Raw genomic sequence first — 56952 nt, forward strand, 5'->3', positions numbered from 1 at the left:
CAAACCACACCTTTTCTTTCCCCTAATTCCTCATTTTTACCTTGTTAAAGCGGTGTGGTGGCCCCATAACCCCCACCACCACGGCTTTTCTCGTGCGCTCAGAGGGCGCCGGGAATCAACGCTTTCCGCTTCGCCGGGTAGTCGGCGAACTTCTCCCGGTACCACCGATGGGTAGCGAAGGCGCGCGGCACCAGGTTCCCGGCGGTGATCAAAAAGATCACGACACCGGCCAGCGACCAGGTGAGCAGCGCGAACCCGGCCCAGGCGATCAGTTCGCCGAGATAGGCCGGGCTGCTGACGAAGCGGAAGCCCGCGCCGTGCGGGATGCGGTACTCGGCGGCACCGGGGTTGTTCTTGTCGCGCAGGTTGCGCACGATCGCCTCCGACCGCACCAGCAGGCCGAATCCGCACAGGTACACGACCACGCCGATCAGGAAGCGCGGATCGGTGAGCCATGCGGCGCTGTACTGGTTCATGAAGTCGTTGCTGAAGAACGCACCGTTGAGGTAGCCGTGCAGGGCCGTCACGAACACGCCCGCCGCGACCACTGAGACGTTGAAACTGCTCTTCTTGCCCGGCACCTGCCGGATGGAGAGCGGGAAGAACCAGCCGCGATTGCTGTAGTGCAGTAGCCAGATGGCGGCCAATATCAGCGGCACCGGTTCGAAGCGATCGGGGCCGCTGAGATAGAACACCGCGAACACGACGGTCGCGGGCAGCTCCATCAGCCACCAGCCCAGCTTGGGGTTGAGATTGAAGCCGACTTTGTTCGACGCGAAGCGGCCGTAGGGGCTCTGGGCGAACAGTCCGCCGACGATCACGAACGCGGCGAAGGCGAAGGCGATGGTCAGCACTGTGTCGTAGGTGGTGTTCCCGGTGTACCAGTCCATCGAGATCCTCTTGTCCAACAGGCGTGGGCACGATCGCCGACGCAAAACTAGAACACGTTCTATCATGGATCGCGCAGGGGGAGCGTGAGTATGGAGGACCTACATGCCGTTGGACCGGACCGACGAAGACCTGCTGGCGGCGGTGCGGGCGTCACCGCGTGCCGTGGCGGCGCACGACAAGACCGCCTGGGTCGGCCTATTCGCCGAGCAGGCCGCCGTGCACGACCCATACGGCTCGCGCGAGCACATCGGCCGCGACGCGATCGGGCGCTTCTACAACGTCTTCATCGCGCCGAATTCCATCGCCTTCCGTGTCGACCGTGATCTCGTCGCCGGGTACACAGTGGTGCGTGACCTGCACATCGAGACCACGATGTCGACCGGCGCCACCGTCACCGTGCCGATGCATCTGCGCTACGACCTGGTCGGCACCGATGGCGGCTGGCGAATCGCCCGGCTCGCCGCGCACTGGGAGCTGGGGGTGATGATCGCGCGACTGCTGCGCACGGGGCCGTCCGGACTGCTCGCGGGCGCGAAGCTCGGACCGCAGCTCGTCGCCGAGCTCGGTGTGGGCGGTGCGATGGGCATGATGCGGGCGCTGCGCGGGGTGGGTGGCTCCGGCAAGCGCATCGTCGGCAGGCTGTTCGCCGCGGCCGCATCCGGCGATTCGGGTGGCGTGCGGGTACTGCTCGATGAGCGGACGGTGGTCGAGCTGCCCGCCGGGAACCCGATCTCGGTGGCGGATTTCGCCGATCGTGCGCGAGGCATGGAGTGGGACAAGATGATCGCCGCCGGCCGCACGGTCAGCGTGAGCGTGCGGGTCGGTGCGGCACCGGGCGTGGCGTTCGTCGACTTCGCGCCCGGCTCGGCGCGTATCGCCAGGGTGACAGTTTTTCTCGACGGGAATCCGTCGGGCAGCTAGCGACGCGGCCGGCTCTGCCCTGATGGTTGTCCTCAGCTAGGCCTTCACCGCGCCGACGCCGGAGCAACCGGCTCCGGCGCGGCGTCACCGGCGGTAGGTTGGTGGCGTCGACGGCGAGGAGGTCTTCATGCACGTGCGCGGGGTGGTTCTGCCCGGTGACGAGGAGCGCGACCTGTGGGTCGTCGACGGCCATGTGACCTTCGAGCCGGTCGCGGACGCGGACATGCTGTGCCGGACCGGCTGGATCGTGCCCGGCCTGGTCGACGCCCACTGTCACGTCGGCATTCGCTACGGCGGCGGCGAAGAGACCCACGAGGGCGCGATCGAGCAGGCCGAGACCGAACGCGACGTGGGCGCGCTGCTCCTGCGCGACGCGGGCTCGCCGATCGACACCCGTTTCATCGACGAGCACGCCGAGCTGCCGCGGATCATCCGCGCGGGCCGCCACATCGCCCGCCCCAAGCGCTACATCCGCGAACTCGGCATCGAACTCGACGACGAACGGGACCTGCCCGAGATCGTCGCCGAGCAGGCCCGCTTCGGCGACGGCTGGGTGAAGATCGTCGGCGACTGGATCGACCGGTCGGTCGGCGACCTGCGGCCGCTGTGGAGTGACGACATCCTGAAGCAGGCCATCGACGCGGCCCACGCCAACGGGGCCCGGGTCACCGCGCACGTGTTCGGTGAGGACGCGCTGCCTGGTCTGATCAACGCGGGCATCGACTGCCTCGAACACGGCACCGGCATCACCGACGACACCATCGAGCTGATGGTGGCCAACGGCACCGCCCTTGTCCCCACCCTGATCAACATCGACACCTTCCCCGGCATCGCCGACAGCGCCACGAAGTTCCCGGTCTACGCCGCCCACATGCGCGACCTGCACCGGCGCGTCCGCGACACCGTCGGCAAAGCCCACGAGGCAGGCGTCCCGATCTACGCCGGCACCGACGCGGGCGGCTCCATCCGCCACGGCCGCATCGCCGACGAGATCACCGCCCTGTCCGGCGCCGGCCTGTCACCCCACGAGGCCCTCGGCGCCGCCTCCTGGAACGCCCGCACCTGGCTCGGCCGCCCGAGCATCGAAGAAGGCGCCCCGGCCGACTTCGTCGTCTACGCCGAGGACCCCCGCGCCGACCCGGACACCCTCACCGACCCGCAGTGGGTCGTCCTGCGCGGCCTCGTTGTCAAAACCCCGAACCCCGTCACCGGCCACCGCTGAGCCCCGTCTCCGTCCCGCCGTTCGGGTGCGAAGTACGCGTGCGCACTTCGCGCGTAACGCTCACCAGTTTCGCGCGTAACCCTCGCCCGGCTTATATACAGTGGAGTCGAGCGGTCGGCTGGTGACTACCACGCAGTTCGTTGCCCGCCGCGTACTCTGGTCGACCGCACGAGTTCGGATCGAGCGAGCGCCAAGCGAACGGGAGATCGGACGGAATGACCATGAGCGCCGAGGTTTCGATGATCCACCCGTTGGGCCCGAAGACTGTGGAAGACTGGCTCGCCGAAGAGCAGCCGGTCGATGGATCTCGACTCGAACTCATCTGGGGGTACCTGCACATGACGCCGCCGCCGGGTGGTCCGCATCAGTACGCCGCAGGTGAGTTGTTCGTGGTTCTACGGGCCGCTGTTCGTGCTGCTGATCGCTCAGATCTCACGGCGCTTCCCGCTGTCGGCGTCCGGATCAGTACTCCCTTTCGGATTGGCATCATCCCAGACGTCGCTGTGGTCAGTGTTCCGCCCGACCGCGTCAACTTCGCTGCGGATGACCTGGTGTTGGCTGTGGAAGTTTGGTCACCCGGCAACAGCCGTGAGGAACGAGACACAAAAATCGCGGCCTATGCCTCGGCGCGGGTTCCGTATCTGTGGATCGTCGAGCTCCCCGCTGGCAAGCCCGCACGGTTCTGGGGCTACACGCTGGGCGAGTCCGGCTACCGCCAGGAAGTGTTCGCCACCGATGGCGAGACGGTGAAGGCGCCTGGCCCGGTGCCGGTGGTGGTCGACACCTCGCAGTTGCGGTGAGGTAGCACGCGACTGGCGGAGGCGATTTCCGGCCGCGGCGGGTCGTCTGGCAGAATGAACCCTCGTCCTTCCTGGACAGTGTCAGCCCGTCTCCGGTTCCGTACCGCGCGGCGGTCACGCACGCATGCGCGAAACCGGACCCGCAGACCATGCGGGTCGCCGAATCGCGTGGTGACCAAACTACTGAAAGAAGACTGACCAGCATGGCTGTCAAGATCAAGCTCACTCGTCTCGGCAAGATCCGCAACCCGCAGTACCGCGTCGTCGTCGCCGACGCCCGCACCCGTCGTGACGGCCGGGCCATCGAGTCCATCGGCCTGTACCACCCGAAGGAAGAGCCTTCGCTGATCCAGATCGACGCCGAGCGCGTCGCGTACTGGCTGTCGGTCGGCGCGCAGCCCACCGAGTCGGTGCAGCGTCTGCTGGAGATCACCGGCGACTGGCAGAAGTTCAAGGGCCTGCCGGGCGCCGAGGGCACCCTGAAGGTGAAGGCCCCGAAGACCTCCAAGCTGGACCTGTTCAACGCCGCGCTGGCCGCCGCCGACAACGAGCCCGTTGCCGAGGCCGTCACCCCGAAGAAGAAGGCCGCCAAGAAGGACGAGGCTGCCGCTGAGGAAGCCGCCACCGAGGCTGCCGAGTAATGACTGCTGTTGTTGCCGATGCCGTCGAACATCTGGTTCGCGGCATCGTCGCCAACCCAGACGACGTCCGTGTCGAGCTGCTCACCGGACGTCGTGGACGCACCGTCGAGGTACACGTCCATCCTGAAGACCTGGGCAAGGTGATCGGGCGTGGTGGTCGTACCGCGACCGCGCTGCGCACCCTGGTCGCCGGCATCGGCGGCCGTGGGATCCGGGTCGACGTGGTCGATACCGACGCCTAGATGGAACTCGTCGTAGGTCGGGTCGCCAAGTCGCACGGCGTGCGCGGCGAACTCGTCGTCGATGTGCGCACCGACGAGCCGGACGTCCGGTTCGCGCCGGGTGCCACCTTGCGCGGCAGGATGCCGAAGTCCTCGGCGACCCGTGACTACACCGTGAAGTCGGCCCGAGAGCACTCGGGCCGGCTTCTGGTGTTCGTCGACGGGATCGACGACCGCACCGCCGCCGACGCCCTGCGTGGCACGTTGTTCGTCGTCGACAGCGATTCGCTGCCGCCCTCGGAGGACGACGACGCCTTCTACGACCACGAGCTCGAAGGCCTGCGGGTCGAGTTCGCCGACGGCGCGCTCGTCGGCACGGTCACCGAAGTGCTGCATTCGGCCGCGGGCGAGCTGCTATCGGTGCGCGCCGCCGACGATGGGCGCGAAATTCTCATTCCCTTTGTCACCGCCATCGTGCCGACGGTTTCGCTCGCCGATGGACTGGTGGTCATCACCCCGCCCGAGGGCCTGCTCGATCCGGAGTAATTCGTGCAACTCGACGTCGTCACGATCTTCCCGGAGTACCTCGAGCCGCTGCGTACCGCGCTGCTCGGCAAGGCCGTCGACAAGGGCCTGATCTCGATCGGCGTGCACGATCTGCGCAACTGGACGCACGACGTGCACAAATCGGTCGACGACTCGCCCTACGGCGGCGGTCCCGGCATGGTCATGAAGCCCACCGTCTGGGGCGACGCCCTGGACGAGGTGTGCCCGGACGACGCACTGCTCGTCGTCCCCACGCCGGCCGGTGTGCCGTTCACCCAAGCCACCGCGCAGCGCTGGGCCACCGAGCAGCACCTCGTGTTCGCCTGCGGGCGCTACGAGGGCATCGATCAGCGCGTCTTCGACGATGCCGCCCGCCGTGTCCGCGTCGAAGAGGTGAGCATCGGCGACTACGTCCTCATCGGTGGCGAGGCCGCGGTGCTCGTGATGACCGAGGCCGTGGTGCGTCTGATCCCCGGCGTGCTCGGCAATCAGCAGTCCCACCAGGAGGATTCGTTCTCCGACGGACTCCTCGAAGGTCCCAGCTACACCCGGCCGGTGTCGTGGCGTGGCCTCGACGTGCCCCCCATCCTGCTGTCGGGCGACCATGCCAAGGTCGCCGCGTGGCGCCACGAACAGTCACTGGAACGCACGGCGCGACGCCGTCCCGACCTGCTGCCCTGACCTATCCCGCGATCACGCGGGTGGTGATACAGAACGGGTGCCCGGCGGGGTCGAGCAATACCCGCCAGCGCGGATCCGGTTGTACCGGTGCGGGTTTGGCGCCGATCGCGAGGGCGTGCTGTTCGCACAGGTCCAGGTCGGCGTCGGCGGCCAGGTCGAGGTGCACCGCGGCGGTGCCGGGCCACTGCGGCGGAAAGTAGTCCTCGACGCGTTGCGCGGCGACCGTCAGTCCCGACGGGATGCGGATCCCGACACTGTGCGCGTCGTTCCACAGGACACGGCCACCGAGCAGCCCGAGGTAGAAGCGGGCGAGGGACTCGGGGTCGTCACAGTCCAGTGAGAGGCCGGCCAGTTGAAAAGGCTCCGTCATCGAAGCGACGCTACCGGGCCGAACCAGCACCGAGATTGTTTTGCGCTAAAGACATTTGGGTATCCATCCACGTCATTCTTTGTGCGATCGTCCATACTGAGGGTTGCTGGTTCCATCCGGAACGGGTTCGGGACCGGTGTCCGTCGGCGCGGTCGGGTCGGACACGACGAGGCCGAACGGGCTGTGCGCCGATGTTCCCAGTACAGACCCTGCGGCCCTGGGTGATCGGGCGCTGCCCGAGTGCGCGCTCGGTGACTTTCGTCGTGCGGGTCTCGCGCCCACGGGTGAGACCTTGCCGGTCCGCGCGGCCGGTCCGGGGGCATTGCATCAGATCCGGCGGGCGAATGACGGTGATATATCCCACATGTGGCGCCGGGGTTGACGGAGTCGTGAGTCAGGGCAGCAAGCCGTGCCGACGTGCCCGCGCCACCGCCTCGTGCCTGGTGCCGGCATCCAGCTTGCTCATCGCCTGCCGCAGGTAACTCTTGACGGTCTCGGCGCCGAGCGAGAGCCGAAGCGCCGCTTCCTGATTCGTGCAGCCGAGGGCGATCTGGGCGAGCACGTCGAGCTCCCGCCGTGACAGCCGCGGCGCATCGCCGACGGTCTCGCCGGTCAACACTCCGGTCAGTCGTTCGCACACCCCGGAAAGCCGGTCGCGCAGCGCGAGATCGCCCGTGGTGGTCGCGATGGCGCGAAGCTCGGCGTGGATCTCGCGCAATTCCTCGGTCGCCGCGGGCGTGGTCGTCGTCGGCGGCGTCGCGAACTCGAGCAGCCGGACCCGCCGGTCCACCTCGTCGCGGACGGCGATCTCCGCGGCCAGTCGCTTGCCCGCCTGCAGGATCACCTCGGCGGTGCGGTCACCGAGGGGCCCCGTGCCACGAGTAGCGGCGTAGAGCACGGCGCGGGGTCGGTCGGCGACCAGCACCGGCACGGCCAGCACCGACCGCAACCCTTCGCCGACAACCGCGGCGTCGTAGTGGTGGGTGATCGCGGACGAGCCCCGATAGTCGGCCACCGACGCCGGTCTGCGGTACTCCATGGCCTGCCCGCCGAGCCCGGAGGTGCGCAGCACCGACAGCCCACGCAGACCCGTGGTGAGGGTGCCGACGAACTCGGTGAGCAGCAGGGTGTCCTCGTCCACCGCGCCGCCGAACACCACCGGGACACTCGCCCGGCCCGCCACCCAGCGGATCTCGGCGCGCAGCGCGTCACCGTCGCGCGGGCGCAACAGGGAAGTCATGGATCACCCCTTTTCGGGGGTAGTAGGGAACGTGAGCTATGCCACATTCTAGGACAGACCCGGTGGCCGATACCCGGGTGATGAGGAGAAGCTGCGATGACTACCGATCTGGACGTGCGGGTACGCGACCTGCTCGACCACTACGACCGACCCGAGGCCTGCGCGGCCGATCTGCTCTGCGATCGGCACCCGGCCGGGCAGATCGCGTTCACGGTGATCGAGTCCGACCTGCGCGCCTACGAGCTGACCTACGGTGAGCTGCGGGAGCGTTCGGCCCGGTTCGCCGCCGCGCTGGCCGAACTCGGCGTCGAACCCGGCGACCGGGTGGCGACGCTGATGGCGAAGTCGGTCGAGCTCGTGGTGGCGCTGCTGGGTATCTGGCGCCGCGGCGCGGTGCACGTGCCGTTGTTCACCGCCTTCGCGCCACCGGCCGTCGAGTTCCGGCTGACGGCGAGCCACGCGAAAGTCGTTGTCGCCGATGCCGACCAGGCACCGAAACTCGCGGCGGCCGACTGCCGGACGATCATTGCCGGTGACACCGACCTTCCCGGCGCGCTGCGCTTCGGCGATCTGCTCGACGGGCACCGGTCCGACGACCCGCGTGCGCGGGCGGTGCCGGTCGGTGGCGACGGCCTGCTGGTCCAGCTGTTCACCAGCGGTACCACCGGCACTCCCAAGGGCGTGCCGATCCCGGTGCGCGCGCTGGCGTCGTTGCACGCCTACCAGGAGTTCGCCCTGGACGTGCGCCCCGAGGACGTCTACTGGAACGCGGCCGATCCGGGCTGGGCGTACGGCCTCTATTACGCGATCCTCGCGCCGCTGGCCACCGGCGTGCGCAGCCTGCTGCTGCACGCGGGGTTCTCGGCGCCACTCACCTGGGACGTGCTGCGGCGCTTCGGCGTCACCAACTTCGCCGCCGCGCCGACCGTCTATCGGGCGTTGCGCGCCGACAGCACGCCTGTCCCGGAGGGATTCGCGCTACGCCGGGCGTCGTCGGCGGGCGAGCCGTTGACCCCGGACGTGGTGGCCTGGTCGCAGCGCACACTCGGGGTACCGGTGCGTGACCACTACGGCCAGACCGAGCACGGCATGGTGATCTGCCACGCGTGGCATCCCGCCCTCGATGTGGTCGCCCCGCTCGGTTCGATGGGCAGGCAGCTGCCGGGGTGGTCCTGCGCGGTCCTCGCCGACGACGTCGACACCGAGGCCGCGCCCGGTGAGATCGGTCGGGTCGCCATCGACACCCACCACAGCCCGCTGCTCTGGTTCCTCGGCTACCTCGACGATCCGGAGCGCACCGCGAGCCGATTCACCGCCGACGGACGCTGGTATCTGACCGGCGACGTCGGCTCGCGCGACGCCGACGGCTGTTTCCGCTTCAGTTCCCGCGACGACGACGTGATCATCATGGCGGGCTACCGGATCGGCCCGTTCGAGGTGGAGAGTGTGCTGGTCCTGCACGAGCAGGTCGCCGAGGCCGCCGTGGTCGGGATGCCCGACGAACTGCGCGGCGAGGTGCTGGAGGCCTTCGTGGTGCCACGTACCGGCATCGAGGGCGGCGCCGAGCTGGCCGCCGAACTACAGCAGCTGGTCAAGGACAAGTTCGCCGCCCACGCCTATCCGCGAAAGATCCACTTCGTGGACGGTCTGCCCAAGACGCCGAGCGGCAAAGTGCAGCGGTTCCTGCTGCGCGGCAAGGAGATCCGGTGATGTCAGAGCTCAGCTACAGCTGCGGCCCCGCCGACGTCGCACTACTCGGTGACACGATCGGCGCGAATCTGGACCGCGCCGTAGCGGCCCATCCGACGCGGGACGCCCTCATCGACTGCCCGACGGGACGTCGCTGGACCTACCGCGAGGTGGGTGCCGCCGTGGACGCCGTCGCGACCGGTCTCGCCGCACACGGCGTCGAACCCGGTGACCGGGTCGGCATCTGGGCACCCAACTGCGCGGAATGGTTCCTCGTGCAGTACGCCACCGCGAAGATCGGCGCCGTCCTGGTCAATATCAACCCCGCCTACCGCACCAGCGAACTCGAATACGTCCTCGTCCAGGCGGGGGTGCGCACGCTGATCGCCGCTGCGGAGTTCAAGAGCTCGGACTACGTCGCGATGATCGAGCAGGTCCGGCCGCGCTGTCCCGCCCTGGAACAGGTGCTGATCCTCGGCACCGAGCAGTGGCGGCAGGTGGCCGAGACCGTGCCGGACGACGAACGCCTCGGCGCGATCGCCGAGACGCTGTCGGCCGACGATCCGATCAACATCCAATACACCTCGGGAACAACGGGTTTCCCGAAGGGCGCGACGCTGAGTCACCACAACATCCTCAACAACGGGTTCTTCGTCGGCGAGCTGTGCGGATACACCGAGGCCGACCGGGTCTGCATCCCGGTTCCGTACTACCACTGCTTCGGCATGGTGATGGGCAATCTCGCGGTCACCTCCCACGGTGCGGCCGCGGTGATTCCGGCGCCGTCGTTCGATCCGGCCGCGGCGCTGGCCGCTGTCGCCGCCGAACGCTGCACTTCGCTCTACGGTGTCCCGACGATGTTCATCGCGATGCTGGCCGAACTCGACTCCGGCCCCGACTACGATCTGTCGAGCCTGCGCACCGGCATCATGGCGGGCTCGCCGTGCCCGGTCGAGGTGATGAAGCGGGTGATCGATCGGCTGGGGATGAGCGAGGTCTCCATCTGCTACGGCATGACCGAGACCTCGCCGGTATCCACGCAGACCCGACGCGACGACAGCATCGACCGCCGCACCGCCACCGTCGGCCGGGTCGGCCCGCACCTCGAGGTGAAGGTGGTCGACCCGGAGACGGGGCGCACCGTGGCGCGCGGCGAACCGGGTGAACTGTGCACCCGCGGCTACTCGGTGATGCTCGGTTACTGGGAACAGCCCGACAAGACCACCGAGGCGATCGATGCCGCCCGCTGGATGCACACCGGCGACATCGGTGTCATGGACGCCGACGGCTACCTCGCGGTCACCGGCCGGATCAAGGACATGGTCATCCGCGGCGGCGAGAACATCTACCCCCGCGAGATCGAGGAGTTCCTCTACACCCACCCCGACATCGTCGACGCTCAGGTCATCGGCGTGCCCGACGACATGTACGGCGAGGAACTCATGGTCTGGCTCCGTCTGCGCGAGGGCGCGACACCCCTCGACGCCGATGCCGTCCGCACCTTCTGTACCGGCCGCCTCGCCCACTACAAGATCCCGCGCTATGTGCACGTGGTCGACGAGTTCCCGATGACGGTCACCGGCAAGGTCCGCAAGGCCGAGATGCGCGAACTCGCCAGGGAGATCCTCGGCTGATCTCGGGCGCCGCTCCTTCTTGCTAGCGTGTTCGCGACGGGTGGGCGTTCGCAGACCGGCCGCGAATGGTGATGGGGGAGATGGTGTTCCGTAGGGCAGCAGTTGTGTCGATGTCGGTCTGCGCGTTGGTCGCGACAAGTGTGGGTGGCGCCGACGCGGGGCCGGGTGGTGTCGGCGTTCTCCCGAGCCCCGGTGGCGCCGTGCCGGTCGGCTCTACGACGCTGCATCTGGTCGACGCCGGCCGTCAGGACCCGTTTCAGCCGGACCGTTCCAGGGAACTGATGGTGTCGGTGTTCTATCCGGCGACCGAGGTTCACCGGTACCCGCGAGCGCATTACGCGTCGACGGAGCTGATCCCGGGATTGGAGAAGGAGCTCGGGGTCGAGCTCCCCGGCGCGCTGACCCACGCCTACCGGGGGGCACCGGCGCAGGCCGCGAGCACCTATCCGGTCGTGCTGTACACGCCCGGCGCGGGTGTCTCGCGTGTCCTCGGCACCGGCCTCGCCGAGGATCTGGCCTCGCGCGGATACGTGGTGGTGACTGTCGATCACACCTACGAAACCGGCCCTGTGGTCGAGTTCCCCGGCGGTCGGCTCGTGCGACCGGCCCTGGCGCCCAACGGCTTCGACACCGCGATCCGCGAGAAGTACATCGCGGCACGGCTGCTCGATCTCCGGTTCGTCCTCGACTCCCTCGCCGGACTGGCCGCGGGGACCAATCCCGACGCCGAATCCGACCCCCTGCCCGCCGATCTGGGCCGGGTGCTCGACCTGGACCGGATCGGCGCCGTCGGGCATTCGTCGGGCGGGCACGCCGCCGTCGAGGCCATGCACGAGGACCGTCGGATCGACGCGGCCGTCGACATGGACGGACAGATCGGTGTGGACGAGGCATTCGGCCGCGCGGTGACCGAGGGCGTCGACCGGCCCACCCTGGTCCTGACCAGCGCTCAGATCGAGGAAGTCGGTGATGCAAATCCGTCCCTCGACGCGTTCTGGCAGCGAGCCACCGGCTGGAAACGTCATCTGGCCATAGCGGATTCGGCGCACTACGACTTCACCGACATGGCGTCGCTGGTACCCGCACTCGCCCGGCCCGCCGCGTCGACCTACATCGGCGCCATCGAGCCGGATCGCATGGCGTCCCTCGTGGGGGACTACGTCGCGGCGATGTTCGACAAGTTCCTGCGCGAGCGCACCGACACCGTGCTGGATCGTCCGATCACCGAACCCGAGGTGCGGACAATCCGCTGACCTGGGTGCCAGCGAGGTGTCGGTCATGAGCTGTAGTCTCTGCGGCTGTGACGACAGCGCCCGAGATCGCCGACAGCACGACCACCATCGCCAGCGTAGGCAGGCGGATCGCCGATGAACTGGGGGTGCGCGAGACCCAGGTCCGCGCCGCCGTCGAACTGCTCGACGGTGGTTCGACGGTTCCGTTCATCGCGCGCTACCGCAAGGAGGTCACCGACGGCCTCGACGATGCCCAGTTGCGCCAGCTCGAGGAACGGCTCGGGTATCTGCGTGAGCTCGACGAGCGCCGCGGCGCGATCATCGAATCCATCCGCGGCCAGGGCAAACTCGATCCCGCCCTGCACTCGCAGCTCATGCTCGCCGAGACCAAGGCCCGCCTGGAAGACATCTACCTGCCGTACAAGCCCAAGCGCCGCACCAAGGCGCAGATCGCGCGCGAAGCCGGACACGAGCCGGTGGCCGACGCGCTGATCGGCGACCCGAGCACCGATCCGGCCGCCTACACCGCCGAACAGCTCGACGGTGCCCGCTCGATCCTGGTCGAACGCTTCGCCGAAGACGCCGACCTGGTCGGTGAGCTGCGTGAGCTGATGTGGAAGCGCGGTCAGCTCACCTCGACGGTGCGTGCGGGCAAGGAGGAGGCGGGGGCCAAGTTCTCCGACTACTTCGAGTTCAGCGAGCCCTTCCACAAACTGCCCTCGCACCGGATCCTGGCGTTGCTGCGCGGGGAGAAGGAGGAGATGCTCACGCTGCATCTCGAAGCCGACACCGAAGAACCGGCACCCGGCGAGCGCACCCTCTACGAGGGCCGCATCGCGGTTGCCTTCGGCATCGCCGACAAGGGCCGTCCGGCCGATTCCTGGCTGCTCGACACCGTTCGCTGGGCCTGGCGCACCAAGCTCGCCGTGAGCCTGGGTATCGATACCAGGATGCGATTGCGCCAGGCGGCGGAGAAGGACGCGGTCGACGTGTTCGCGGCGAACCTGCGCGACCTGCTGCTCGCCGCGCCCGCGGGCACCCGCACCACCATGGGCCTTGACCCCGGTTACCGCACCGGCGTCAAGGTCGCCGTTGTCGACGCCACCGGTAAAGCTGTCGCGACCGAGGTCATCTACCCGCACAAGCCGCAGGGACAGACCGAGAAGTCGCTCGCGGTGCTGGCCGCGCTCGTCGCCCGCTTCGACGTGGAGCTCATCGCCATCGGCAACGGCACCGCCTCGCGCGAGACCGATGCCCTTGCGGTGGAACTGATCTCGCGGATCCCGGAGAACAAGCCGACCAAGATCGTGGTGTCGGAGGCGGGCGCCTCGGTGTATTCCGCGTCGGCCTACGCCTCGGCCGAATTGCCCGACATGGACGTGTCGCTGCGCGGCGCGGTCTCCATTGCCCGGCGTCTGCAGGACCCGCTCGCCGAACTGGTGAAGATCGATCCCAAGTCGATCGGCGTCGGCCAGTACCAGCACGACGTGTCCGAGACGCTGCTCGCGCGCTCGCTGGGCGCGGTCGTCGAAGACGCGGTGAACGCCGTCGGTGTCGACGTGAACACGGCCTCGGTGCCGCTGCTCTCGCGCGTGTCGGGTGTTTCCTCGTCGGTGGCGGAAAGCATTGTGGCCCACCGTGATCAGAACGGGCCGTTCAACAGCCGCAAGGCCCTGCTCGAGGTGCCGCGCCTGGGGCCGAAGGCTTTCGAACAGTGCGCGGGCTTCCTGCGCATCCGCGGCGGCGCCGACCCACTCGACACCTCCGCCGTGCACCCCGAGGCCTACCCGGTGGTGCGCCGCATTCTCGAACACACCGGCCGGGAGATGGCCGAGGTCATCGGCAACACCAGCACTCTGCGCGCGTTGAAGCCTGTGGACTTCACCGACGAGAAGTTCGGTGTGCCCACCGTGAGCGACATCATCGCCGAGTTGGAGAAGCCGGGTCTCGACCCGCGTCCGGAATTCAAGACCGCCGAGTTCGCCGCGGGCATCGAGAAGGTCGCCGACCTGAAGCCCGGGATGGTGCTCGAAGGCGTCGTGACGAATGTGGCCGCGTTCGGCGCGTTCGTCGATGTCGGCGTCCACCAGGACGGACTCGTGCACGTGTCGGCGCTGTCGCACACCTTCGTCAAGGATCCGCGCGAAGTGGTGAAGTCCGGCGACGTGGTGAAGGTGAAGGTGCTCGAGGTCGATGTCGCCCGTCAGCGGATCGGACTCACCCTGCGGCTCGATGACGAGCCGGGCAAGCCCGCGCAGGGGGACAATCGTGGGGGTGGCGCGCCGCGCGGTCAAGGTCGTGGACAGCAAGGCGGCCGTGGTCCGGCACCCGCCCGCAACCAGGGCCAGGGGCGCCAGGGCAACGGCGGCGGAAACCAGCGCAAGCAGGCGGCCGCACCGAGCGGATCGATGGCAGACGCCCTGCGCGCGGCTGGTTTCGGCAACAAGTAAGTAGCGACTCGACGACAGGGCGGGCGGCATGCGACGGTGGCTCGAGGAAGAGGTGATCGCGCACGGCCGCCTGCCCCTGCTCTGTTTCCTGCTGGGGTTCATCCTCGGCTTCGTGGTGATCCGGGTGAGCGTGCGGATGATCCGGGCCAATGTGCGCTGGTGGCCCGGCAACGTGAAAGCCGGCGACACCCATATCCACCACATGGTGTTCGGCGTGATCACCGTGCTGCTGTCGGGCATCGGGCTGATCGCCACCGCCGAGGACTCCACCCAGGTCACCTCGAGCGTGCTGGCCGCGATCTTCGGGATCGGCGCCGCGCTGGTGCTCGACGAATTCGCGCTGATCTTCTATCTCCGTGACGTCTACTGGTCCGAACAGGGCCGCACGTCGGTGGACGCCGTCTTCGTCGCCTTCGCGGTGACCGGTCTGCTGCTGCTCGGCGTACAACCGGCCACGTTTCTGGACTACGACGACTTCCGGGCATCGCGCGGCGTCGGGGTGCGGGTCGGGGTGGCGATCACGATCACGGTGAATCTGGTGCTCGCCGCGATCGTGATCGCCAAGGGCAAGATCTGGACCGGGCTGTTCGGCATGTTCTTCACACCACTGCTGCTGGTCGGCGCGGTGCGATTGAGCAGACCGGGCGCCCCGTGGGCGCGCTGGCGCTACGGTCACCGGCCCAAGACCATGAACCGCGCGGTCGCGCGGGAGCGGCGCTACCGTCGCCCGGTCATCCGCGCGAAGATCTTCATCCAGGACCTGATCGCGGGCAAGCCCGATGTCGAGCACGCGCGCACGGCCGCCGAGGCGGAGCTGGCGCGTACCGTTGTCCCAGCGCCCTCCGCGCCGCCGCCGCATCCACACCTGCTGCCGCGCCGCCGAGCCGACCAGACCGACGACGACCAGTGAGGCCCGATTTCGATCAGGGCTACCCGGTCTGGCACAATGAACCGGTTGCCTCGGCCGAGTCATGTCCGAGAGCACTCCTGTTCTGAGCACGAACCGGTCGAGCGCGCGAGTGCCGCCAGGTTCCTCTGTTCACGCAAAGAATCCGAAAAGGTGGAAAATGAACACCCTTGATTTCGTCGACGAGAAGTCGCTGCGTAGCGATGTCCCCGACTTCCGTCCGGGCGACACCCTGAACGTGCACGTGAAGGTCATCGAAGGCTCGAAGGAGCGCATCCAGGTCTTCAAGGGCGTCGTGATCCGGCGCCACGGCGGCGGCATCGGCGAGACCTTCACGGTCCGCAAGGTGTCCTTCGGTGTCGGTGTCGAGCGCACCTTCCCCGTGCACAGCCCCAACATCGACCACATCGATGTCGTGACCCGCGGTGACGTGCGTCGCGCCAAGCTGTACTACCTGCGCGACCTGCGCGGCAAGGCTGCCAAGATCAAGGAAAAGCGCTGATCTCGCAGTAGCACTTGGCAGTACCAGAATTCTTCAGGTAGCCCGGTACCCGACTCACGTCAGGGTGCCGGGCTACTCTGTTCGGCGTGGCAGACGAAAGTGAGTCGGTGTCGGTGTCCGATTCGGGTGACGAAGGTGGGCGGCGCAGAAAGACGCGCGGCGACAAGAAGCAGCGCCCGTTCTGGCAGGAGCTGCCGATACTCGTCGTGATCGCGGCTGTGATCGCCGCGTTGATGGTGACCTTCGTCGGTCGGCCGTATGTGATCCCCTCGCAGTCGATGGAGAACACGCTGCTGATCGGTGATCGCATCTACGTCCAGAAGATCAGTTATTACGGCTCCGAACCCGGACCGGGCGACGTGGTGGTCTTCGTCGGACCGCCGTCGTGGAACGGGCACTACAAGTCGGTGCGTTCGGACAACACCGTCGTGCGCGGTCTGCAGAACTTCCTGTCCTACTTCGGGCTGGTCCCGCCGGACGAGAACGATCTGGTCAAGCGCGTCATCGCGGTCGGCGGGCAGACCGTGCAGTGTTGCGATCCGCAGGGCCGCGTCATGGTCGACGGCAAACCGCTCGACGAGCCGTACATCAAGAAGGACTACCCCTGGTTCACCGATCGCCCCAACGCCGTGTACCCGGCGGGGCGGGTGTTCGGTCCGGTGAAGGTGCCGGAGGGCAATCTGTGGGTGATGGGCGACAACCGCAACGAGTCGGCTGATTCGCGTGCCCACGTCAGCGACGATCTGCAGGGCACCGTGCCGGTGGACAACGTCCGTGGCAAGACGGTGTTCAAGATCTGGCCGCCGAGCCGGATGGGCCCAGTGAAGACCGAAAACGCCCAAGAGAACTAACGCGATGAGGACGAGTGTTCTGGGCCCAGTGAAGACCGAGAACGCCCAAGAGAACTGACACGTTGAGGAGGGGTGTTCCGGGGCGAATGCGCACCCGGAACACCCGGGCGAACTGACGCGACGGGACAATCGAACTGTGGGGCAGGATCGGACCAGCTGGCCGCCGCGGATGGTGATGCGCCGGGCGGCGGGACTACGCACGCTCGAGGCCGCGCTCGTGCGCGGTGGCCTCGCGCCGGTGGCCGGGGTCGACGAGGCGGGGCGCGGGCCCTGCGCGGGCCCGCTGGTGGTCGCCGCGTGCCTGCTGGCGCCCAAGGCCTACGACAAGCTCGCCGGGCTCGACGACTCCAAGAAACTCACGGAGGCGGCTCGTGAGGAGCTGTTCCCGGTGGTTCAGCGATTGTCGCTGGCCTGGAGCGTCGTGGTGGTGCCGGCGTGGGAGATCGACTCGATCGGGATCCACGTCGCCAATATCGAGGGCATGCGCCGAGCCGTCGCCGGCCTCGAACGCACCCCCGGCTACATCCTGACCGACGGATTCAAGGTTCCCGGCCTGCCCGCACCGTCACTGCCGGTGATCGGCGGCGACGGCACCGCGGCCTGTATCGCCGCCGCGAGCATCCTGGCGAAGGTGACCAGGGACCGGATGATGGTCGAGCTCGACGCCCAGCTACCCGGCTACGGTTTCGCCGCGCACAAGGGCTACAACACGCCCGAGCACACCGCCGCCCTGCGGCAGCTCGGACCGAGCACAGAACACCGCCGTTCCTGGCGGAATGTGCGCGAGCTCGAGGTGCCCGGAGGTAGCCGAGTGGCTACGCGCGCGGCACATGCGCGATGATGTCACCAATGAACGCGGCGCTGCTAGCAGGAGGACGTCCCACCCGATGAGTGCTGAGGACCTCGAGAAGTACGAAACCGAGATGGAACTGTCCTTGTACCGCGAGTACAAGGACATCGTCGGCCAGTTCTCGTACGTGGTGGAGACCGAACGGCGCTTCTACCTGGCCAATTCGGTCGAACTGCGTCCGCAGAACGCCGACGGCGAGGTGTATTTCGAAGTGCGGATGAGCGATGCGTGGGTATGGGATATGTACCGCCCGGCACGGTTCGTCAAGCACGTTCGGGTGATCACGTTCAAGGACGTGAACATCGAGGAGCTGGAGAAGCCGGACCTGCGCCTGCCGGAGTAGTTGTCCACAGGGGCGCGGTTATCCACAGGATTTCTGTTTGCCCAGGTCGCGGGTGACAGCGACGCGAGCGTCGGTGGCCATGCTTTCGCTCATGGCACACAAACAGGCGCTCGGCGCGTATGGGGAGAAGCTGGCCGCGCAGTATCTGTGCGAGTCGGGGATGGAGATCGTCGCCCGCAATTGGCGGTGTCGATACGGTGAGCTGGACCTGATCGTTCAGGACCCGTCGATCACCGCGTTCGTCGAGGTCAAGACACGGTCGGGGCTGGGGTTCGGAACCCCGGCCGAGTCGGTCACCTTCAGCAAGCAGCAGCGAATCCGCCGGCTGGCGCTGCTGTGGCTGGCCGAACAGGACGGGCCGTGGCGGCGGATCCGCTTCGACGTCGTGTCGGTGCTGGTCCCGCGGGGCCGCGGCCCGGTCATCGATCATCTGACCGGCGCGTTCTGATGGCGCTCGGGCGGGCGCTGTCGGTGGCGGTGACCGGGGTCGACGGGCTGCTGGTGGAGATCGAGGCCGATATCGGCCAGGGTCTGCCCTCGGTGAATCTGGTCGGCCTGCCCGATACCGCCCTGCAGGAATCGCGTAATCGAGTGCGTTCGGCGGTGGCCAATACGGGGGAGAAGTGGCCGGACGGCCGGGTGATCCTGGCACTCTCGCCTGCGACGTTGCCGAAAGTGGGCAGTGTCTACGACCTCGCGCTGGCCGTTGCGGTGCTCGACGCCTCCGGCGCGGTGCCCGGCGAGCGGCTGGTGAAAACGGTGCTGCTGGGGGAGCTGGCGCTGGACGGCCGGGTTCGGCGGGTGCGTGGAGTGCTGCCCGCGGTGATCGCCGCCCGTCGGGCCGGGCTGCCCACGGTGGTCGTGCCTGCCGAGGCGGTGGCCGAAGCGGGGCTGGTCGAGGGGATCGAGGTGCTCGGGGCGACGAGCCTGCGGGCCGTGGTGGCATGGCTGCGCGGGGAGGGCGAGCTGCTCGAACCCGACGGCGTCGTGCCGGGGACGCAGACCCCCTGCGGTGACCTCAGCGATGTCGTCGGGCAGGACGAGGCGCGCTGGGCGCTGGAGGTCGCTGCGGCAGGCGGACACCATCTGCTGCTCACCGGGCCGCCCGGGATCGGCAAAACGATGTTGGCACAACGTCTTCCGGGCCTCTTACCGCCGCTGTCGGAAGCGGAATCGCTGGAGGTGACCGCGATCCATTCGATGGCGGGATCGCTGACGGCCGAGCACCCGTTGCTCACGCTGGCTCCTTTTGTCGCGCCGCATCATTCGACGTCGGTGACCGCCATGATCGGCGGCGGTTCCGGCATGGCCCGTCCCGGCGCGGTGAGCCGGGCCCATCGCGGGGTCCTGTTCCTCGACGAATGCGCCGAGATCGGCACCAAAGTCCTGGAGGCACTGCGAACTCCGCTCGAAGAGGGGGAAGTGCGCATCGCCCGGCGCGACGGCGTCGCTCGGTATCCGGCCCGCTTCCAGCTCGTCTTGGCGGCGAATCCCTGTCCGTGCGCTCCGGCACGCGATGTGGACTGCATCTGCGCGCCACTGGCACGACGCCGCTACCTGGGCAAACTGTCGGGGCCTTTGCTCGACCGCATCGATATCTGGGTCCAGATGCACGGGCAGGCCGGTGCGACGTTCGGTGACGAACAGGCCGAGAACAGCAGCACGGTGGCCGAACGCGTGGCCAGGGCACGAGCCCGCGCGGCGCAGCGGTGGAGCGAGGACGGGTGGACGACCAATGCCGAAGTGCCGGGCCATATTCTGCGGAAGCGATTCACGTTGCCACGGGAATCGATCGCACCGATAGAGACGGCCTTACGGCTGGGGCGCATGTCGGCCCGTGGTGCCGATCGGGCCGTCCGCGTTGCCTGGACGGTCTGCGATCTGCGCGAAGGGGAGCTGCCCACCGTGCAGGATGTGATGTCGTCGTTGAACTTCCGGCAGCGGGGCGCGCAATGAGCGAGTCGCGTGCGGTCGGCGAGGTGGTGGATCTCGACGGTGATCCGGACGAACGAAGACTCGCCTGGGTGTACCTGTCGCGGGTGGTGCAGGGTCCGTGCGCGCCACTGTCGGCCTTGATCGCCTCGGTCGGGGTGTGCGAGGCCGCGCGCGCTGTCCGTGAGCACGAATTGCCCGCGGCACTGCGTGGACCCACCGCCACGCGGCGGGAGATCGACTCGGCGGCAGCGGATCTGGAAACGATTGCTCGTCTGGGCGGGCGGGTGATCACTCCCGACGACGAGGAATGGCCGGGCTGGCGAATGCTCGGACTCGATCAACTCGACAGCGAGCGTGATCGCGAGGCGGCGGTCCCGCTGGTGCTGTGGGCGCGGGGACCTCTCTCGCTTCGCACCGCGTCCGAACGTGCTGTCGCAGTGGTCGGTTCGCGCTGTAGCAGCGGATACGGGTTGCAGGTGGCGAGCGAGATCGCGTGCGACCTGGCGGGCCGGGGCTGGACCATCGTCTCCGGAGCGGCCTTCGGCATCGACGCGGCCGCGCACCGGGCGGCCCTCGCCGTCGGCGGAACCACCGTCGCGGTCCTCGCCTGCGGCGTCGATCGCCCCTATCCGGCGCAGCACGACCGCCTGCTCGCCGCCATCGCCGAAAGCGGTCTGGTCGTCAGCGAATACCCGCCAGGCGTCTCGGCGCAGAAACACCAGTTCCTGGCGAGGAATCGGTTGATCGCGACACTCGGGGACGGCGTTCTGGTGGTCGAGGCCGGCCTTCGCAGCGGCGCTCGCAACACCGTGAAATGGGCCCGCAGGCTGGGCCGACCCGCCATGGCCGTGCCGGGGCCGGTCGGGTCGGCCTCCTCGGCAGGCTGTCATCGCATGATCAGAGAGGGCGAGGCACTTCTGGTAACCCGAGCCGAAGACATCATCGACGAAGCGGGTCCCCTCCGCCTCCCTGTCGGCGGCAGTGGCTCGGCCGACCCCGCCGGCCACCTCCGCGGCGCCGAAGCCGAAATCTACGCGGCTCTGCCCATCATCGGTTCCCGTCTGCCCCGCGAACTGTCCCAGCAATCCGGCGTGGACCTGGCCACGGTTCGCGCGGTCCTGCCGAGCCTGGAACTCGCCGAACTGGTCGGCTGCGATTCCGATGGATGGTTTCGGACATCCGGTCGACGGGCGAGCTGACGGCGGTGCGCGACCAGCCGGTGATGCGGACATCGACGGTCGGGCGAGCGCGGGTCTGTCCCGGCTGTGCGGGATGTTTCGCGCGGAATCGCGACTGAGCGCTTCACCCGGCAGGGCGACTATGGGTGCGGAAACGAACAGTCCGGCAGAGTGGCCGTTCGGTCGGCTCATCGTCGGCGGCGGCGTGGTGGGTTGCGTGGGGGACGGGGAAGGGTGACGGTGGGGTCATGGATGTGTTGCCCGATGACCTGACCGCGTTGCTCACCGAGTTCGGGCGGCATCTGCGGTTGGGCCGGAATCGGTCGGCGCATACGGTGCGGGCGTATCTGGGGGATGTGCGGTCGTTGCTCGAGCATCTGTACGCACGGTCGCCGGATTCGGCGGTGCGGGAGCTGGATCTGCCGTTGCTGCGGTCGTGGTTGGCCGAGCTGGCGGCGGCAGGGGTGGCGCGGACGACCCTGGCTCGGCGGGCCTCGGCGGCAAGGACTTTCACCGCGTGGTTGACCGAGACCGGCCGGCTCGGTGTCGACCCGGGACTACGTCTGCAGGCCCCGAAAGCCCATCGCGTGCTGCCCGCGGTTCTCGGCCGCAATCAGGCCGAACAGGCCATGGGCGCGGCGGAATCCGGGGCGGCGCAGCAGGATCCGATGGCGTTGCGCGATCGGCTGGTGGTGGAGTTGTTGTACGCCACCGCGATTCGCGTCAGCGAGCTGTGCGGTCTCGATCTCGACGACATCGACCGGGAGCGTCGGCTGGTGCGGGTGCTCGGCAAGGGCAACAAGGAGCGCTCGGTACCGTTCGGTGGTCCGGCCGATACCGCGCTCGACGCCTGGCTGCGGGCAGGCAGACCCTCGCTGGTCAACAGCAACTCGGGCCGCGCCTTGCTCCTCGGCCAACGCGGCCGCCGCCTCGACCAGCGCCAAGCGCGCGCCGTCGTCCACGACGTCATCGCCGCGATCCCCGGCGCTCCCGGTATGGGCCCGCACGGTCTACGCCACACCGCCGCCACCCACCTCCTCGAAGGCGGCGCCGACCTCCGCGTCGTCCAGGAACTCCTCGGCCACGCCAGCATGGCAACCACCCAGCTCTACACCCACGTGTCCGTAGAACGCCTCAAACGAGTCCACGATCAGGCCCACCCTCGCGCCTGATCGTGTCGAGCGGATTTTCGGCCAGTCCCGTCCGCGGCCGACTGGCTGGAGCGGTCCGGGCCGCCTCCTGCGACTGGTCGCCTTGAAACAGTTCACGCCTTCCCTGCCGTCGGCAGGTGACCTCGGCCTGGCCCGCAACGTGCCGATTCTCATGTCCGGTCTGGGGAGTCAGCTCCCGGAACAGTGCCCGGAGCGGGAGTTTCTTGCAGGGCGGGGAACCCTCGCGCGCACGTCATGGAGTGCGCACGATCGGCGCCGCGTTGTCTCCACACAGATCAGCGGCGACAACATGATCGACGCCGCGCTCGTGCGGATCGTCGGTGGGTGGGCCGGGGTAGCGCATGATGGGGACAGGAGGTGGTGGTCGTGACGTTGCCCGAGGTCGGGGCCGAATCCGACGACGGCGAGGAGGAAGTCGACTATCGGTTCACCCTCGCCAACGAACGGACGTTCCTGGCGTGGATCAGGACCGCGATCGGTCTGCTCGCCGGCGGCGTCGCGGTGCACACCCTCGTTCAGCCGACTCGGCTGGCCGGATTCGCCGGTGCCATCTCGATGATCTGCCTGCTCATGGCGCTGGCCGTCGCGCTCGCCGCCTTCCGGCACTGGCGCCGGGTCGATCTCGCCATGCGGGCCGGGCGACCGTTGCCAGGAACTGTCCTGGTTCCCGTGTTGTCGGCCGGTGTGGCGATCGTGGCCATGATCGCCTGTGTGGCGGTCGTGCTCTCGTGACCGCACCGACGCTGGCGATGGAGCGCACGGCCCTGGCCTGGCGACGCACCTCGCTCGGCGCGGCTGCCTGCGCCCTGCTCTTCGTGCACGAGGCGTCTGCCGACGGTGGGCCGACCTGGCCGATCCCGCTCGCCGCCGCCACGGTCGCGCTGCTCCTGGCCGGAGTCGGCTGGTCGCGCGGCCGCGCACTCAGTCGCGGACACTGTGGCACCGCGCACCGATTCGTCGCGACCACCACCCTCGCCGTGGCGACCGTCTCCCTCATCGCGGCAGTCACCGTATTGCTCAACGGGTAGCTCGCGCCCACCCTGCGACGGACTCGGCACCGAGGTCGAGATCGAAGCGATCGTCCGTCGGGAGATCGACGAAAGACGTTCCGCGGCAGCTGAATACGACCGACTCGGTGCGATCGACCGCCGCGATCGGGTGAGCGCAGAAGCCGACGCGCTGGCGGCGCTGCTCTGACTCCCGTACCCGTGCGGGCTGGGACGTCAGTTGGTGGGCAAGGTGTTCAGGTAGCGGTGGGTGAACCAGCGCTGGATCAGCCGGGCGACGGGTCCGCCGAGGCGGACATACCAGGCGCCCGGTTTGGAGAAGGCGGTGATCAGGCCGTAGACGGTGTCGTCGGTCGGGTCGTATTCGACGGCGAACAATTCTTCGCCGACCTCGGGGTGTCCCGGCAGCGTCCCGTAGGCGAAACCCCGGCGGTCGGGTTCGTCGAGGACGTAGACGACGCGGCAGGGCGCGCTGATGTTCAGCGGCCCGATGCGGAGTACGACCGTCAATTCGGTTCCGGGCTGCGCGGTTTCGGTGTCGGCGCCGCGAAAGGTGCCGACGTCCTTCTGTATTCCGAAGCCGAGAATGTGGGTGGCCGCGCGCTCGAACAGCTCGCGGCCGTGGCCGATCGGCCGCCGATTCCGGAACCGGTGGTATCCGCCGGGCATCGTGGCGCGGGTGGCGCCCACGTCGGGGTAGGTGAAAGGCGCTGATTTCTCGGACACGCCTCGATTCTCGTCCACGACCGGATGTCTCGGGGCGGGGTGACCGAGCGTTTCGTCACATCGGCTCCAGCGGTTTCAGCCGGACCGGCACCTCGTGCAGGAGCCCGAGCGGGTCGACGTATTCGCGCCGGTTGTGGGCACCGGACTCGCGGCGGGCTCCCCAGTGCAGGCACGCGGCGACCGGGCACCCCTCGTGTCCGGTCACCAGCGTGCCGATCGCCGTACCCCTGACCACCCGGCTTCCCACCGCGACCTTCGCCGTCACCGGTTCATAGGTGGTGCGCAAGCCGCCCGGATGATCGATGGACACCACCGGTTTGCCCGCCACTTCCCCCGCGAACACCACGACGCCGTCGCCCGCCGCCAGCACCGTCTGCCCGGCGAACCCCGCCAGATCCACTCCCCGATGCCCCGGCAGCCAGTTCCGCTCCGGCTTGTCGAACCGGCGCTCCACCGTCGGCCGCGGCCGCAACGGCCAACCGAACGAGCCCGATTCAGCCGCATCGGCAGGCACCGCCCCACTGAGCACGATCGCCACCGAACAGAGGACCCCCAGAACTCGTCCGAGAACCGACCGCGACCGAGCCGGCGTCCGTCGCAACGTCTCGCGCAGGCAAGCACACGTGCCCCGGTCGGGCACCCCCGGCCGCGCCCTGTGGTGGAGCCGGGACCGATCGACCCGAAACAAGTGGGTCGTCACCTTCGGCCCACCATTGCGACGCTCGACCATCGCGGGCTCAGCGGTGTGGTCGTGGTGCCGGCACACGCTGCTGCGCCGCCAGCGATCGCAGCAACTCCCGCACAACCGCGGGCAGCTCCGCCGCCGACCCGCTCCCGCCGCGGGCTCGGACCATGACCTCGATCTCCGGCCGAGCCCCCGCACCCCGATCGGCCCCCTGCGGCCGCCCCGGTGCGGAACCGAGGTCATGAATCGTCACCTGCACCGGAACAGGGGCGGGAACAAGCTCCCCCCGGGGCACGGTCACCGGAATCGCGGTCGATTCCCGGCCGCAGGAGACGGTGCCGGACGGAGGTTCCCACGGCTGGACAGACAAACCGTTCTTCCGCACACCTTCCGGCGCCGGTCTCGGCGGGAGCACCACAGCTACCGCCGCTCCGAGGATGATGGAGACAGGTCCGCCTGCCGCCGCCGGTTGGCCTGTCGAGGTCGGCGCCTTCTGTGGGTCGGGCGCGGGCGGCGGTGTCGGGACCGCGCCGGGCACGGCCGCACGCTGCGATGGGCGATCCGCCTGGCCGACCCGCTCGGGTGGGCGGGCCGGGACAACAGCCCCGCGCGCCCCGCCGCCGGCGCAGATCGGCGATGGTGGGATCGTCGGTGCGACTTCCGCGGTGGAAGGTCGAGCCGCGGGCGCAGCGCCGCTCTCGGGGTGTGCCGCGGCCGGTGCGGCAGCGACCCCCGCCGCGCAGAGCAACGGAAACGTGGTGATCAGGGTGCGTGTCAAGGTGTTCATGCCCCAACTCTGGGCGGCGGACAACCGCATCGGGACGCCGATTTCGGGAATGTGGACAACTTCCCCGGATGTGGATATCGCGTCCTTCATTCGCGAAATGGGCGGTCGTTGCGCAGGGGCGATTTCGGACCTGGCCCTGCTCCGCGTAGACTGAACAAGCGGTTTGTGCTCAGCAGCCATTGCGTGTGCACAGCACGGACCGACTTCGCGCGCCACCCGTGCTCGTCCATCCGGTCGTCGCTCGCAACGCAGACGGTCCGCAAGGGCAGGTCAGCGCGAGTTCTTCAGCGGATGAACAGGGAAATCGTCGGCTGGTCCCGGATTCTTCGAATCGGGTCCGGCGGTTTCGGTGGCGCCAGGGCAGTCGATCGCCGATCGACTGCGACAACCGGCAACGAAAGAGAGATACGAAGGCTATGCCTGTCGTAACTATGAAGCAGCTGCTCGACAGCGGCGCGCACTTCGGCCACCAGACTCGTCGGTGGAACCCGAAGATGAAGCGGTTCATCTTCACCGACCGCAACGGCATCTACATCATCGACCTGCAGCAGACGCTGACCTTCATCGACAAGGCCTACGAGTTCGTCAAGGAGACTGTCGCCCACGGTGGCACCGTCCTCTTCGTCGGTACCAAGAAGCAGGCCCAGGAGTCGATCGCTTCCGAGGCGCTGCGCGTCGGAATGCCCTACGTCAACCAGCGCTGGCTGGGTGGCATGCTCACCAACTTCTCCACCGTGCACAAGCGCCTGCAGCGCCTCAAAGAACTCGAGGCGATGGAGCAGACCGGTGGCTTCGAGGGTCGCACCAAGAAGGAAATCCTCATGCTCACGCGTGAGATGACCAAGCTGGACCGCACCCTCGGCGGTATCCGTGACATGGCCAAGGTTCCCTCGGCCATCTGGATCGTCGATACCAACAAGGAGCACATCGCCGTCGGCGAGGCGCGCAAGCTGAACATCCCGGTCATCGCGATCCTGGATACCAACTGCGACCCCGACCTGGTCGACTACCCGATCCCGGGTAACGACGACGCGATCCGTTCCGCCGCACTGCTCACCAAGGTCGTCGCTTCCGCGGTGGCCGAGGGCGTGCAGGCCCGTGCGGGCCAGGCTTCCGGCGACGCGAAGCCCGAAGCCGGCGCAGGCGAGCCGCTGGCCGAGTGGGAGCAGGAGCTCCTGTCCTCGGCGACCCCGGCCGCTGAGGCCACCGAAGCCGTCGAGACCCCGGCTGAGGCCGAGGCCGAGGTCAAGGCCGACCCGGCACAGCACACCCCGGCCGACTTCTGAGCTGACCGGTAGCACTACGTTCACCTTGCCGGCCCTTCTGAATTCAGAAGCGGTCGGCAAGGTGGTGTTAACACCCAAGCACCCCACACACGAGGAGGCTCGCCCCCGATGGCGAACTACACCGCTGCTGATGTGAAGCGGCTCCGGGAGCTCACCGGCTCCGGCATGATGGACTGCAAGAACGCGCTGGCCGACTCCGACGGCGATTTCGACAAGGCCGTCGAGGTGCTGCGCATCAAGGGCGCCAAGGACGTCGGCAAGCGCGCCGAGCGCGCGACCGCCGAGGGCCTGGTCATCGCCAAGGACGGCGTCATGGTCGAGATCAACTGCGAGACCGACTTCGTCGCCAAGAACGCCGAGTTCCAGCAGCTGGCCGACGCCATCGTGACCGCGGCCGCCGCGGCCAAGCCGGCCGACCTGGACGCCCTCAAGGCGCTCAAGCTGACCGACGGCACCGTTGACGACGCCGTGCAGGCGCTGTCGGCCAAGATCGGCGAGAAGCTGGAACTGCGTCGCGTCGTGTCCTTCGACGGCTCTGTCGCGACCTACCTGCACAAGCGTGCTTCGGATCTGCCGCCCGCCGTCGGCGTGCTGGTGGAGTACGAAGGCACCGGCGACGCCGCTGCCGACGCCGCGCGTGCCGCAGGCATGCAGGTCGCCGCGCTCAAGGCCAAGTACCTGACCCGCGAGGAGGTGCCCGCCGATGTCGTCGACGCCGAGCGTCGCATCGCCGAGGAGACCGCGCGCGAAGAGGGCAAGCCCGAAGCCGCGCTGGCCAAGATCACCGAAGGCCGCGTCAACGGCTTCTTCAAGGATGTCGTGCTGCTCGAGCAGTCCGCCGTCACCGACTCCAAGAAGACCGTCAAGGCGCTTCTGGAAGAGGCGGGCGTGAACGTGAAGCGTTTCGCTCGTTTCGAGGTCGGCCAGGCCTGATCCGCCTGAACTTCACGAACAGCCTCTTCGGCGCGGTGTGATGCCGCGCCGGAGGGGCTTTCCTCATGGATCGACCGACCCCACTTCCGGGTGACCGCAACCTGATAGGGCAGGATGGATGCCGCCTGCTCGCCCCGCTCTCGACCTCGCCGAAGGAGACCGACACCCATGACCGACCCGGGTAACGACCGCCCTGGATACAACCGGGTGCTGCTCAAGCTGGGTGGGGAGATGTTCGGTGGTGGCGGAGTCGGCCTCGATCCCGATGTCGTGCAGACCGTGGCCGAGCAGATCGCCGAGATCGTCGAGACCGGCGTGCAGGTGGCCGTGGTGATCGGCGGCGGCAACTTTTTCCGCGGCGCCGAACTGGAGGAGCGCGGCATGGAGCGGGCGCGCTCCGACTACATGGGCATGCTCGGCACCGTGATGAACAGCCTGGCCCTCCAGGATTTCCTTCAGCAGCAGGGTGTGGACACCCGCGTGCAGACCGCCATCACGATGGGCCAGGTCGCCGAGCCCTACCTGCCGCTGCGCGCCAAGCGCCATCTAGAGAAGGGCCGCGTCGTGATCTTCGGCGCGGGAATGGGCATGCCCTACTTCTCCACCGACACCACCGCTGCCCAGCGCGCGCTGGAAATCGGCGCCGACGTGGTGCTGATGGCCAAAGCGGTCGACGGTGTGTTCGACGCCGATCCGCGCGTCGACCCGAATGCGAGCATGTTCACCGAGATCACCCACAAGGAAGTGATCGAAAAGGGCCTGAAGGTGGCCGATGCCACCGCTTTCAGTCTCTGCATGGACAACCAGATGCCGATGCTGGTGTTCAATCTGTTGATCAAGGGCAATATTGCCCGCGCGGTCGCCGGTGAACCCATCGGCACCCTGGTTCGGTCGTGACCCCGCACCCGCGGACGATGACGATGACGACGCTGTGGAGGATTCGGTCGTGATTGATGAAGCGCTCTTCGATGCCGAAGAGAAGATGGACAAGGCCGTCACGGTGGCGAAGGACGACCTGGGCAGCATCCGTACCGGTCGCGCCAACCCGGGCATGTTCACCCGTGTGCTGATCGAGTACTACGGCTCGCTCACCCCGATCACCCAGGTGTCGAGCATCACTGTGCCCGAGCCGCGCATGGTCGTGATCAAGCCCTACGAGCAGAGCTCGCTCGGCCTGATCGAGAACGCCATCCGCAACTCCGACCTGGGCGTGAACCCGACCAACAACGGCGACATCCTGCGTATCTCGGTGCCGCAGCTCACCGAGGAACGTCGCCGCGAGATGGTCAAGATGGCCAAGAGCAAGGGCGAGGACGCCAAGGTCTCGATTCGCAATGTCCGACGCAAGGCGATGGACGAACTCGGTCGCATCCAGAAGGATGGCGAGGCGGGTGAGGATGAGGTCGGGCGCGCCGAGAAGGAGCTCGACAAGACCACCGCCAAGTACGTGGCCCAGGTCGACGAGCTGGTCAAGCACAAGGAAGCCGAACTGCTCGAGGTCTGAGCGCCAGATCTCGCCAGTCCCGCTCGTGCGGGGGATGAACGGAACGACGAGTTGAGCGACGGGACAATCGTGGCCGAAGACGCCGCCGCCACCGGGGCGGCACCGGATCCCATGCCGGACAAGGTCGAGGAGACCGCAGCCCAGCCGCAGGACGAGCAGCCGCCCGCCCCGACCTCACGGGCCGGGCGCAATCTGCCCGCGGCACTGGCCGTGGGGCTGACGCTCGGGCTGTCGTTGATCGCGATCCTGCTGTTCGTCCCGAAGGTGTTCATCGCGGTCGCGGGCATCGGCGTCGGCGTGGCGACCTGGGAGGTCACCAAGCGGCTGCGCGAAGCCGATGTGCTGGTGCCGCGGATTCCGCTGCTGGTGGGCGGTCAGGCGGTGTTCTGGCTGGGCTGGCCGTGGGGGGCCGGCGGGGTGCTCGGCGCGTTCGCCGCCACCGCGCTGGTGTGCATGGTGTGGCGTCTGTTCGACCACGGCCTCAGTACCGCGCCGAAGAACTTCCTGCGTGACACCGCGATCGCGGTGTTCACCCTCGCCTGGATTCCGCTGCTGGCCTCGTTCTCGACGCTGCTGCTGCTCGAACCCGACGGCAATCTCCGGGTGCTCACCTTCATGATCCTGGTGGTGTGCTCCGATGTCGGCGGCTACGTCGCCGGTGTGCTGTTCGGCAGACATCCGATGGTGCCCGCGATCAGCCCGAAGAAGTCGTGGGAGGGGTTCTGCGGGTCACTGGTGTTCAGCGTGATCGGCGGACTGCTGACTGTCACGCTGCTGCTCGAGGCGAACTCGATGATCGGCGTGGTGCTCGGTGTCGGCCTGGTGGCCGTGGCGACGATCGGTGACCTGATCGAGTCGCAGATCAAGCGGGAACTCGGCATCAAGGACATGGGGACGCTGCTGCCGGGGCACGGTGGAATCATGGATCGCCTGGACTCGATGCTGCCCTCGGCGTTCGTCTCCTGGCTGGTGCTCAGCGCGCTGATCTGATCGGCTCGGCGTCAGGACGATTTCTTGGCGGCGCGCCGCAGTTGCAGGATGCGCACCCCGCCGACCAGACCCATCACCAGCGCGCCCGCGATCACCGAGAGCAACACGGTGATGCCGAGCGGCAGTTCGAAATCCCAGAACAGCAGGTCGGTGCGGACCTTGTCGAGATTCTGGATGATGAAGATCAGCAGCACGATGCCGAGCAGGGCGGCGGCCAGCAGCGCGATCCAGGTGTAGCCGGTGCGAGATCCGTGCACGGCGTCGCGCGGGACGTGGACGGGCTGGGCCGCAGGTTGCGCCGGTTCGGCGGGCTTGCTGTGCTTGCCGGTGTGCTCGGTCGGCGGCGGGTCGTGCTCGGCCGGTGACGCACCGGATTCCGCGGGTGTACTCATGGTTCGATCATGGCTGACTGCTATGGCTCACGCACGCATCTTCTCGGTAACGTCGCCCGGCGTGGCGGGTCCGACGTGGCGTTTGGGACAATGGTGAAACTATGGCCATCTCCCTGCCCCTTGTGTTCGATGCCCCGCGCCGCGGCATGCCGCCGCGCCACCTCGCCGATCTCGATTCGGATGAACGCAAGGCCGCGGTACAGGAGCTGGGATTGCCGAAGTTCCGGGCCGACCAGTTGGCCCGTCAGTACTACGGCCGCCTGCAGTCCGATCCGGCGCTGATGACCGACCTGCCCGCCGATGTGCGCGCGAAGGTCGGCGAGACGCTGTTCCCGCCGTTGCTGTCGGTGGTGCGCAACATCGCCTGCGACGAGGGCGACACCCGCAAGACGCTGTGGAAGGCGCACGACGGGACGCTGCTGGAGAGCGTGCTCATGCGCTACCCGGACCGCAATACGCTGTGTATCTCCAGCCAGGCCGGGTGCGGGATGGCGTGTCCGTTCTGCGCGACCGGGCAGGCGGGGCTCACCCGCAACCTGTCGACCGCGGAGATCGTCGACCAGGTGCGTGCCGCCGCGGCGTCCCTGCGTGACGGCGAGGTGCACGGCGGTCCCGGCCGACTGTCCAACATCGTGTTCATGGGGATGGGCGAACCACTTGCGAATTTTGGGCGGGTTTTGAAGGCCGTTCGGCGGATCACGTCGCCGTCGCCGGATGGTCTCGGGATTTCGCAGCGGTCGGTTACGGTCTCGACGGTTGGTCTAGCTCCGGCGATCCGCAAGCTCGCGGATGAGGATCTGTCGGTGAGGTTGGCGGTGTCGCTGCATACTCCGGACGACGAACTGCGTGACACTTTGGTTCCGGTGAATAATCGATGGTCGGTGGCCGAAGTTCTCGATGCGGCACGCTACTACGCGGATAAGTCGGGTCGTCGAGTGTCGATCGAGTACGCGTTGATCCGGGACGTCAACGACCAGGGGTGGCGCGCGGACATGTTGGGCAAGAAGCTGCGCAAGGCGCTGGGGCCGTTGGTGCATGTGAATCTGATTCCGTTAAACCCGACCCCGGGCAGCGAGTGGGACGCGAGCCCGAAACCTGTGCAGGACGAGTTCGTGCGTCGTGTCCAGGCGCAGGGCGTTACCTGCACCGTGCGCGACACTCGCGGGCAGGAGATCGCCGCAGCCTGCGGTCAGCTGGCAGCCGAGGGCTGAGCTCGCTCATCGGTTATATCCAGCCTGGCAACTTTCCCTACACGGAAGCTTCTCTGCACTATTCAGGTCGACCGGAGAAGTTCAATCAAGCAACCGACGTTCCGGGTGGAGAGCACATCGACCTGCTCACATGGGCAATCGTCCAGCCTCTCAGGTTCCCTGGACCAGGCTCGCCAGCAATACCGCGACGGTCCGAGCATCGCCGCCCTGGCACGTCAGCTGAACTATGCACCGCCGGTATCGGCATCTTGGCGCGTGCCGATGTCGAGATGTGAGGTCATCAGGCCCAGAGCGTAATGGGGTTCTGCCGTCGGGGAACGGTCTTGTCGACGAGTTCGGCGAGAATGTCCGGGTCGTCGACCAGTTGACCCTGGATCCCGTAACGGTCACCGAAAGGCCCGATGAAGTCGTGGATCCGAATCACCGCGCGGGTGATTCCCGCATGGGCGACTACCGCGAAGTCGACGCCGTGCCAGTTCGCTGGTCTGAATTTCCAGAAGACCCGTGCGGAGCCGAGTAACTCATCGTCGGACATGCCGTGGTAGTAGCCGCTGCCGGTGCGGGTGTGCACACCTCCGCCCCAGGGAGTTTCGTCCCAGGTAGCCGGGCGGTTGGCCCATTTCCCCAGTGTTATGAGCATCAGTCGACGGGTCGTCGGCAACGAGTACTGCGATGCCTCATCGTCGGTCCGCATGTGCGGGTCGACCGGCAAGTCTTTTCGCAGCACCACTTTTCGCAGCTTCTCGCCATTGCGCTGTGGCGAGGTATGGCCCGCTGCATGCCACCATCGGGCGGCTTCGGCCTCGCGCCCGCTGAGCCGAAGCCGGATCGCGAGGTTGTGCATGGCGTTGGTGTCGCCGGTTTCGGCGGCACGCTGATACCAGTATTTGCCGTCTTCGAATCTGCGCTGGATTTCGCTGACCACCGCGACGTTGTACATCGCACCGGGATTCCCAGCCTCAGCGGCGAGGCGCCACCACTGTTCGGCGTGCTCGAGATCTTTCGCGCGGTGGAATCGTTGCGCCAGCTCGATCATTGAGTCGACGTCGCCTTGCTGTGCGGCGTCGAGGACCGCTAGTGCGTCGACATCGACGGGATCAGCGACTGCAGGTGCTGCCGGCGTGGTAGGTGGAGCGAACAGTCTCAGCGCGTGCGCCGAATTGTGAACTCGGCATTGTGGTTCCGGCTGGCTACGGCCCCTCAGTATCTTGGCCGTGCTGGCGTAGAGCTGATCGAGGGTGAGATCGGTGTCCGTCGCGGCGGCCAGCAGGGCCGCGGTGAACGCGGTGTGGCGGCCGTCTGTCGGTGCCAATGAGGGTTTGTTCTTGGGGGACGAGGTGAGCACGTACGTACCCTCGATGTTTTGGGTCTCGAACGTGACGAGGTCGGCGGACGTGCTCATGGTTTCGATGGCGTTGCCGGAGAAGCAACAATCCAGAATGACGATACGCGCCTGCGCGCGGCTCTTGCTGATGTGGCGTTTGACGACGCCGAACGGCACCGAACTCAGTTCGATCTGGTCGGGGTCACTGTCGGGCAAAACCAGATGCAGGTTTCCCGCTTGATCCAGCTTTCCGTGCCCGGAGAAATAGAACAGTAGAACATCTTCGGCCTCGGCCGCTGCCTGGGTGATCGCGGTTCCGACTTGTCCGGGCATGCTCGGGTTGTGCAGGACGGTGCAGTGTTGCTCGGCTACCGCGCCACCGGATGGCGAGGTCAGGCGTTCGGCGAGGTCGTTGATGTTGTTGGCGACGGCGGGCAGATCATGGAAGTCGGGGTGTGAGAAGCGGCTCGCCCCGATCAATACCGTGCGCCACCCGTTGCGGTCCGCGGCACCGGTCACTGCTCGGTCCGGTGGTCGAGGAGCTGGCGCAGGAGTTTCTCGACGTCGGTTCCCGCCCCGACACCCTTCGCGTCAATCGTCATCTCGCCGTCGCCGCGGGTGAACGTCAGTTTGATGTCGGACTGTCGGACGGTGAACCACGTCGACAACGAACTCGCCAGCGCGGTGAGGGTGCCACCCGTGCCGACGGCGACGACGAGGACTTCGGCGAGCCCGCCCATCTCGCCATCGCGAATAGGGCTGTCCACCAATGTCACCCGACCACGCAACGCCCGGTCGTCGTTGAACCACTCGTGCAGGTCGAACAGATCGTCGGCACCGCCGCTGGTGTGGAGCGTGAACTCGCTCTGCGTATCAACCACCGCACCATATTGCCACGGGCGCGACGACGTCGAAACCTGATCGGTGCACTGATTATGTTGCCGCCCAGCAACTTCCGTGTCATCAGCGCGATCGGGCGGCTCGGCTCTGGTGGTACTCCACAGCTTTGGCCAGGTCATCGAAACTGCCGACCTGGCCCACCACCGCCTGAAGATGTTCACGCACCTCGGTAGGAGTGGCGTAGAAGAACTCGCGGCGCTGGTTAACGAGGTTCACCCGCCGGTCGGCGAGTCGCTGATGCAACTGGTCTCTGATGCCGACCGCGTCCTTGTCGTAGAACATCGTGTGCATGTCGTACTTGAACGGTACCGAGGTGTTGCCGAGTTCGCGGATCCGGTCCTCCGGGTCGAACCGCCGGGTGAGGCCGATCATTACCATGTCCTTGAACGCCCCGATATTCGATAGCACGTAGACGAATCCGGCCCGGTAGTTGTCGGCACGATCCTGGATCGTCGCGATGTCGCTCTCGAGCTTCGCCAACAGACCGCGTAGCTGATCGGCGTCGGCGGACCGTGCCTTGCCGATCGCCTCCAGCGCGGCGAGGGATTCACGGCAGCGCCGTTGCTCCTTCTCCAATCGTTCCCGCTCCCTGGACAATTCAGTGTGCGCTCGCCGTTCCTCGCGCAGCCGATCGCGTTCCTCGCGCTCGTGCTCCTTCTGCCGCGCGAGAAACTCCAGGTAGTCGGCCGTCATCTCGAGTTCGCGGCAGCGCAGCGTGTGGTAATGGACGGACACCCGCAGCTGCATGGTCTTGCCGAGGCGTTCGATCGTGGTGGCGATCTTGTTCAGTCGAGTCAGCGCGCTGGTCAACTTGTACGGCTTGAGACTGCGGACGAGGTTGTCCGCTTCGGCGTTGTATGCCCGCAACATCAACTTCGAGTACTCGCGGACCATCTTCCGCCCCTCGGTGACCGAACCGTTGACGGTCCACGTGGTCGATGCCTCGATCGCACCACCGTCGCGGCGCGCCATCGCCTTGATCTCGCCTTGCAACAGCTCCAGCGCCGTGCGGTAGGCCATCGAGTCCGAGAGCGGATGGCGGTACTCGTAGATCCCGATCTCCTGCAGCACCTGCTCGTCGCGGGTGCTGATCACTTCAGCGCGCAGGGCGTCCAGCATGGCCTGATCGTCGGTTACTTGAGTGGCGAGCTGGTCGCGCAGCTGCTGCAGTTGCGCTGTTTCGAGCCCTCCCAGCGCCGTCAATTGTGCTCGGAGCCATTGATTCTCGGCTATCGCGTCGGTGAGTTCGGCGGACTTGCGCTTCGCCAGCGCGCGTGCGCCGAACAACGGCACTTTCGCGGTCGATGCGCCCGGGTTCGGCGCGGCAGGTGCGGCGGCCATCCTGTTGTCGGTCCATTCGATGCCGTTCCAGTACCTGAGGTGGTCGGCGTCGGAGGGGTCCCGGTACCAGTTCGGTGGTGTGTTGCTCATCGCATTTCCCCCTGGCTTTGTCGGCTCCTTCGAGGATGCCAGAACGAGCCTTGGTGGTCGACGGGTTGTCCTCGGCTCGGACGACGAGGCGCGGCCCCCGGGGGCGAGCTGTCGGCCCGATGGAACAGTAAGGGCTACAATCTCTTTCGAGTCCGAGATGCGTGCCGGGGATGGCGCTATTGGTGATCTGTGTTCATGGAATGGGGAATCGTGTACTCAGCGGAGATCAACCGTAGGCAGCCGGCGTTGTTGATGTTGCTGGTAGATCAGTCGTTCTCGATGTCGGAGCCCGCGGGGCAGGGGCAGGGCACGAAGGCTGATGTGCTGGCGCTGGCGGTGAACAACTTGCTCGGCAACGCCGTGCTGCTGTGCAGTCGCGGCGGCGAGCGGATCTACAACTACTTCGAGGTCGGGGTGGTGGGGTACGGCGCGAAGATCGGGCCGATCCTGCATGGCGCCGATGCCGACCGGCGGGTGTTGCCGGTCTCCGAACTCGCTGAGAATCCGCGCCGGGTCGATGCGGTGACCCGCCGAGTGCCGATGGTGCGGGCGGCGTCGTCGCGGTGAACCAGCAGATGCCGGTGTGGGTGGATCCGCTGTCGGATGGCGCTACCCCCATGGTGTCGGCACTGACCTACGCCGAACCGGTGATCGCGTCGTGGTGCGCGGAGCATCCGTCGAGTTTCCCGCCGATCGTGATCAATGTGACCGACGGGGCCAGTACCGATGGTGACCCGCGCGACGCGGCCGACCGAATCCGCGCCCTGTCCACCGACGACGGTGCGGCCCTCGTGTTCAACCTCCATTTGTCGGCCTTCGGTGGGCAGTCGGTGACCTTCCCGGACACTGCGGCGGGTTTGAGCGACCCGAACGCGCAGCGACTGTTCGAGGCTTCGAGCATTCTGCCGCCGTCGATGCTGGAAGCGTCCGCGTCACTCGGGTATTCGGTGAACGCGGGCTCGCGCGGGTTCCTCTACAACGCCGACGTCACGATGGTGATCGACTTCCTCGACATCGGTACTCGCGCGGTCACTCCGACCGGGCTGAAGGAGCTCATGAGCCCGGCCGCCGATGACCTGGTTTCGGATGACGGTGACGATGCGGCCGATGACGGCCAAGACGGGAGTACGCGCGCACACGGCGACGCCCCGACCTGGTAACCGCCCCGGAACACGTTCGGGCACAGGGGGATACGATGACAAATACTCCAGCGGCGCGCCTGGCCACCCGGCACAAGGAAGGACGCGACCCGGACGAGAACGATGATCGCGCGATCGGTGGCACCGGGTCGCGCTTCGCGCTCGCCGACGGCGCGTCGACCACCGCTCGTGCCGAGGAGTGGGCGGAGCTGCTGGTAGCCGCCTACGCGATCGATGGCGTGGACATTCTAGAACTCGCCGTGCTGGATGCGCTCAGGTCGCACTGGCGGGAACGGGTCGACACGGCAGGGCTTCCCTGGTACGCCCAAGAGAAGCTGCGGCGCGGCGGCGCGGCGACATTTGTCGGGGTGGATATCGATGTGGCGCGGCAGCGGTACCGAGCGATCGGGATCGGCGACGCGTGTTTGCTGCACCTGCGTGACGGAGAGCTGATCACAGCGGGTCCGCTGGATCATCCGCGCCAGTTCGGTCGCACCCCGGCCCTGATCACCACCCATTCCGGGGATGTCTCCCATCGGGCGGCGCTCTGGGAACACGGCGATGACTACGCGGGTGGTGATCACCTCGTGCTCGCCTCCGATGGTCTGGCGAAGTACCTGCTGGAACAGAAACGCGGTGGTGCGCTCATCGACGTGAGCATGATCCCCGGTGACGACGACGAGTTCCGGACGTGGGTGGAGCACGCGCGCCGCGCCGGCATGGACAACGACGACACGACGATCTGCGCGGTGCGACTATGAGATTGCCGAGCCTGCTGAATTACCAAAGTGCGGTGGCCAATCCACCGATCGCTTTCCGCCATGTCGACCTGCTTCGAACCGGTGAGCCCGTGCGCAACGCGCAGGGCATGCCGTCAGTCGCCTCGGGCGGGTTCGCGGCGACGTTCGCCATCGACAGCGCTTCGAAACAGCGCTTCGCGGTGCGCTGTTTCCACAAGCAAGGCCATGATGAGCGCCGACTGCGCGAACGCTACGAGCACATTTACCGGTTCGTCGTCGGCCATCCGAATCTGACGTTCCTGATCGATGCGGTGTACCAACCCGACGGGATCATGGTGAACGGCACGGGTTTTCCGACCGTGCGCATGCGATGGTCGACCGGTGAGATGCTCGGCGTGTGGGTGGAGGACTGGATCGAGGGCGACCAGGATCCGGTCGCAATCGAGACGGTGCGGGTCGCGATCGCGGACGCGGTCGTCGCGTTGCGCGCCGCGGGCGCCGCGCACGGCGATCTCCAGCACGGGAACATCCTCGTCGGCCGGGAACTTTCGATCACCCTGATCGACTACGACGGCATGTTTGTCGATACGTTCGCCGGTACCGGGTTGCCGGCAATCGAACAAGGTCACCGCAACTATCAGCATCCCGGTCGCGGTGGCCGTTTCGACAGTGGCATCGACACTTTCGCGGCCGCGGTTATCGATGTCTCACTGCGGGCGCTACGGCACCAGCCATCGCTGTGGGACGACTTCGGCGGTACCGGCGAGAACCTGATCTTCACCGCACGGGACTTCGTCGACCCGGAGAACTCGCCGTTGTTCGCCGCGCTCGCCCGCATCAGCGGAGTCGCCGACGCTGCCGCTGCGTTGAAGCGGGCCTGCCGAACCGACTACGACTACGTCGAAACCGTCTTGGCGGGGACCGGGGCGGGCGCACCGGCTGCGGGCGGTTTCGAACTGACGCTCGGTCAGTTCGTCGCAGGCAGCGAACGTGACGAGCTGCTGAACCGTGCGGGTGAGACCATCACCGTCTACGGGAAAATCCAGTTTGGCATTGTCAACAAGGGATTCCAGGGCCGCGATGTGGCCTTGATCAACCTCGGTGACTACCGGCGGGGCGATTTCACCATCGTCGCCCACGACAGCGTCGCACGTCAGCTCTTCGACAAGTACGGCAGCCACAGCACGCATGGAAAACGCCTCCTGCCGAAGCTGAAAGACTGGCAGATCGCGATCACCGGCACCGTCGTGACCTATGTGAACAAGGGCGTGCCTGTCCCGCAGATCGAACTCGTGCGGGTCGGCCTGCTACGCAATCTCACCGATCAACAGATCGCCGCGCTGAAATCCCCGCCACCCGCTGTCGCACCAGCACCACCCAGGCCTACCAGGGCTCCGAAGAGCGCGGGCGCGCCGCCGATTCCGTCATCGACGCGAGCTGCGGCGGTTGTGCCGCCCACAGATCGTTCAGCGGCACAGGCGCGCAGACAGGCCGAGCTGAGCAGGTTGTACGAAAGCCCTGCCATGAGGGTGCGTCCCCCGGCGGCTCCGGTGCGAACGAGCTCGCCGTCCCCTGCCCCGCCGAGTACCCCTACACCGGACACAGCACCCCAGCAGCCGCGGACATCGCGGTCCGCGCGCCCGGCGCCTACCAATTCGGCCGTACGATCGGCGCCTCCCAACCAGGCCGCGCGCCCATCGCCTGCTGATCCGGCAGCACGCCCGGCACCTCCCAATCCTGCCACCCGGCCGACGTCTCCCAGCCCCGCTACCCGGTCGGTGCCTGGCACCCCTGCCGCACGCCCATCGCAGGCTATCCCGGCAGCACGGTCGACATCCGCAACTACGGCCGAATCGTGGTGGGCCCCGCATCTCCCTCCGTCATCGCACCGTCCGGCCGCTCCGCCGCCCCCTCCTCGGCCACCACAGCCACCCCCACCCGTCACATGGCACCCACCGGTGAACCGCCCGGGACACCAGCGGTCGTCGGTGCGTTGGGACTGGATGGTGTTCGGGCTCGCGATCCTGGGTTTGCTGACCCTGATGATCCTGGTGGTCTAGGTGACGATCAACGCACGTGAATACGCCGTGGTCGTCCGCGAACGGGACGGTAGTTCCGTCGAGAACAAAACCGCCGAGATAGCGGGCTATCAGATCGACGGTCGGCTGATCCACATCAGCTACGCACGCGGCGGCACCTATCGCTACGGCCGTGACCGGGTCTACCTCGCGAACCACCCACGACAACTACCACCGGACCAGGGGACCGAGATCCTCGCCGACGGTGTGCTGTGTGACAGTTCCGGCGGCGCTTACCTTTTCGACACTCCCGATGGTGGCTGGTGGCACATCTTCGCCCGGGACGGGACCTGGCATGCGCGCCCCGCGAGCGAGGTCGAGATCGTTCGCAACGGCGCCGCGATTGCCGAATCTGCTGCGGTACTGCGGTATTGGCGCGAACTCGCGGGTCTACTGCCGGAGACGGGCCATCTCCTGCGGGAGGGGCTCGACCACCTCACCTTCCTTCACCCTGACAGCGTGCTGCATAGGTTTCTCACCGGCGCACGCCTGGAACAGCGCGACGACGCGCCCGATCCGCGAATCTACCCGTTTCACACCAATCCGAGTCAGCGCAAGGCGATCGACAACGCGCTGCGATTTCCGATCTCGGCGGTGGACGGCCCGCCCGGCACCGGCAAGACACAGACCATCCTCAACCTGATCGCCAACATCTTGCTCGATGAGTCCAAGACCGTGGCGGTCGTGTCCTCGAACAACGCCGCGGTCGAGAACGTGCGCGACAAGCTCATCGACGTCCAAATCGGCTATGTGGTAGCCGATTTGGGCCGGTCGGAGAAGCGGCGGGAGTTTCTCGGCAGAGGTACCCAGGACAACCGGAACAGGCTTGTCGCGCACCTTGTCGCGACCGAAAGGGGCGAGATCGGCTCGGCCGAGGAGATCGCCACCCTGGATCGGCGGTTACGCCTGCTCCAAACCACGCAGGGCGAACTCGCCCAACGGCGATCCGAGCGCGACGGTTACCTGCTCGAACGCGAACACTTCATGACCCACTTCGATCGGCAGTCGCTGCCGGACGAGCGGTTGTTGCCGGTGCTGCGCTGGCCCGCGGACAAGATCCTGGACTACATCGCCGACACCGATCCCGGCCTGGCCCAGCCGGGCGTGCTACCCGAGGCCGTCGACCGGATCATCCACTGGATCAGATACCGGTCGATGCGAGCGGTCGACGCCAGCGACGTCGAGGTCGTCTTGCGGCTGCAACGACTGTACTTCGACAAGAGGATCGCCGATCTCGATGCCGAGATCGGCCGGCTCACCAGCACGTTGAGCTCCGCGAAGTTCGACGAGCTGACCGATCGACACCGCGAGCGCTCGCTGCGGTGGCTCACCGACCGCTTGCGTGACCGCTACGCCCAGCACCGGCCGGGTATCTACGGCCACAACTACCTGCGCGAGTGGCAGCGGTTCAGCCGCGACTATCCGGTGATCCTCAGCACGTGTCATTCACTACAGCGCAGCATCGGGCGCGGCCGGATGCTCGACTACCTCATCATCGACGAATCCTCGCAGGTGAATCTGCTGGAGGCCGCGAACGTGCTCGCGTGCTGCAAGAACGTGATCGTCGTGGGGGATGTGAAACAGCTGGCCCACATTCCGGGTCTCGAGTCGAAGGATTGCCCGCCCCCACCGCGCCCTGTGTACGACTTCCACCGGCACAGCATCTTGTCCGCGTTGATCGAGCTGTACGGTGCCGCGCTGCCGCGCACCATGCTGCGTGAGCACTATCGATGCGCTCCCGACATCATCGGATTCTGCAACAGCAAGTTCTACGACGACGAACTGATCACCTTCACCACCAGCACCCCCGGCTGGGAATCGATGATCGTCGCGCGGACCGTCGAAGGCAATCACATGCGTCGTCACAGGGAGAGCCGGTCCAACCAGCGAGAGATCGACGTGATCGAACGCGAGATCCTCCCGACGTACTGTGCCGGCTTCGCGGCGACGGACATCGGCGTCACCACGCCCTACCGCAAGCAGGTCAGCAAGGTCACAGACGCGCTCCTCGGTGCTGTCGAAGCCGACACGATCCATCGATTCCAAGGTCGGGAGAAGGACGTGATCGTGATGACCACGGTCCTCGACGAGACATCGGACCCCGAGGAGAAGGGCGGGCTCGGGTTCCTCGACGACCCACTGATGATCAATGTCGCCGTCTCGCGGGCGAAGAAGCGGTTCGTGCTCGTCACCAACCACGACATGCTGCCGCGCAGCAGCAATCTTCGCGACCTCATCGGCTACATCGGCTACCGGAATCCGGGCAGCACCGTTTTCGACAGCTCGATCGTGTCGGTATTCGACCTGCTCTACCGCGACTACTCCGCGCGACTGCGACCGCTTATGTCCCGAATCCGGCGACGTTCCCGATTCCTGTCGCAGGACATCGTCGCCACCGTGCTGGAAGAGGTTGTGCAGGAGCAGAAGTACCTTGGCCTCGGCATCCGGGCCGAGGTACTGGTTCGAAACCTACTGCCCGACACAACCGAGCTGACCGTGGCTGAGGCACGATTCGTGAACAATCGCGCGAGCTTCGACTTCGTCGTATTCAACCGTGTCACCCGTCGATGGGTCTGCGCGGTCGAGGTCGACGGATACGAATACCACGAGAACAACCCGGACCAGCTGGCCCGCGACGCGCTGAAGAACAAGGTCTGCGTCAAGTACCGCATCCCACTGCTGCGCCTACCCACCACCGGAAGCGCCGAGATACCTCGCATTCGAGCCGCTCTCGACAGGGTGCTCACGCCCGGGTTCAACATTGGCGGGTTGCTATGATGCCAGATTGTGCGTTGGAACTGTTGATTGGTCTAACCGCACATACGGACAGCAATTTTCGGCCGTTGAGGGGTCACTGCATACTCCCGACGATGAGCTGCGGGATACCTTGGTTCCGGTGAACAACCGTTGGTCGGTGGCCGAAGTCCTGGACGCGGCACGGTATTACGCGGATAAATCGGGTCGTCGAGTGTCGATCGAGTACGCGTTAATCTGTGATGTCAACGACCAAGGTTGACGCGCGGACTTGCTGGGCAAGAAGCTGCGTAAGGCGTTGGGGCCGTTGGTGCATGTGAATCTGATTCCGTTGAACCCGACCCCGGGCAGCGAGTGGGACGCGAGCCCGAAACCTGTGCAGGATGAGTTTGTTCGTCGTGTTCAGGCACAGGGTGTGACGTGCACCGTCCGTGATACTCGTGGTCAGGAGATCGCGGCAGCCTGTGGTCAACTTGCGGCCGAGGGTTAGGGGCAGCCGGACCCTCATTAGCTTGGAGCCCGCTGTGGGTGGCGCTCGTGAACGGGCGGTTTGCTTGACCAGGTCACTCGGACGTAGCACAAGCACCCATAGCCGTCGACGCTCCGCGATTTGGCGTAGCTGGGTGAGCTGGATGATGCGGCCAGCGTCGGCGGCGTCCTTTCGGGATTGTTTCCCATATCTCCACGTGCCAATTTGGTTGCAGATCAATAGGATTGCGCCATGACACCACCAGACCAGATCGATTGGGCGTCCTTCGATGTGAACGTCAACATCTCCGCACCCGTGGTTGGCCATTACAACGACCCGGGGCTGATGCAGTGGACCAGGACTGCCACGTACGCCGTCAGTTCCGTCGACGACATCCCAGCCGACGGGCCTCCAGGTAGTCCACACTAACGAACGTGGCGAACCAGAGAAGCGATGGACGGTGCTGAGGATGCACGGTCTGCTGGTCGATCCATACATCGTCGGGAGCCGCATTGATGACCTCCTTGACGGCCTGTCCCAGGACTACTCACATTTCACGCTTCTGTTCGGCGGCGACCTGAGGCGAACCGCTCGCGAATCTTCGTCGGGCTATTGCTGCCGTTCGGCGGATCACATCGCCGGTGCCGGATGGTTTCGGTATCTCGCAGCATGCTGTGACGGTGTCGACGGTCGGTTTGGCTCCGGCGATCCGCAAGTTGGCCGACGTGGACCTGTCAGTGAGACTCGCTGTCTCCCTTCACACTCCGGACGATGAGCTGCGGGACACGTTGGTGCCGGTGAACAGCCGCTGGCCGATCGCAGAGGTTCTTGACGTCGCGTGCTATTACGCCGACAAGTCGGGCCGGCGGGTATCGATCGAGTACGCGCTGATCCGCGATGTGAACGATCAGCCGTGGCGCGCGGACATACTGGGCAAGAAGCTGCACAAGGCCCTGGGCTCGGGCGTGCACGTCAACGTCATTCCACTCAACCCCACTCCCGGCAGCAAATGGGACGCCGCCCCTAAACCGGTCGAGCGCGAGTTTGTTCGCCTTGTGAACGAACTGGGCGTGCCCTGCACTGTCCGCGACACCCGCGGTCAGGAGATCGCCGCCGCCTGCGGACAACTCGCTGCGGAAGCTGACACGCTGTTACGTCGTCGGCACCGTGGGATGTAGGCGTAGCATCGCTGGAGTGTCGGTTCACCGTCAGCTTATGCCGAAATGTGGTGGACGTAGTACCTTCGTATCTGGTTGTGCTGCATTCTCTTAGGGGTAGCTTTGGCTGAGCTTGACCGGTCCGTGTTTGAGAACATCCATGAACGCGACCGCTTCGCAACTGATTTCGACGCAGCTTATCCAGTCGGATGGAGCTGGACGGTCCTCGAGGATCGAGTGGTGGCACCAACCATTACCCTCGGCTATCCGGTCGACCTCGACCGTGGAATTCTGGAGCTGGCCTCGGCGGACTCGGGATGGTCGATCCATACAGTCGGCTCAGCTCGCTGGTTTCCTACGTTTACGTTCGGCGAAGAGGTCGACGAGACCAACGCTATCGAGCGGATCGAAGCTGCCGCGCCGGGAACGATTCCGGAGGGAGCTCTCGTTGAAGCAATCGTCGCTGAGTTACGGCTCGTGGCCCAGCCCGAAGACGGCGACGACGTGCCCGACAATGTGAGCCAGGACGAGGGCGAAAGGATAGGAGGCGGTTGGGCGACGTGTGCTCGTTTCGGCTCAGCGAGCGTGGCTTTCCATCCGGAATGGGATAAGTCCCTTCTCTCCCAGCTTGTCGCTCATCCGGTTGCGTCGTTCGCCATCCCCGAGGGCTTTGGAAACATGCACGCCGACGGGCATGGATCGTCCGTAGTTGCTGTGCCGTTTTGGGCGGATAGTCGAAACCTATACGCCCTGCTGCACGAGCTTGGCATTTGGGATCCGTCGGTACTTGACCGCGATGAGGAAGACTAGCTCGCTCGCGAACTCGACAACCGGGTCGGAGAATTGGACGGAACAGAACAGGATCTGAAGCTTGAGTAAGAAGAAGAGGAATAAGTCCAGCAACAGTAAGAGAGACAAAAAGGGTTATAACCTGTTTATGGCAGCTGCGGAAGACGTCATCGAGGCCACCGTGAAACCTGCACTCGGTGACATGGTCTTGGGTGATTTGGACGCCGACGCCATAAAGTCGCTGCGGGACGACCTTCTGGTAGAAGGCTACTCAGACTTGTATGCCGACCTGGTCCGATTGATGCTGTGCGACATGCTCGATCTAGCCGAGGTTCGCAACGTAATCACTAACAACGTGGCAGCAGAATTATCGCCATCTGTCGGAGGCTTCGCGAACTTCTTTCAGAGGCTGGAGTCTGGACACGAAATGATCGAGCAGGAGTCATTCCGCAATCTGATCGTCCATATCCTCCGGCGGTATGTCCTTCCAATTCGCACGGGCGCCACACCCGATATGAATCTATCCGACGCGTGGGTGGAAGTTGAGCGCATTGCAGGCGATACCTCCGATCTTTATGCGGATTTTGTGAAGGTCGTGTTCGCCGAGGCTGTCGTGGCGGGGCATCGTGACGGATATGACCCAGCTCAGATCTTTGACGCTTCTGGTAGTGCGGACGATCCGTACCAGAACTTGATCACCGTGCTGGAGCAGCTGCGTGAGTCCGATGGGGGGATGGAGAGGTTTGAAGAACTGGCCTCAAGTCCGGATGACGATGTGAGCAGCGCCGTTCTGATCGCGATGTTGACCAACGAAGTCCTCAAGCAGTTCGATCTACAGACCATGCCGTCGCACAAGCGGTTGCACCGGGAGGTGGTTGAGTTCGTGGCCGGTCTGCACTGGGGCGATGTGGATCTTGACGCGAACGAGTTGGCCATCCCGGAAGGTTTGGCCATTCGGCTAGAAGCCGAGCGTGATCGAGTGTGGGGGCCGCAAGGCTAGTGTCACACCCGGCGCGACCTCGTGCCAGCCTTGTGGTGTGTTGACGCTACACACCTCCCTGTGTAGCATATACACATGACGACCGCAGAAGCGCGAGACAAGCTCTCTCCTCGGCATGTGACCCTTATTGGAGATCGCGAGGACCTGCGCGCGGCTCTGCCGGGTACCGACCCGGACGACAGTCGTATTCATGCCTATCAGTACCACGCGCCTGGAATGTACTATCAGGTCTCCGATATTTCGGAGGACTGCCGACTCATTGAAGAATGTCTCGGCGTCGATGTTGAAGAAGAGTTCGGTGGTCTCACGGAAAGGGGGTGGGATGAACGGACTCGCATCTTCTACCGGGTTGATGGCAAGGATGAGGCGGTTCAGGATGTGCGACGCATGTTTCTTACCCGATCTATCGAAAATGGTGCCGTCTCATTCCTTTCCGGCTTTCGGCATCGAGTTGTCGCGATAGTCCCTGAGATCGGCGGTAGTATGAAGGAAACCAGAGTAATGCGTACGGACGATCGCGGCGACATTGAATGCATACACAGCTACAACTCCATGGATGCATTGACTCAGTACGCCACTTGGGTCCACGCGCTCGCTCTTGAGTTTGGTAGCGGAGACGAGCATTCATTCGGCCCGATCTCGCGTGAGTGTTCTTACGCGGGAATCGATCCCGGAATCGTCCAGGCATACTTGGTTCGGGAGGCGTCTGACGTGCTTCTCGTTAATGCGCGCCATCAGCTGAAAATGCGGCTGGGTGGCTGGAAAATGAGTAGCGGAGAGAATGCCAACATGTCAGAATTGGCCCGATCGCTACATGCCGACCGCCCCAACTTGTTGAAGCTCGTTCGTGAGTCGGAGAAGTACATGGAGAAAGAATTGGGACGAATGAAAGAAAAATATCCTGATTTCTTCTAGTTTAGCGAAACGAAACGCAGGTCAGCCCAGCAGTCGCCAATCAGGTGGTGGTTAGATGTCGGCGGCCTGAGCTTCGCGCTTTGCGCCCCTTTCGCTCGGCGAGCTTGTGCCCCGAAATTCGCCTGCGCTGGCCTCGCCCTGTCATGGAAATAGGACCTGACCTGCAACAAGAATGGAGAACGGTGCTCTGATCTGCGACAATTCGACTTGCGACAGTTGAATTTCTCGAGGGTCTGGAGCGCCTTTCTGGTGAGTGAGTCTATATCGCCGTATCCGCGGCTGGCCATCGACGGTGACGGCACCGTCTCGTGTCACACGCTGGTGCGGTCCTGCTGCTGCGGACTGCCGAGAAAACCGGGTTGACCAGCGAGTTGACGGAGCAGCTGAAGCCGTGGCGCAAGCCGATGGCCAGCCACGATCCCGGCAAGATCATCCTCGCTCTGGCAGTTGCGCTCGCGATCGGTGGCGACTGCGCTGCGGACCTGGCGTTGCTGCGTGCCGAACCGGGCGTCTTCGGTTCGGTCGCCTCGGATCCGACGGTATCGAGGCCGATCGCCGTGCTCGCTGCCGATGCGAGGAAAGCGTTGTCCGCCATCGGTTCCGGTCGAGTGCACGCTCGGGCGCGAGCGTTGGAACTGGCCGGGGGGCAACGCTGTCGATCATCAGATCGGGATCAGCAATCCGGTGATCATCGATCTCGATGCCACCCTCACCGACGCGCACTCTGAAAGGCAGCACGCGGCACCAATCTTTAAGCGTGGGTTCGGGTTTCACTTCCTATGGTCGTTTTCGATCACGGACCCACCGGCACCGGTGAGCCTGCGGCGGTGATGCTGCGCCCGGGTAACGCCGGCTCCAATACCGCCCAGTTGCCGGGGCGACGGTCATGACGGATCGGCCGGAACGTGTTGGTCCGCACCGATTCCGGCGGTGGCACCCATGAGTTCCTCGACTACTGCCACCGCCGCCGACTCGGGTACTCGATCGGGTTCACCCTCACCGACGACATCGTTACCGCGATGGACACCCACCTGTCGGATCGGGATTGGACTCCGGCCTACGATGCACAAGGCCAGGTCCGGCCCGGTGCTTGGGTCGTCGAGGTCACCGGCATCACCGACCTGTCCGGATGGCCACCAGGGATGCGGTTGTCGGTGCGCAAAGAACGCCCTCATACGGGTGCTCAGTTGCGGTTCACCGACCGTGACAGGCTCAGGTTGACCGCGTTCGTCACCAACACCAGCCGAGGTCAGTTGCCCGATCTCAAGTTACGCCACCGTCGTCGGGCGCGCTGCGAGGACCGGATCCGGAATGCGAAAGACACTGGGCTACGCAATCTTCCGTTCCATTCCTTCGATGCGAACCGGATCTGGTTGGCCGTGGTCGCGCTCGCGATGGATCTGACGGCGTGGATGCAAACCTGGCCTTGCACGATCACGACGCGCATCGTTGGGAACCGAAAACATTGCGTTCGCGGTTGTTCTCCGCTGCGGGCAGGATTGTCCGTCATGCCCGCAAAACCCGGCTCCACCTGGTCAGACACGGGCCATGGACCGACCTACTCACCACTGCGGCAGCCGGTTACAGCCCGGCTGAGCAGACAGGCAATTGTCCCTACTCTTCGAGGAATCGATCGTTCCGGGCTCGTGGAACCCGGCAGCCAGCCCGCTGCGCGGGCCGTCTGCCGCACCCGCAACCGGGAAACTACGATCGAAATACCAATCCGAAGCTGCTCAGGCCAGCACTTCAGCGCCGAGAAGGATCGAGGCTAGGCCGACTCGGCATTGGGTTTGGGCGGGAAGCGGGTCTCCTTCCATAGCTGTACCAGCTGCTCCGCCTGATCTGCGGTGATTACGCCGCAGTTGCAACCGAGTTGAAGGAGCTCGTCAATACGATCGCCCGCGAGGTCATCCTCGATGACTCGAATTTTGTCGGAATGGTTCTGGTACCCACTGTGGCCGTAGAGAAGGTCGCCAGGTTCGACCGTAACTTGTTCACCAGCCATATAGTGAGCACCGCTATCGATGACTACCTGAACATACTTTCGCCCGAAACCTGCCACGGCGCCATGCTTACCGCGCCCTAAATGGGCGCGACCTGCAATCGCCCCAACCAGCGTAACTGGGTCTCCGATCGCAAGGTTGCGACCATCCGCATCGAGCCACAAAGTTGGCGACCTCCGACTGGTTGCTGGTTCGAGCCTATTCTTCTTGGATTGTAGCGGCGGATGCCTTGCGGTCTAGGCACCGATTGCCGTCAGCACTCCCTTCCTCCGGGCACCGCTTGCAGTCTTGAGAGTTTTATGCCAGTCCCAGATGACCGTGCTGCGACGTTGCGCACTTGGCCGTTTCGGTCAGGGGCAGAGCTGGTCGACCTCGTTGAGGACGACAGCCTCTTGGATCCCGTCCTTGACCGAGGAATCGGAAATGCCGCCGTTTCGTTTCCGCTGGATGCCGGATAGCGTCGCGGTCATGGGAGGCCGAGATGCATTGCTGTCACCTCGGTTTCAGATCCTGAACTCACCCCAATTGTAGTAGCGTCTACTCGAATAGGATCTCAGTCAGTCCCGGATCGCTTCTAATCCATTGCCACCGAGGTGCGTCGCCGAGGATCAGTAGCACGGTGTCGTGGTAGTTGAATGGGTCGGATTGCAGCCGACGCAATTTCTGTAGGTCATCCTGTATATCTTTAGCAGATTTCTTGATTTCCACTGCCAGTAGATTCGACTCATTGGTGCCGCGGACATGGATCACTAGGTCTGGTCTCTCGCCGACCAAGCCGTTACTGCGGATCATCTTCGGTCTTGTGCCCTTGCGGTTGTACTCTGGATCTACGCGCAGCCTGCTACCCGGCCGTTCGACTGAATTGGCGAGGCGTAGACCAATCCGGGATCCGAGGGTTTGCTCGTGGACATTGGAGTCGATGAGTTCTCGCTCGTCCCGATACAGTGCCAAGACTGCGCTGTGGAGGTGTCTGTAGACATCCTCGTGCGTCGGGTAGCCATCTTGGATGCGTTTCCTGTCACGAGACTCAACGGCTGATCGAAGTACTTCACCTGATGAACTCACGGACTTTGAAGCTCCCGTCGCCAGGTGGCAAATCGGCGGCGCATGGCGGTGATGAGGTCTGGTGGTACGTCGTACTCGGCGAAGGCGTCGTCGGTGATCTGGGTGAGTGCGCCGAGTGCGTCTGCGAAGAGGTGGTCGTCGAAACCGCTGTCAGCGTTCTTGGCCAAGTCGAGCAGTCGGTTGTGGTCGTATCGGCCGCTTGTGATCGCGGCGTCGATGTCGAGGAAGTCGCGGGGTAGAGCTCGCCCGAACAGTGCACACATTTTGTTGGCGACCGCGTCATCGGGGTGAAGGACCGGCCCGACGTCGAGCAGAACCGGAGGGTGGGCTCGCCAGTCGGCCGACATCTCAAGTTTGTCGGGTTCTAGGTTGAGTTCTTTCGCGGAATGAACCAGCAGGCGGGCGAAGGTTTCGCCGGTCATCGCGGTAGTCACGACATATCCGTGTTCTTCGAGAGCGGCGACTACGGCTTTGACGGCACCAGGGAAGTCGGCTCTGCGATGCCAATCGGTGAAGAGGTCGACGTCGCCGCTCGGCCGGTTGCCCATGCCATGGGCTCGGATCGCGTAGCCGCCGGCCAACGCGAATCCGTGATCACCCGCAACGGACAGTGCAATCGCCGTGAGTCGACGGTGGCGCGGTTCCACGCGTCTACGCCGACGCCAGGCGGCTGAGTTCAGCAAGTTCAGGGAAGCTGACTTCCCAGACGCGCCTGGTTGCCGCGGGCAGCCAGATGTATGACCAAAGTTGTTTGAGCACCGCTTGATTGAGGTAGGTATGAAGATCGCTCGGGCTCATGGCCTCGTTGATGACTGCGCGGTAGAGATCGACGATTCGACCTGGCCGGTCCAGGTCGTAGTGGGCGTTACCCGACCAATCGAGGTGACTGGGAAGGTGCACGATCCCGCTGGTAGGGCCCTTGAGGAGCACCAGATTCTCCGGGACCACGACAGGCTTGCTGTACTTCCTGTCTGGCATTGCCCGCTCCTCGTCTTGTCAGTTGGCCGTTCGCACAAGCCTACCGTGCTCGAAGGCTGTTGAGCAGGGATGCGGCTGGTCAGAGCGTTTGTAAAACGGGGGCATGGGCGAACCACTAGCCAATTATGGGCGTGTGCTACCAGCTGTTAGGCGCATCACCTCGCCGTCGCCGGACGGGCTCAGGATCTCGCAGCGCTCGGTGACGGTATCGACGGTTGGTCTAGCCCCGGCGATCCGCAAGCTCGCAGATGAGGGCCTGTCGGTGAGGTTGAAGGTTTCGCTACACACTCCCGGCGATGAGCTGCGGGATAGCTTGGTTCCGGTGAACAACCGTTGTCGGTGGCCGAAGTTCTGGACGCGGCCAGGTATTACGCGGATAAGTCGGGTCGTCGGGTGTCGATCGAGTATGCGTTGATCCGTGATGTCAATGACCAGGGTTGGCGTGCGGACATGCTGGGCAAGAAGCTGCGTAAGGCGTTGGGGCCGTTGGTGCATGTGAATCTGATTCCGTTGAATCCGATTCCGGGTAGTGAGTGGGATGCGAGTCCGAAGCCGGTACAGGATGAGTTCGTGCGTTTTGTTCAGGCGCAGGGCGTGTGACTGGGCCCCGATTGCGCCCTGCCATGTCGATCAGTGTCCTCTCTCGGCCCTCACCAGGCCAAACAGGACTCTAATGCCGGAAGGTCTTATTCACTGGGGACGGCCCACGAGGACCAAACGGACGGCCTTCTCGCGAACCTCGGGCGGGTAACGCTTGGTCATGATGGGACCCATCTTCCACTAGGAAGAAGCGGCCCCAAACCCGTGACGGTTCAGAGCCGACCGACTCCAATCTGTTGGCGGCGAGCCTAACGAGATCAACCTTGTTCCTTCCGATTGATCTCGTTGCTTAGAGCTCCTAACAGGTTCTGTCGGGTAGTGACGAGTCCTGTTGTAGTGCAGGATGTTTCGTCGTGGCAGCGCCGTGGATCGTAGACGACCAACTATGGGCGGTGATCGAACCGCTACTTCCGGTCAAGGCGGCGGGAACGCCGGGACCAGCACGGATGAGTGATCGGCTTGTCCTGCAAGGGATTCTGTTCGTGCTGATCACTGGTATCGGGTGGGAGGACCTGCCCCAGGAGCTGGGATTCGGTTCCGGGATGACCTGCTGGCGGCGGCTCCGCGACTGGCAGGCCGCCGGGGTGTTCGAGGCCATGCACACCACGATGCTCGCCCACTGCCACCACGCGGGATTGATCGATTTCGACCGCGTCATCCCCGACGGCTCGCACGTGCGGGCGAAAAAGGGGGCGCCGACACCGGTCCCAGCCCGGTCGACCGCCGCAAAACCGGAGCGAAGCACCACATCCTGACCTGTGGCAACGGGCTTCCGCTCGCGATCGTGCAGTCAGCGGCCAACGTCAACGACCATCTCGTGCTGCCTCAACTGCTCGATCGCGTGCGGCCGCTGCGAGGGCGTCCTGGCCGACCACGCGAGAAGATCACGACCCTGATCGCGGACAAGGGCTACGACTATCCCCGGGTCTACGACGAACTTCAGCAACGACAGATCACCGGCTACATCCCGCGCCGCGGCACCCGCGACAAGGTGACCGCCGGCCGCTGGATCGTCGAGCAAACGCTGGCGTTGCTGCACCAATACCGACGGTTGGCCGTCCGCTGGGAACGCGGAACCGACATCCATCAGGGATTCCTCGACCTCGCCGCTGCGCTGATCTGCTGGCGACGACTCAGCAATCGAACCTGTTAGGAGCTCCTAGCTGCTCTGCCGCGAGCACGGCGATAGTTCGTGGAGATCGTTGACGCGCTGCAGCGCGTCGAAGCCCGGGCATCGCAGCCGGTTTGAACCCAGGGCACCGACGACCTGTCGGTGTCGGCTGACAAAGTTGACCATATCCGGAGACCTCGCCGTGCCACCATAAATCGGCGCGCTGATCTCTTGGTTCGAACGGCGGGGTCGCCTCGCGGCGCTGCGGAGGGCGCCACGCTTTCGACCTCGCGGCGACCGGTGGCGGTGGCTTATGCCGGCTTGCGAGCGCGGCTTCTTTGCCGTTCCAGCTGGTCAGAGCGTTTGTAAAACGGGGGGCATGGGCGAACCACTGGCCAACTACAAGCGGGTGGTGAACGCGGTCCGCCGCATCACCTCACCCGCCCCCGACGGTCTCGGCATCTCGCAGCGTTCGGTCACGGTCTCGACCGTCGGCTTGGCGCCTGCGATCCGCAAGCTGGCCGACGAGGACATGTCGGTGCGCCTGGCGGTGTCGCTGCACACTCCCGACGACGAGCTGCGTGACACCCTGGTGCCGGTGAACAACCGTTGGTCGATCGCCGAAGTCCTCGATGCCGCACGCTATTACGCCGACAAGTCCGGTCGCCGCGTGTCGATCGAGTACGCGCTGATCCGCGACATCAACGACCAGCCGTGGCGAGCGGACCTGCTCGGCAAGAAGCTGCACAAGGCCCTGGGCCCGCTCGTACACGTCAACCTGATCCCCCTCAACCCGACGCCGGGCAGCGAGTGGGACGCCAGCCCCAAACCTGTTGAGCGCGAGTTCGTTCGGCGGGTGATCGCGCAGGGTGTGTCGTGCACGGTGCGCGATACCCGTGGTCAGGAGATCGCTGCGGCTTGCGGACAACTCGCTGCGGAGGGCTGATTCGCTCGACCAGGAAGTAGGCGCTTTGCTGCGCCGGCGTCGAGGTTGCGAAGGCCCGTTTCCGGTTCCCTCGGCACGTCGAACACGGCAGGATAGGCGATCACGTGGAGTCTTTCCGGTCGGCGACGGTTTTGTGGTGAAGCACGTCTACCTGGGACTCCACGTCCGTGTCTGGGGATTGCGTATTGCTCCTGATCGACCGAATCGGCCACTGGGGCAACGACCTTGGTCAGATCACCTCAATGGATGGCCAAGTCGTTCCAGCCGAGGTTCGCGGAACGTGGGTACCGCAGTTGCGGATGGTCGAAGTGTGGTGGCCGGCGCCGACGGTAGGCTCGGTACATGGACGACGACTCACCTGCGGATCGGCTCCGGCTTGCGATCGATATGTTCGAGTTCGGCCTGGGTATGCAGCGCGCTCGACTTCGTCGTGAGCGGCCGGATGCGGATGAGTCGGCGATCGATTCAGCGATTGACGAGTGGTTGCTGTCGCGACCGTTCGAGCCACTTGGCGGAGGGCGAGGCCGACCGTCGGCCAGGTTCGCATGAATCCGCTCGAGGCTGCGCTCCGGAAGGCTGCTTCCGATCTTGATCAGCGCGGATGTCGGTGGTCGATCGTTGGCGGGTTCGCGGTGTCGGCCCGATCGAATCCAAGATTCACGGCAGATATCGACATCGCTGCTGCGGTGGTTGATGACACCCAAGCCGAAGGGCTGGTGCAGTCGCTGATAGCGGCCGGATACCAGTTGTTCGCTTCGGTCGAGCACGATAACGGTCGGTTGGCGACTGTCCGGCTCAAGCGGCGTATCGACGGGGTTCCCGTGGTGGTTGACCTGCTTTTTGCCAGTTCGGGCATCGAGCCGGAGATTGTTCGTGCGGCGGAGCCGCTCGAGATATTTCCCGGTCTGGTCATGCCCGTTGCTCGCACCGGCCATCTCATCGCGTTGAAACTGCTTGCTCGCGACGACGAGAGCCGTCCACAGGACAGTGCGGATCTCAGGAGCTTGGCCGCGGTCGCAACCATGGAGGACATGGCAGATGCTGCTGAGGCGATTCGGTTGATCACCGAGCGGGGCTTCGATCGGGACCGCGACCTGGCTCAACTGCTGGCGGAAATGCAGAGGTCACCGAGCGGCGGTTAGCTCTCGGCGTGATGTGCCAGCGTCAGCGTTGGCCGGAGCGTTTGTAAATCAGGGGGGTTGGGCGCCGCCCTGCGGTCAGCTCGCCGCCGAGGGCTAGGGCCGCTCCCGCCGTGTCGAGCTCGGGGGACATGTTCGAGCTCAGACGATGCTCGTCGGTGTGAGGAAGTCGTCGTAGGGGAGGGGGCCCGCGACGAAGGCGTTGACCGACATGAAGTTCAGGGTGATGTCGCCGCCGTGGTTGTCCAGGAAGGCGATGTCGGAGGCGTCGCGGCCGGTGGCGATGCGCACCAGGCTCGAGCGCGGCGCGAGGCCGGTCGGGTCGTAGGTGCGCCACTCGCCGTCGATGTAGGCCTCGCAGACCGCGTGGAAGTCCATCGGCACGCAGCCCGGCGCGTAGACCGCGGCGACCCGGGCGGGGACGCCGACGGCGCGCAACAGCGCGACCATCAGATGCGAGAAGTCGCGGCAGACGCCGGTGCCGGAGAGCAGGGTTTCCACCGCGCCGTCGATAGGCGTGCTACTGCCGGAGACGTAGGTGATCCGTCGGCCGATCCATGAGGAGACCCGGTTGGCCACCTCGGGATCGGCTATGCCGTAACCGAATTCGGCCGCCGCGAAGCCGAGCAGCTTGTCCGACTCCGCATAGCGGCTCGGCCGCCGGTACAGCGCGAGGTCGTAGTCGGTGGGCGGCGCGAGGAAGGCGGTGCCGAGGACGGTCGCCTGATAGTCGATCCGGAGGGTGCCCGCGCGCACGTCGAGCACGTGGATCCGGGAACCGTGCGCACCGACGACTTCGCGCGGCGTGTGGAACTCGCCGTCGAGCGAGCATGTCATGGACTCGATCAGATCGAGTCCCGGCTGGCGGGCGACAGCGATCTGACACTGCAGCACCGAATCGGCATGGACCGCTACCTCCAGGCGCGCGGAAACGTCCCGTTTCACGCCCACAGACTGACAGGCGAATCGGGATCAGGCGAACCGAACCGCTCGAGCGGGTTGCGGCCCAGGCGTTATCGTCGTGGGACCGGATCGACGCGTGCGTCCGAGATCGTTGACTATGGCGCGCGAAACAGCCTCTGTCACAGTCACTCTCGAGCTCGAAGCGGGCAATGCCTCGCTGATGATCCTCGGCAAGATGCTCGGTCCGACCGGTGTCGCACCCTTCGAGGTCAAACGGCGCTACGACGCCGCCACCGCGGATCGGCGTGGCGAGATCATTCCGGCCGTCATCACCATCGATGCCCGCAAACGCTGGACGATGCGGCTCAAGACCCCACCGACCGCGTCCTTGATCCGGAAGGCGCTCGGCCACCCCGGCTCCCCGCAGCCCGGGCACAAACCGGTCGGGGCGATCAGCCGGGACCAATTGCGCCGCATCGCGATCCGCAAACTGCCCGACTTGAACACCACCGACGTGGAGGCCGCGATGCGCATCGTCGCGGGCACTGCGCGGTCGATGGGTGTGCGTGTGGAGGAGTGAGGCGAACACGCTCTCCCCGCTGTCGAACAACGAGTGACAGCGGGGCGCCGCGGTAGCCTGCCGAGTCGACGTCCCGACTGCTGGTCCACGCCGTTTGGTAAGGTCCAGGCCGTCGGACGAAGAGCGAGATGCGGGGGTCAGAGTGGTTTCTGACGGGACGGTGTTCGCCGGCTACACGATCGACCGGCAGCTGGGTCAGGGCGGGATGGGATCGGTGTATCTGGCCAGGCACCCGCGCCTGCCCCGATGGACGGCGCTCAAGCTGCTCAATCGCGAATTGTTCTCCGACAAGGAGATCCGGGCCAGGTTCGAGCGGGAAGCCGACCTGGTGGCCCAGCTCGATCACCCCAATATCGTCACCGTGTTCGATCGCGGCGTCGAGGGCGATCAACTGTGGATCAGCATGCAGTACATCGACGGGATCGACGCCTCCTCGCTGGATTCCCGTTCTTTGCCGCCGGACCGGGCGTTGCAGATCATCGGCGAGACCGCCGCCGCGCTCGACTACGCGCACCGCGCGGGGGTGCTGCACCGCGACGTCAAGCCCGCCAACATCCTGCTGGCGCGTTCCAGCAGCCAGGAGCGGGTCTATCTCACCGACTTCGGCATCGCGCGGCTGCGCGACGATTCGGGTCACCTCACCGAGACCGGATCGTTCACCGCCACGCTGGCCTACGCCGCGCCCGAGCAGCTCACCGGCGCCGCCCTGGATCACCGCGCCGACCAGTACTCCCTCGCGTGCACGCTGTACACGCTGCTGACGGGTAGCGCACCCTACGAATCGACCAGCCCGGCCGCGGTCATCACCGGTCATCTGCAAGCGCCGCCGCCGCTGATCAGCCCGCGTCGCGCGGGCCTGCCGCCGGTGCTCGACGCTGTGATGGCGCGTGCGCTGGCCAAGCGACCCGCCGACCGGTTCACCTCGTGCGAGGAGTTCGTCGACGCCGCCCAGCGGGCGGTGCGCACCGGAACCACCGGTGCCCGCCCGATCGCCCGGCCCACCTCGGGTGCGCACCCGCAGCCGTTCGTCGGCATGCAACCCATGCGGCCGGTGAGCTCGACGGGCACTCCCATCCCGCAGTACAACCCCGCGCCGATGCCCCCACGGATGCCGCAGCCGCAGTACGCGCCCAC

General features: G+C 65.8%; 55 protein-coding genes and 5 pseudogenes (1 of these 60 cut by a window edge). 46 read left to right on the forward strand and 14 right to left on the reverse strand.

Annotated elements, in window-relative coordinates:
* Positions 1-98: 98 nt before the first annotated feature.
* Complete coding sequence (locus tag ACFWFP_RS02380) at positions 99-890, reverse strand: 3-oxo-5-alpha-steroid 4-dehydrogenase (protein WP_379292726.1); 792 nt, start codon at positions 888-890, stop codon at positions 99-101.
* Positions 891-993: 103 nt separating this feature from the next.
* Between ACFWFP_RS02380 and ACFWFP_RS02385 the strand changes: the two genes are divergently transcribed.
* The 7 genes from ACFWFP_RS02385 to trmD all read left to right on the forward strand — a co-directional run bounded on the left by ACFWFP_RS02385 (position 994) and on the right by trmD (position 5923).
* On the forward strand, positions 994-1812 hold the full coding sequence (locus tag ACFWFP_RS02385; RefSeq protein ID WP_379292727.1) for a nuclear transport factor 2 family protein: 819 nt from the start codon (positions 994-996) through the stop codon (positions 1810-1812).
* A 127-nt stretch (positions 1813-1939) separates the two neighbouring features.
* Positions 1940-3034: an amidohydrolase family protein gene (locus ACFWFP_RS02390; protein ID WP_379292728.1), complete on the forward strand. Its 1095-nt coding sequence runs from the start codon at positions 1940-1942 to the stop codon at positions 3032-3034.
* 221 nt (positions 3035-3255) lie between these two features.
* The gene (locus ACFWFP_RS02395; protein ID WP_379292729.1) at positions 3256-3834 is read left to right on the forward strand and encodes a Uma2 family endonuclease; all 579 of its coding nucleotides are present in this window, start codon (positions 3256-3258) and stop codon (positions 3832-3834) included.
* Between the two features lie 203 nt (positions 3835-4037).
* A complete protein-coding gene (gene rpsP / locus ACFWFP_RS02400; protein ID WP_379292730.1) occupies positions 4038-4475 on the forward strand; it encodes a 30S ribosomal protein S16 in 438 nt (145 codons plus the stop codon).
* The gene (locus ACFWFP_RS02405; RefSeq protein ID WP_056811833.1) at positions 4475-4717 is read left to right on the forward strand and encodes an RNA-binding protein; all 243 of its coding nucleotides are present in this window, start codon (positions 4475-4477) and stop codon (positions 4715-4717) included. The genes rpsP and ACFWFP_RS02405 overlap by 1 nt, the downstream gene beginning before the upstream one ends.
* Complete coding sequence (gene rimM / locus ACFWFP_RS02410; RefSeq protein ID WP_379292732.1) at positions 4718-5242, forward strand: ribosome maturation factor RimM; 525 nt, start codon at positions 4718-4720, stop codon at positions 5240-5242. It begins immediately after the preceding gene.
* Positions 5243-5245: 3 nt separating this feature from the next.
* A complete protein-coding gene (gene trmD, locus ACFWFP_RS02415; RefSeq protein ID WP_379292733.1) occupies positions 5246-5923 on the forward strand; it encodes a tRNA (guanosine(37)-N1)-methyltransferase TrmD in 678 nt (225 codons plus the stop codon).
* 1 nt (position 5924) lies between these two features.
* Here trmD and ACFWFP_RS02420 read toward each other — a convergent pair whose 3' ends face one another.
* Positions 5925-6293: a VOC family protein gene (locus ACFWFP_RS02420; protein WP_101466458.1), complete on the reverse strand. Its 369-nt coding sequence runs from the start codon at positions 6291-6293 to the stop codon at positions 5925-5927.
* Between the two features lie 394 nt (positions 6294-6687).
* Entirely contained in the window at positions 6688-7533 is an 846-nt protein-coding gene (locus ACFWFP_RS02425) for a LuxR C-terminal-related transcriptional regulator (protein WP_379292734.1), read from the reverse strand.
* Positions 7534-7629: 96 nt separating this feature from the next.
* Between ACFWFP_RS02425 and ACFWFP_RS02430 the strand changes: the two genes are divergently transcribed.
* The 15 genes from ACFWFP_RS02430 to ACFWFP_RS02500 all read left to right on the forward strand — a co-directional run bounded on the left by ACFWFP_RS02430 (position 7630) and on the right by ACFWFP_RS02500 (position 23304).
* Complete coding sequence (locus ACFWFP_RS02430) at positions 7630-9243, forward strand: AMP-binding protein (RefSeq protein ID WP_379292735.1); 1614 nt, start codon at positions 7630-7632, stop codon at positions 9241-9243.
* Complete coding sequence (locus ACFWFP_RS02435; protein WP_379292736.1) at positions 9243-10856, forward strand: AMP-binding protein; 1614 nt, start codon at positions 9243-9245, stop codon at positions 10854-10856. Before ACFWFP_RS02430 ends, ACFWFP_RS02435 begins: the two co-directional genes overlap by 1 nt.
* 80 nt (positions 10857-10936) lie before the next feature.
* The gene (locus tag ACFWFP_RS02440) at positions 10937-12109 is read left to right on the forward strand and encodes an alpha/beta hydrolase family protein (RefSeq protein ID WP_379292737.1); all 1173 of its coding nucleotides are present in this window, start codon (positions 10937-10939) and stop codon (positions 12107-12109) included.
* Positions 12110-12156: 47 nt separating this feature from the next.
* A complete protein-coding gene (locus ACFWFP_RS02445) occupies positions 12157-14538 on the forward strand; it encodes a Tex family protein (RefSeq protein ID WP_379292738.1) in 2382 nt (793 codons plus the stop codon).
* A gap of 28 nt (positions 14539-14566) precedes the next feature.
* The gene (locus ACFWFP_RS02450) at positions 14567-15448 is read left to right on the forward strand and encodes a hypothetical protein (RefSeq protein ID WP_379292739.1); all 882 of its coding nucleotides are present in this window, start codon (positions 14567-14569) and stop codon (positions 15446-15448) included.
* A gap of 157 nt (positions 15449-15605) precedes the next feature.
* A complete protein-coding gene (gene rplS, locus ACFWFP_RS02455) occupies positions 15606-15947 on the forward strand; it encodes a 50S ribosomal protein L19 (RefSeq protein ID WP_071929278.1) in 342 nt (113 codons plus the stop codon).
* An 86-nt stretch (positions 15948-16033) separates the two neighbouring features.
* A complete protein-coding gene (gene lepB / locus ACFWFP_RS02460; RefSeq protein WP_379292740.1) occupies positions 16034-16798 on the forward strand; it encodes a signal peptidase I in 765 nt (254 codons plus the stop codon).
* A gap of 136 nt (positions 16799-16934) precedes the next feature.
* On the forward strand, positions 16935-17639 hold the full coding sequence (locus tag ACFWFP_RS02465; protein WP_379292741.1) for a ribonuclease HII: 705 nt from the start codon (positions 16935-16937) through the stop codon (positions 17637-17639).
* A gap of 46 nt (positions 17640-17685) precedes the next feature.
* Positions 17686-17991, forward strand: coding sequence for a DUF2469 domain-containing protein (locus ACFWFP_RS02470; protein ID WP_011210678.1), 306 nt, complete (start codon positions 17686-17688; stop codon positions 17989-17991).
* Positions 17992-18082: 91 nt separating this feature from the next.
* Positions 18083-18439 carry a YraN family protein gene (locus ACFWFP_RS02475; RefSeq protein WP_379292742.1) on the forward strand — a complete coding sequence of 119 codons (357 nt, stop codon included), beginning with the start codon at positions 18083-18085 and terminating at the stop codon, positions 18437-18439.
* Entirely contained in the window at positions 18439-19947 is a 1509-nt protein-coding gene (locus ACFWFP_RS02480; protein ID WP_379292743.1) for a YifB family Mg chelatase-like AAA ATPase, read from the forward strand. The genes ACFWFP_RS02475 and ACFWFP_RS02480 overlap by 1 nt, the downstream gene beginning before the upstream one ends.
* Positions 19944-21125, forward strand: a complete 1182-nt coding sequence (dprA, locus tag ACFWFP_RS02485) for a DNA-processing protein DprA (RefSeq protein WP_379292745.1) — start codon at positions 19944-19946, stop codon at positions 21123-21125. The genes ACFWFP_RS02480 and dprA overlap by 4 nt, the downstream gene beginning before the upstream one ends.
* Positions 21126-21352: 227 nt before the next feature.
* Complete coding sequence (locus ACFWFP_RS02490) at positions 21353-22276, forward strand: tyrosine recombinase XerC (RefSeq protein ID WP_379292746.1); 924 nt, start codon at positions 21353-21355, stop codon at positions 22274-22276.
* Between the two features lie 366 nt (positions 22277-22642).
* Entirely contained in the window at positions 22643-23008 is a 366-nt protein-coding gene (locus ACFWFP_RS02495) for a YidH family protein (protein ID WP_379292747.1), read from the forward strand.
* Positions 23005-23304: a DUF202 domain-containing protein gene (locus ACFWFP_RS02500; RefSeq protein ID WP_379292748.1), complete on the forward strand. Its 300-nt coding sequence runs from the start codon at positions 23005-23007 to the stop codon at positions 23302-23304. The genes ACFWFP_RS02495 and ACFWFP_RS02500 overlap by 4 nt, the downstream gene beginning before the upstream one ends.
* Positions 23305-23499: 195 nt before the next feature.
* Here the strand turns inward: ACFWFP_RS02500 and ACFWFP_RS02505 are convergent, their stop codons facing one another.
* From ACFWFP_RS02505 to ACFWFP_RS02515, 3 genes are all read right to left on the reverse strand, one after another.
* The gene (locus tag ACFWFP_RS02505; protein WP_379292749.1) at positions 23500-24009 is read right to left on the reverse strand and encodes a DUF1990 family protein; all 510 of its coding nucleotides are present in this window, start codon (positions 24007-24009) and stop codon (positions 23500-23502) included.
* 55 nt (positions 24010-24064) lie between these two features.
* Complete coding sequence (locus tag ACFWFP_RS02510) at positions 24065-24547, reverse strand: M23 family metallopeptidase (protein WP_379292750.1); 483 nt, start codon at positions 24545-24547, stop codon at positions 24065-24067.
* Positions 24548-24746: 199 nt separating this feature from the next.
* Positions 24747-25481, reverse strand: a complete 735-nt coding sequence (locus ACFWFP_RS02515) for a hypothetical protein (RefSeq protein ID WP_379292751.1) — start codon at positions 25479-25481, stop codon at positions 24747-24749.
* A 416-nt stretch (positions 25482-25897) separates the two neighbouring features.
* Between ACFWFP_RS02515 and rpsB the strand changes: the two genes are divergently transcribed.
* The 5 genes from rpsB (at position 25898) to ACFWFP_RS02540 (ending at position 30194) form a co-directional block, all read left to right on the forward strand.
* Entirely contained in the window at positions 25898-26767 is an 870-nt protein-coding gene (rpsB, locus tag ACFWFP_RS02520; protein WP_379292752.1) for a 30S ribosomal protein S2, read from the forward strand.
* 108 nt (positions 26768-26875) lie between these two features.
* Positions 26876-27700, forward strand: coding sequence for a translation elongation factor Ts (gene tsf, locus ACFWFP_RS02525; RefSeq protein ID WP_379292753.1), 825 nt, complete (start codon positions 26876-26878; stop codon positions 27698-27700).
* Between the two features lie 168 nt (positions 27701-27868).
* The gene (gene pyrH / locus ACFWFP_RS02530; protein WP_378607015.1) at positions 27869-28597 is read left to right on the forward strand and encodes a UMP kinase; all 729 of its coding nucleotides are present in this window, start codon (positions 27869-27871) and stop codon (positions 28595-28597) included.
* Between the two features lie 49 nt (positions 28598-28646).
* A complete protein-coding gene (gene frr / locus ACFWFP_RS02535) occupies positions 28647-29204 on the forward strand; it encodes a ribosome recycling factor (RefSeq protein WP_101468579.1) in 558 nt (185 codons plus the stop codon).
* A 111-nt stretch (positions 29205-29315) separates the two neighbouring features.
* A complete protein-coding gene (locus ACFWFP_RS02540) occupies positions 29316-30194 on the forward strand; it encodes a phosphatidate cytidylyltransferase (protein WP_379293728.1) in 879 nt (292 codons plus the stop codon).
* A gap of 11 nt (positions 30195-30205) precedes the next feature.
* Here ACFWFP_RS02540 and ACFWFP_RS02545 read toward each other — a convergent pair whose 3' ends face one another.
* Positions 30206-30586 (reverse strand): lipopolysaccharide assembly LapA domain-containing protein, encoded by a 381-nt coding sequence (locus ACFWFP_RS02545; protein WP_379292754.1) that lies wholly within the window; start codon positions 30584-30586, stop codon positions 30206-30208.
* A 101-nt stretch (positions 30587-30687) separates the two neighbouring features.
* On the opposite strand from ACFWFP_RS02545, the gene rlmN reads away from it, so the two are divergent.
* On the forward strand, positions 30688-31797 hold the full coding sequence (gene rlmN / locus ACFWFP_RS02550) for a 23S rRNA (adenine(2503)-C(2))-methyltransferase RlmN (RefSeq protein ID WP_379292755.1): 1110 nt from the start codon (positions 30688-30690) through the stop codon (positions 31795-31797).
* Between the two features lie 280 nt (positions 31798-32077).
* On the opposite strand, the gene ACFWFP_RS02555 is transcribed toward rlmN, so the two are convergent.
* The 3 genes from ACFWFP_RS02555 to ACFWFP_RS02565 form a co-directional block, all read right to left on the reverse strand.
* Positions 32078-33640, reverse strand: a complete 1563-nt coding sequence (locus ACFWFP_RS02555) for a caspase family protein (protein WP_379292756.1) — start codon at positions 33638-33640, stop codon at positions 32078-32080.
* Positions 33637-34002, reverse strand: a complete 366-nt coding sequence (locus ACFWFP_RS02560; protein WP_379292757.1) for a hypothetical protein — start codon at positions 34000-34002, stop codon at positions 33637-33639. The genes ACFWFP_RS02555 and ACFWFP_RS02560 overlap by 4 nt, the downstream gene beginning before the upstream one ends.
* An 82-nt stretch (positions 34003-34084) precedes the next feature.
* Positions 34085-35452, reverse strand: a complete 1368-nt coding sequence (locus tag ACFWFP_RS02565; RefSeq protein WP_379292758.1) for a DUF4041 domain-containing protein — start codon at positions 35450-35452, stop codon at positions 34085-34087.
* Between the two features lie 195 nt (positions 35453-35647).
* On the opposite strand from ACFWFP_RS02565, the gene ACFWFP_RS02570 reads away from it, so the two are divergent.
* The 11 genes and pseudogenes from ACFWFP_RS02570 to ACFWFP_RS02620 form a co-directional block, all read left to right on the forward strand.
* Entirely contained in the window at positions 35648-36019 is a 372-nt protein-coding gene (locus ACFWFP_RS02570) for a hypothetical protein (protein WP_379292760.1), read from the forward strand.
* Positions 36016-36612, forward strand: coding sequence for a hypothetical protein (locus tag ACFWFP_RS02575; RefSeq protein WP_379292761.1), 597 nt, complete (start codon positions 36016-36018; stop codon positions 36610-36612). Before ACFWFP_RS02570 ends, ACFWFP_RS02575 begins: the two co-directional genes overlap by 4 nt.
* A gap of 35 nt (positions 36613-36647) precedes the next feature.
* Entirely contained in the window at positions 36648-37352 is a 705-nt protein-coding gene (locus tag ACFWFP_RS02580) for a protein phosphatase 2C domain-containing protein (RefSeq protein ID WP_379292763.1), read from the forward strand.
* Between the two features lie 32 nt (positions 37353-37384).
* Complete coding sequence (locus ACFWFP_RS02585) at positions 37385-39391, forward strand: hypothetical protein (protein WP_379292764.1); 2007 nt, start codon at positions 37385-37387, stop codon at positions 39389-39391.
* A complete protein-coding gene (locus ACFWFP_RS02590; protein WP_379292765.1) occupies positions 39392-42187 on the forward strand; it encodes an AAA domain-containing protein in 2796 nt (931 codons plus the stop codon).
* A 73-nt stretch (positions 42188-42260) separates the two neighbouring features.
* A pseudogene (locus tag ACFWFP_RS02595) lies at positions 42261-42653 on the forward strand (23S rRNA (adenine(2503)-C(2))-methyltransferase RlmN); the annotation flags it as partial.
* 560 nt (positions 42654-43213) lie between these two features.
* Positions 43214-43810, forward strand: a pseudogene (locus ACFWFP_RS02600) (23S rRNA (adenine(2503)-C(2))-methyltransferase RlmN); the annotation flags it as partial.
* A 102-nt stretch (positions 43811-43912) separates the two neighbouring features.
* On the forward strand, positions 43913-44599 hold the full coding sequence (locus ACFWFP_RS02605) for a hypothetical protein (protein WP_379292766.1): 687 nt from the start codon (positions 43913-43915) through the stop codon (positions 44597-44599).
* A gap of 61 nt (positions 44600-44660) precedes the next feature.
* Positions 44661-45578, forward strand: a complete 918-nt coding sequence (locus ACFWFP_RS02610; RefSeq protein WP_379292767.1) for a hypothetical protein — start codon at positions 44661-44663, stop codon at positions 45576-45578.
* Positions 45579-45653: 75 nt separating this feature from the next.
* The gene (locus tag ACFWFP_RS02615; RefSeq protein WP_379292768.1) at positions 45654-46493 is read left to right on the forward strand and encodes a hypothetical protein; all 840 of its coding nucleotides are present in this window, start codon (positions 45654-45656) and stop codon (positions 46491-46493) included.
* Positions 46494-46742: 249 nt separating this feature from the next.
* Positions 46743-48057: pseudogene (locus ACFWFP_RS02620) on the forward strand (IS1380 family transposase); the annotation flags it as partial.
* Positions 48058-48261: 204 nt separating this feature from the next.
* Here ACFWFP_RS02620 and ACFWFP_RS02625 read toward each other — a convergent pair.
* The 3 genes from ACFWFP_RS02625 to ACFWFP_RS02635 form a co-directional block, all read right to left on the reverse strand.
* Entirely contained in the window at positions 48262-48660 is a 399-nt protein-coding gene (locus ACFWFP_RS02625; protein ID WP_379293802.1) for a hypothetical protein, read from the reverse strand.
* 897 nt (positions 48661-49557) lie between these two features.
* Entirely contained in the window at positions 49558-50208 is a 651-nt protein-coding gene (locus ACFWFP_RS02630; RefSeq protein WP_379292769.1) for a nucleotidyl transferase AbiEii/AbiGii toxin family protein, read from the reverse strand.
* Between the two features lie 4 nt (positions 50209-50212).
* The gene (locus ACFWFP_RS02635; RefSeq protein WP_379292770.1) at positions 50213-50539 is read right to left on the reverse strand and encodes a hypothetical protein; all 327 of its coding nucleotides are present in this window, start codon (positions 50537-50539) and stop codon (positions 50213-50215) included.
* A gap of 100 nt (positions 50540-50639) precedes the next feature.
* On the opposite strand from ACFWFP_RS02635, the pseudogene ACFWFP_RS02640 reads away from it, so the two are divergent.
* The 5 genes and pseudogenes from ACFWFP_RS02640 to ACFWFP_RS02660 form a co-directional block, all read left to right on the forward strand.
* A pseudogene (locus tag ACFWFP_RS02640) lies at positions 50640-51136 on the forward strand (23S rRNA (adenine(2503)-C(2))-methyltransferase RlmN); the annotation flags it as partial.
* Positions 51137-51492: 356 nt separating this feature from the next.
* Positions 51493-52292, forward strand: a protein-coding gene (locus ACFWFP_RS02645) for an IS5 family transposase (protein WP_379292771.1) whose coding sequence is annotated in 2 segments (ribosomal slippage) — positions 51493-51822 and positions 51825-52292 — 798 coding nt in all. Because the reading frame shifts where the segments join, the coding sequence is not laid out codon by codon here.
* 334 nt (positions 52293-52626) lie between these two features.
* A pseudogene (locus ACFWFP_RS02650) lies at positions 52627-53196 on the forward strand (radical SAM protein); the annotation flags it as partial.
* Positions 53197-53538: 342 nt separating this feature from the next.
* Positions 53539-53745, forward strand: coding sequence for a hypothetical protein (locus tag ACFWFP_RS02655; RefSeq protein ID WP_379292772.1), 207 nt, complete (start codon positions 53539-53541; stop codon positions 53743-53745).
* Complete coding sequence (locus ACFWFP_RS02660) at positions 53742-54338, forward strand: nucleotidyl transferase AbiEii/AbiGii toxin family protein (RefSeq protein ID WP_379292773.1); 597 nt, start codon at positions 53742-53744, stop codon at positions 54336-54338. The genes ACFWFP_RS02655 and ACFWFP_RS02660 overlap by 4 nt, the downstream gene beginning before the upstream one ends.
* Before the next feature lie 138 nt (positions 54339-54476).
* Here ACFWFP_RS02660 and ACFWFP_RS02665 read toward each other — a convergent pair whose 3' ends face one another.
* Positions 54477-55280, reverse strand: a complete 804-nt coding sequence (locus ACFWFP_RS02665; RefSeq protein ID WP_379292774.1) for a transglutaminase family protein — start codon at positions 55278-55280, stop codon at positions 54477-54479.
* A 115-nt stretch (positions 55281-55395) separates the two neighbouring features.
* Here ACFWFP_RS02665 and ACFWFP_RS02670 point away from each other — a divergent pair, with 115 nt between their 5' ends.
* Positions 55396-55818, forward strand: coding sequence for an uL11 family ribosomal protein (locus tag ACFWFP_RS02670; protein ID WP_379292775.1), 423 nt, complete (start codon positions 55396-55398; stop codon positions 55816-55818).
* A 142-nt stretch (positions 55819-55960) separates the two neighbouring features.
* Positions 55961-56952, forward strand: the 5' portion of a protein-coding gene (locus ACFWFP_RS02675) for a serine/threonine-protein kinase (protein WP_379292776.1). It continues 148 nt past the right edge of the window; only the first 992 of its 1140 coding nucleotides appear in the window; its start codon is at positions 55961-55963; the stop codon falls past the right edge of the window.

It is taken from the genome of Nocardia sp. NPDC060249 (assembly GCF_042728755.1).
In the GTDB taxonomy this organism is placed as follows: domain Bacteria; phylum Actinomycetota; class Actinomycetes; order Mycobacteriales; family Mycobacteriaceae; genus Nocardia.

Coding starts and splice junctions, on each gene's coding strand:
- ACFWFP_RS02405 (WP_056811833.1), top strand. CDS start 4,475: ATGACTGCTGTTGTTGCCGATGCCGTCGAACATCTGGTTCGCGGCATC.
- ACFWFP_RS02420 (WP_101466458.1), bottom strand. CDS start 6,293: ATGACGGAGCCTTTTCAACTGGCCGGCCTCTCACTGGACTGTGACGAC.
- ACFWFP_RS02425 (WP_379292734.1), bottom strand. CDS start 7,533: ATGACTTCCCTGTTGCGCCCGCGCGACGGTGACGCGCTGCGCGCCGAG.
- ACFWFP_RS02615 (WP_379292768.1), top strand. CDS start 45,654: ATGACGACCGCAGAAGCGCGAGACAAGCTCTCTCCTCGGCATGTGACC.
- rlmN (WP_379292755.1), top strand. CDS start 30,688: ATGGCCATCTCCCTGCCCCTTGTGTTCGATGCCCCGCGCCGCGGCATG.
- ACFWFP_RS02635 (WP_379292770.1), bottom strand. CDS start 50,539: ATGCCAGACAGGAAGTACAGCAAGCCTGTCGTGGTCCCGGAGAATCTG.
- ACFWFP_RS02380 (WP_379292726.1), bottom strand. CDS start 890: ATGGACTGGTACACCGGGAACACCACCTACGACACAGTGCTGACCATC.
- ACFWFP_RS02515 (WP_379292751.1), bottom strand. CDS start 25,481: ATGAACACCTTGACACGCACCCTGATCACCACGTTTCCGTTGCTCTGC.
- ACFWFP_RS02540 (WP_379293728.1), top strand. CDS start 29,316: ATGCCGGACAAGGTCGAGGAGACCGCAGCCCAGCCGCAGGACGAGCAG.
- ACFWFP_RS02475 (WP_379292742.1), top strand. CDS start 18,083: ATGGCACACAAACAGGCGCTCGGCGCGTATGGGGAGAAGCTGGCCGCG.
- rimM (WP_379292732.1), top strand. CDS start 4,718: ATGGAACTCGTCGTAGGTCGGGTCGCCAAGTCGCACGGCGTGCGCGGC.
- dprA (WP_379292745.1), top strand. CDS start 19,944: ATGAGCGAGTCGCGTGCGGTCGGCGAGGTGGTGGATCTCGACGGTGAT.
- ACFWFP_RS02565 (WP_379292758.1), bottom strand. CDS start 35,452: ATGAGCAACACACCACCGAACTGGTACCGGGACCCCTCCGACGCCGAC.
- ACFWFP_RS02490 (WP_379292746.1), top strand. CDS start 21,353: ATGGATGTGTTGCCCGATGACCTGACCGCGTTGCTCACCGAGTTCGGG.
- ACFWFP_RS02480 (WP_379292743.1), top strand. CDS start 18,439: ATGGCGCTCGGGCGGGCGCTGTCGGTGGCGGTGACCGGGGTCGACGGG.
- ACFWFP_RS02430 (WP_379292735.1), top strand. CDS start 7,630: ATGACTACCGATCTGGACGTGCGGGTACGCGACCTGCTCGACCACTAC.
- ACFWFP_RS02655 (WP_379292772.1), top strand. CDS start 53,539: ATGGACGACGACTCACCTGCGGATCGGCTCCGGCTTGCGATCGATATG.
- ACFWFP_RS02450 (WP_379292739.1), top strand. CDS start 14,567: ATGCGACGGTGGCTCGAGGAAGAGGTGATCGCGCACGGCCGCCTGCCC.
- ACFWFP_RS02570 (WP_379292760.1), top strand. CDS start 35,648: ATGGAATGGGGAATCGTGTACTCAGCGGAGATCAACCGTAGGCAGCCG.
- ACFWFP_RS02395 (WP_379292729.1), top strand. CDS start 3,256: ATGAGCGCCGAGGTTTCGATGATCCACCCGTTGGGCCCGAAGACTGTG.
- rplS (WP_071929278.1), top strand. CDS start 15,606: ATGAACACCCTTGATTTCGTCGACGAGAAGTCGCTGCGTAGCGATGTC.
- ACFWFP_RS02470 (WP_011210678.1), top strand. CDS start 17,686: ATGAGTGCTGAGGACCTCGAGAAGTACGAAACCGAGATGGAACTGTCC.
- pyrH (WP_378607015.1), top strand. CDS start 27,869: ATGACCGACCCGGGTAACGACCGCCCTGGATACAACCGGGTGCTGCTC.
- rpsP (WP_379292730.1), top strand. CDS start 4,038: ATGGCTGTCAAGATCAAGCTCACTCGTCTCGGCAAGATCCGCAACCCG.
- ACFWFP_RS02385 (WP_379292727.1), top strand. CDS start 994: ATGCCGTTGGACCGGACCGACGAAGACCTGCTGGCGGCGGTGCGGGCG.
- ACFWFP_RS02545 (WP_379292754.1), bottom strand. CDS start 30,586: ATGAGTACACCCGCGGAATCCGGTGCGTCACCGGCCGAGCACGACCCG.
- rpsB (WP_379292752.1), top strand. CDS start 25,898: ATGCCTGTCGTAACTATGAAGCAGCTGCTCGACAGCGGCGCGCACTTC.
- tsf (WP_379292753.1), top strand. CDS start 26,876: ATGGCGAACTACACCGCTGCTGATGTGAAGCGGCTCCGGGAGCTCACC.
- ACFWFP_RS02435 (WP_379292736.1), top strand. CDS start 9,243: ATGTCAGAGCTCAGCTACAGCTGCGGCCCCGCCGACGTCGCACTACTC.
- ACFWFP_RS02660 (WP_379292773.1), top strand. CDS start 53,742: ATGAATCCGCTCGAGGCTGCGCTCCGGAAGGCTGCTTCCGATCTTGAT.
- ACFWFP_RS02580 (WP_379292763.1), top strand. CDS start 36,648: ATGACAAATACTCCAGCGGCGCGCCTGGCCACCCGGCACAAGGAAGGA.
- ACFWFP_RS02670 (WP_379292775.1), top strand. CDS start 55,396: ATGGCGCGCGAAACAGCCTCTGTCACAGTCACTCTCGAGCTCGAAGCG.
- ACFWFP_RS02440 (WP_379292737.1), top strand. CDS start 10,937: ATGGTGTTCCGTAGGGCAGCAGTTGTGTCGATGTCGGTCTGCGCGTTG.
- ACFWFP_RS02390 (WP_379292728.1), top strand. CDS start 1,940: ATGCACGTGCGCGGGGTGGTTCTGCCCGGTGACGAGGAGCGCGACCTG.